Source organism: Bacillus sp. 16GRE42 (assembly GCF_019837435.1).
Lineage (GTDB): Bacteria > Bacillota > Bacilli > Bacillales > Bacillaceae_G > Bacillus_A > Bacillus_A wiedmannii.
Genome location: NZ_JADAXF010000002.1, coordinates 287,577 through 345,247 on the forward strand (window position 1 = coordinate 287,577; position 57,671 = coordinate 345,247).

Here is a 57,671-nt window from a genome sequence, read left to right on the forward strand (position 1 = left end):
AAATATCATCAATTTCTTCTTCAGTAGCTAACGTTGTGAAAATATGACTGTAACTCTTCGCATGTACTTCTTCCATAGCTCCCATGAAAGCTAATACACTTTTTGCTTGTAAATTTTCAAGATGAACAAGTACAAGAGGCATCCCTTCGCCACCTTGTTTCGTATCTAAAAGTGTTAAACCACCTAATACACGCTTATAAGCAACCTGCTCTTCTTTTGATAATTGTGCCCAAGTATTTTTGTCAGAAGATACCGCGATTTCTTCTTCTGTCCAAAACTGAGCGATGTTTTGCTTCCAAAACATTAAACTAAAATCATCTTCTTTTTTGTTCCAGTTTACCGCACGCATTCAATCGCCCCTTCTCTAAATAAACATGAAAAATTGATAACTAAGCATGAGCAGGGTTCAGAAAACCCTGCTCATGATGTCTCAATTTTTATATTAAACGGTACAAGCTACGCACTCTTCCACGCTTAACTTACGTGTTCTCGTATAATAAAGACTCTTTAAACCTTTTTTATGTGCATAGATGTAGTAACGTGCTAATTCACGTGTTGAAATATCACTATTAACGTAAAGAATTGTACTAATTCCTTGGTCAATATGTTCTTGGATTTCTGCGATTAAATCAATTAATTTAAACTGATTCATATCGTAAGAAGATTTATAGTACCAGAACGTATCTTTTGATAAATACGGCATTGGATAATATGTTGTCGCATTCGCATATGTTCTTGATTCGATTTGACTTACGATCGGCATTACGCTTGAAGTTGCATTTTGAACGTAACTGATAGATTGTGTTGGAGCGATAGCAAGACGGTATGAATTATATAATCCATTCTTCTTCACTTGCTCTTTTAAACTTGTCCAATCTTCTTTTGTTGGAATATGAATTCCTTCAAATAGTTGCTGAACTTTTTCAGTTACTGGGCTGTAATCTGTCGTTTCGTATTTTTCAAAGTATGTGCCATTCGCATAATCAGACTTATCGAAGTCTTTAAATGTTTCGCCTTTTTCTTTAGCGATTTCCATACTTTTCTCAATAGAGTAGTAATTTAACATCATAAAGAATGTACGAGCAAACTCTTTCGCTTCTGCACTTTCATATGCGATTTTGTTTTTTGATAAATATCCGTGTAAGTTCATTGCGCCAAGTCCAACTGAATGAAGCTCATCATTTGCTTTTTTCACAGTTGGTGCATTCGGAATAATCGTCATATCAGAAACAGCTGTTAAAGCTTCCATTCCCGCATGAACGGCTTCACGAATTTCTTTATTTTCCATTACATTTACGATATTTAACGATCCTAAGTTACAGTTAATATCACGACGGATAATATCCTCTGTACCGTAATCATTTATTTCAGAAGTTTCTTGAAGCTGGAAGATTTCTGTCTCGAATGTTCAACCGAGTCCGCTACTCCTCAGTCCGTTGCTCATGCAACTGCTGTATGTCACCATACAGGACAGACTATATCATCACCTACAGCATTACCTGATTAGGTGCTCCGCTTTTCGAACGCCAATCGCTTGCGCTCTACTCCCATAAGGGATAGTCGTTAGGCTTTTACTTATCTTAATCTTTCAGAAAGTCTCTTATTACTTTATGTTGTCCCATAACTCTGCTATACAAAATAATAAGATACATTCTGAACTTTTATATTTTCATTCTAAGATAAGATTTAGCACGGTAGGTTACCTCAAATTTGAGGCTTTCCCCGTTTAACGGAGTTTTCGACTAGCATTTCTACTAGAAGGTGCTACATATTTAACACAAGTTCGACATCTTCACAGTTCCAATATCCTTCAGTGGATGTTGGTTATTTGCATTTGATTTAAACATTAAGTATGGGTAACCAGACTCAAGCTGAATCATAGCAATTTTAATAAGCATATCACGTGCACTAATATCTAGCGGCTTCTTCTTCACTTTCGGATTGCTCATTAATTCATCGTACATTTCATCAATGTCTATATCATCTAAATGCTTTCCGTATTCTTTATACACCGTATAAGGCGCGAAAACATGGAAAGGTTCGTTTTTCTCAGCAAGCTCAAAGAACTTACTTGGAACGATAATTCCGATTGATAGAGACTGAATACGGCTCTTCTCATCGGCATTTATTTTTTTTGTATCAAGGAATTCAATAATATCCCAATGGAAAATGTTTAAGTATACTGCGCCGGCACCTTTTCGTTGCCCAAGTTGATTCGCATATGAAAACGAATCTTCAAGTAATTTCATAACAGGTACTACACCACTTGCAGCGTTATCGATACCTTTAATTTGCTCACCGCGTGCACGTAGCTTAGACAAGTTTAAAGCTACTCCACCGCCGATTTTTGATAATTGCATTGCAGTATTAATGTTAAAGCCGATTGAATTTAAGCTATCGTCCATCTCTAACAAGAAACAAGACACCATTTCTCCTCTTCTGCTTCGGCCCGCATTTAAAAAGGTTGGTGTCGCTGGTTGGTAGTTTTGTTTTACAATCATGCTTGCGAAGTGTTTTGCCTTCGCAACATCACCGCGTCCTAAGTATAATGAAACAATTGCTACACGATCTTCATAGCTTTCTAAGTATTGTTTTTGATCATTTGTTTTTAACGCATAATCTTTGTAGAACTTAGATGCTGCCATATAAGATTGGAACTCGAAGTTTTCACCATAAGCGATGTTATATACCTCTTCTACTTCCTCCAAGCTATACTCGTCCAGAACGTTGTAATAGTAATCATGTTCTTTCATATACTCCATTCGCTCTGCCACGCTATTAAAATGAACGGTATTCTCTCTAGCTTCTTCCATAAAGACTTCTAATGCCTCTTTATCTTTATGAAGCTGATAAAAACCGTCCTGCATTTGCGTGATTTCATTATTCAGTTCAATGTGTCGCAATCTCCCGCACCCTTTCCTTAAAATATTCTACATCGTTATTTGTTCCTGATAACTCAAATTTTGATACAATAGGCACTTCATATTTAGCAGAAATTTTGTCAGCACTTGCACCGAACATGTCTCCCCAGTTACGATTGCCGCTTGCAGATACGCCTTTTAATTTTTCATTATTGCGCTCTAAAAATTCTAAAACACGTTCTGGTACATTGCCAAAACCTGTTGTATACGTAATTAAAACAAAGTCTTCATCTATTACTAGATCTTCACCAATTTGAACGGCCGGCATATTTAATTTGTGAATGAAACGCTTCACGTTTCCTGTCATAGAATCATATGCAACTATCATTTCCGACCCTCCCTCTCCAATCTATACTCTCTGTATGTTGTTTCTTGATTTCTCTATATATTGTATTACGTTTCAAAATAAGACACAAGATATATGTATAAATTCTTTCTTTTTTTAAATTTTACTTTTCGACAAGACAGTCGATTTTTTTCAATACAATGACTATGAAACAACATTCTAAAACTCATGTCAATAAAGTGCTTTTCAAAAAAGTTGTCAACGAATTTAACCTTATTTTAAAAAAAGTTACCAATATATTTTGTCATAAAACGGCAAATGCTGGAGGAATATATTTCTCCAGCATCACGAAAAAAAGAACAGACATGAAACGATAATCTGTTCTAAAAAACGATTACATTTATCAATTTTACTTTATTAAATATTATACATATACTTTCGGTTCGCGTTACATACTAAAAGATAACTATTATAGAAAAAGATTATTATTATGGAAATTCAATTTATTTATGAAAAGATTATTCAGAGTGCTCAATACGCAAAATATCTTTTACAAATATATGATGTGGATTTTCATCTTTATCAATGATTGTACATACAGGAGCTTCTTCATCAAAGTACACAATCATTCCTTCTACGTACTGAAATGTATGTTGAACTTGTACAGTTACTTTAATTTCTACAGCCTCTTCATATGCTCTTTTTATTTTCTGAAGCATTTTTGCCGAACACTTTCGTTTCTCTGGGTACATGACCATCCCCATAAACCTATTGCCGGCTCTATCTTTCCACATATAATCCCAATGCGGTAATATGCCTTGTTTAAAATCGCCCATAATTCTCCTCCCCTATATTCTTCTAGTTACGAACGTGGCGTTTCTGAATATGTATAAATTACTTGTCCGCCGCGCTGCGCGTTTCCAATAATATGTTTAAAATCTTCACGCCCTACTACAACTTTCCTAAACGTATAAAATACATCTTTCGTTGCAACATACTCCTTTATTTCACCATTTTTCAGCTGATCCAAAATTGTATTTGCTAATTGTTCATCCATGTATTTCACCTCTATGCAATATTTTATTTTATCGTATATTCTATAGGTCAACAACTGTAAAATTATCCAGATGCTATACCTTCATTTTATTTTCATTATTCACAAACGATATCACTTTACTATATGTCCACTAAATATCATATACTAACATAGCTACTTCTCTATATCAAACATTTCGACATTCAATTATGCAAAGTTCCATACCACTATGCTACAATATATAAATAGAACTAGGAGGGATACTATGATTCGGAAAGCAAAAAAGACAGATGCGAAGGCAATTGCGCCTTTATTGTATAACGCTCTGCACGAAATTGCTGAAAAAATCACAGGTAGCACTGTTGAAACAGAAGTATTACTAGGACTTGAAACATGGTTCTCAAAAGAGAGAAATCGACTGAGCTACGAAAACTGTTTTGTATATGAGCAAGACGGGGATGCAGTTGGAGTTATTGTCGCTTATCATGGTAGTGAAGCAACAATGCTTGATGCACCAATTGTACATCACTTAAGAGAATTACATAAAGATGAATCGATTACGTTAGAAAAAGAAGCTGAGCTTGATGAATATTACATTGATACATTATCAGTTTCAAGTGCATATGGCGGAAAAGGAATTGGTTCTCAATTAATTGAAGCTGCTGAAATCCATGCAACTGAAAAGATGTATGAAAAAATCGCATTACTTGTTAATTTAGAAAACAAACGTGCCTATTCACTATACGAAAAACTAGGTTATAAAAAAGATCAAATCATTATGCTCGTAGGCGAACCTTATGCACATCTCGTAAAAACATTAAACATCAAAGTTTCTGTATCTTAAAAAGAAAGCACACGATTTATATAAATCGTGTGCTTTTATGTTAAATTCGTATTCAATACATTTCCATTCATCGCCTCGTGAAATGTATATGTTGTACATCCCCATGGCTCTCTGTGCAAAATAGGCGTACCAGACCATCCCATCGCTCTCAGCTCCGCACCAACCATTGCGTTAATGTAATTATGACCTACAAGAGCAATACTTCCATGTACGAGAGCATAACGGTGTAATACGTAAGCCGCTTGCCTTGCCCTCTCTCTTACTTCCTTATAAGACTCAACATCTTTATGGTAACCAAGTATCCATAATGTTCGCCCGATAAACATCCATACGTTAGGTTTACATTTCAACCATGTTGGAGCATAAAAACTCGTCGGAATTTCAGCTTCCCTAAAAAGAGAATTTTGCATAAAAGATAAAGAATTCATTAATTCAGCTGCTGACTGTATAGCACACCTTTGATCACTCGTTACAATCAACTTTGCTGCTTCAACCGCTTCCATTGTTTCCATTGGTATAGGTGCTTTTTCTGTTATAGTATGTAAGTCATATCCTTTCATCCATTCATGAAAGGATGTAACCGTCATTGGTTCTATAGTACGATCTAAGCGACCATGACGAATAAAAGAAATCTTCATTCTTTCCACTCTCCATTCATCACTTACGAACTCTATTATGTACTATTTTTAAATATCATACCACGCAAAAAAAGAAAGTTATACACCTTTACATATCCTCGCCACTCTCATGTGTGACCCCAGCATGTATACCATCCATCCCATCAAAATATGTAGTCGTTTCATGATGACGAATCTTTTTTAAATTTATATAAGAAAATACAAATAAAGTTAATGCTATAACACTCCCCACAAATTCAAACATCATTTTACCGCCTCTAATTTATCCCACTTTAGTAGGTTATTGTATATTTTTCATTATACCCTTATATAAAGATGCACGCATTTAAACCGTTCTTTTTTTCTAATAACTTGGAGTTCTTGCATATTTTCTTACAAAATGTGAATATTTTTCGAATTTTTACTTTGGAAACATTTACAAACTAGACAATATGGTTCAAAATAAGAGGAAATAAAAAAAAACCAAAATTATTCTTTTTTTGGAAAACTGTAACAAGGAGAGTTGCTTATGCAGATCGCAGAAACTGGAGATATCATTGAATTTAAAGGTGGAATGCAAGGCCGTGTTCAAAAAGTAAATCAAAACTCCGTTATTGTAGATATAACAATTATGGAAAATTTTAGAGAACTAGATATGGAACCTCTTACAGTTGTAAGTCATAAAAACTATACTGTCATTAATCAAAATGCATAATATAATAGAAAGAAAGGATCTGTATGTTATACAGATCCTTTCTTTCTATTATATATTAACGATTATCAATTGTTTCTGGATATAGATCATGGTTCATCATGCGGTAGTCTGCCATTTTTTCATACTTCGTGCCTGGGCGACCGTAGTTGCAGTAAGGATCAATTGAAATCCCTCCACGTGGTGTGAATTTCCCCCATACCTCAATGTAACGCGGATCCATTAATTTAATTAAATCATTCATAATAACGTTCATGCAATCTTCGTGGAAATCACCATGATTGCGGAAACTAAATAAATATAGCTTTAAAGATTTACTCTCTACCATTCTTTGTTCTGGAATGTAGCTAATATAAATTGTTGCAAAATCTGGTTGACCTGTTTTCGGACATAAGCTTGTAAATTCAGGGCAATTAAATTTCACAAAATAATCACGGTTTGGATGATTGTTATCAAATACCTCTAAAATTTCTGGGCTATATTCAAATAAATATTTTGTATTTTGATTTCCTAATAATGTTACATCTTTTAAATCTTCATCTAATCTTCCTGCCATTTTAAACATCCCTTCTCATTATACTCCGCGTTTATTTCCCCATACTAACGCATGAAGCTGCGGCAATACTTTTGCATTATTCATTTCTTTACAGTTAACCGCTTTTTCAATAAGCCACTCATATTTATCTAATAATTTTTTAATCAACATCGCATCATCCACAGTTTTTGTATCATCATTCCCTACTTGTAAGAAGAATGGAACATCTGGATAACGTTCGTGCATCTTAACTGCATACTCAAAGTCATAATCGTCAAATACTACTACCTTTAAACTAATATCTTTTCCTGCTAGTTTCTGAATAACAGCATCTAACTTCTGAAAATCAGTATTCATCGTCGAACTTGGTGGTTTTGGAGAAATCGTTATCTCATCAATTTGAAGTAACCAATCTTGCCATTTACTCCCTTGCGTTTCGATTGCCGTCCGCATTCCATTCTCTTTTAATATAGAAAGAAGAAACTCAATATTTTTCAACAATGCTGGATTTCCACCTGAAATCGTAACATGAGAAAAATTTTCGCCACCAATTTCCACAAGCTCGTTCCAAACGTCCTCTGCTGTCATCTGTCTAATTTGTTCCTTAGCCGATCCATCCCACGTAAAAGCAGAATCACACCATGCGCAGCTATAATCACAGCCAGCTGTACGGATAAACATCGTCTTTTGTCCCACAACCATTCCTTCACCTTGAATAGTCGGACCAAATATTTCTAAGACAGGGATCTTACTCATCGAGCATCCACTCCCGTCTTACTTCCGCATAACTAGTCGGCGTCTCGAAAAGACGAACAAATTCAACACGAGCTCCTTTATATTCGTTCGCACGATTATCTTTTAGTAATGCTTCTGCCATCTTTTCATAAATCCAAACGACCATGTTTTCAGCAGTCGTATTCATTGCTGGTAACGTTTCGTTTAAATAACGATGGTCTAAATAAATTTCTATTTCATTCTTCCAAATTTCTTTTATATCTCCAAAGTCAATCGCAAGACCTATTTCATTTACATATCCACTAATCCCAAATACAACTTTATATGTGTGACCATGTAAATTTTTACATTTCCCCTCATAACAGTGTAAATGGTGTGCTGCATCAAATGTAAATTCCTTGCTGACCATTACTCTTTTATTATGATATTTAAGCTGTTTACGCTGAATATCCTTGTCCATTTTTTGCAAATTTTCTACGATGCGAAATCCAAAGAAATTATCCATTAGTTATTTGCTCCTTCGCGTTCTTGTAGGTACGTATCTAATCCTGCTTTACGAAGCTGACATGCTGGACATTCACCGCAACCATCACCAATGATTCCGTTATAACATGTTAATGTTTTTTCTCGAACAAACTCGAATGCTCCAAGTTCATCTGATAATTTCCATGTTTCCGCTTTATCAATCCACATAAGTGGTGTATGAATTACGAACGGATAATCCATGGATAAATTTAAAGTAACGTTTAACGATTTCACAAACACGTCACGGCAATCTGGATAACCACTAAAATCAGTTTCACATACACCCGTTACAATATGACGTGCCCCAACTTGTTTTGCTAATACAGCAGCAAATGATAAGAATAGTAAATTTCGTCCATCTACAAACGTCGATGGCAATTCACCTTCTTCATGTGTAATCTCCATATCCGTTCTCGTTAACGCATTTGGAGCAAGTTGATTTAATAGACTCATATCTAGTACCGTATGTTTAATTCCTAGTTCTTTCGCAATTTCCGCTGCACAATCAATTTCTAGTTTATGACGTTGATTGTAATTAAACGTTACAGCTTCTACTTCTGCAAACTGCTCTATTGCCCAAAATAAACATGTCGTACTATCTTGTCCTCCACTAAAAACAACAACTGCCTTTTCTTTTTTCATTTCACTCATTCTCCTTCTCTACTACGAATAAGAAGAAAGAACGTTCTTGAACTGTCACAATAAAAAAACAAAACAATACCTAAAGATATTGTTGTTTCCATAGTTTTTTATAGAGGGAGTTCGCGAACCTCTCCCGCGCATCGCACGGAATTCCTTCTTTCATTGACAAAGCTTATTGTAACATATTGTATACTACCAGAAAAAATTTCTGATTTTTCCGCTATTTCTCATTTTATTTCTTTCATTTTATAGTATGATTAATTTAATGTGAGAAGAGAGGAGGCATCCCACTGAAACCCTTTATTATTTATCTCTTTTTAAATATATTATTCATTCTTGTTACAATGCTCGTATACCATTTATTTTGGAATCAAAAAGGGAAACGTTCTCCTAAATTAAACTCAGCTATATTTATTGCATTATGTTGCCTCGCAACCATACTATGTATTACTTTCGGAGCAAAAACAAATTATGGATTTCAATTTGATATGCGCCATATCGTATTAATTGTCGGTACATTAACAGGAGGTCCTATTGCTGGTGGATCTATATTAGTTGTATTAAATATATACCGCTTCTTATTAGGAGGAATCGGTGTTTTCCCATCGCTTATCGGTTCTATCCTTCTATTTATTGTCCTACTATTTACATATAAAGTTTTCAATCGAACTTCTAATCGTATAAAAGTAGCACTTGCCATTATCTACAGTCTCACATACGGATTTAGTTGGATACCTTTCTTCCTTTCAAAGGTTACAAATAAGACTGATTATATACCACATATTATTGTGTATGAGTTATGTACGATACTTGGTACGATACTTATTTTATATTTACTACACATATTACAAACTCAAGTTCGTCTTCAAAACGAACTTATGAATGCTGAAAAGTTTCATTTAATTGGAGAAATGGCAGCGTCCATTTCTCATGAGATTCGTAATCCATTAACTTCAACAAAAGGCTTTTTACAACTTTTGCAGTCAGATACATGCACTGAGCAAGAGCGAAAATTATATATCGACATAGCCATTAACGGAATCGAACAAGCAAATCACGTTCTTACAGATTATTTAACCTTTGCAAAACCAAGTATTGAAAAAGAACAAACATTACAGTTAGAAGAAGAACTACTACACGCATTAGCGTTAATTACACCTCTTGCTAATTTAGCAAATGTGCGTACTCATTATATAAAGCAAAGCACTTCTTTTTTTATCGCGGGAGAAAAACAAAAACTAAATCAATGCTTGTTAAATGTTTTAAAAAACTGCATTGAGGCCATGCCAAAAGGCGGTGATCTTTATTTCTCATTAGTTCCTGATCATAAGCATATTCAGTTATATATAAAAGATACAGGAGTTGGTATGGATCAAGAACAAGTAAAACGCCTTGGATCCCCTTTCTACTCAACAAAAGAAAAAGGTACTGGTCTTGGAATGATGGTCGTATTCAGTGTTGTGCAAGCTATGAACGGAAAAGTTGATATTATAAGCGAAAAAGGTACAGGTACAACCTTCTTATTAACTTTTCCACTCATACAAAAAACGTGATGAAATACTCATCACGTTTTTTCTGTTCCTTCAACTAATTCAGCAAAGGCTTTCACTTTACCATGTGGTTTTTGATTTTCTTTACGTGCTTTCCACGCGCGCTCTTCTTCTTTCTTTTTCTTGGACATACATTTCAACTCCTTCTGTTCTTTCTCCATGTAGTATTCCAAAATAAGAAAGAAAACTATGCACGCATCAAAAAAGAAGTGGTCTCCCACTTCCTTCTAATTATCGTTGCAAAATTGCGTGTTTCGCCTCTTTTAACTGCGTAAGATGTCTTTGTTCATGCAAATCAAGAAATTGAACCCACTGATACAAATTCAAATCATTAAAAATAGGATGCTTTAATCCATTTTCAAATAAATCTTTTTCATCTATCACACTATGAAGCGCGTGTAATAGCTCTTGTCGTGAATGTTCTAGTAATTGAATTCCTTGCTGTTTTTTCATTAACGTTTCTGTTGGTTGCATTTGCTGAGGAGCTTCTCGTTTATATGTGCGATCAAGCGTAAGTTGGAGGTCTTTAAATGGAGTCGTGTTTCTTTCATTTTTTTGTAAAGCATATACAAGGGCAGACGTAACTGATTGTTCAACTAAATGCAAGTGATGCAAAATTTGAATAATACTCCATTTATCACGGCGTGGCTTTACATTCACTTCTGTATCATTTAACATTTCAATTTCTGATAATAGCGTGCTTCGAGTAGACTGTAATGAGTTCACCAAATTTTCTAAACTCACATCCATATTTGATTGAAGCATACTTCTTTCCCCCCTTTTTGTTGGTGAAAAGAGGTGCTCCTTATTAGAAACACCTCTTTAGTATTCTGAATTTTCTTTTATTATCTCATCATTTTCTCATTATGTCGATGTTAAACATGTGAAAAAAAGCGCATGTTTTTTACAATTTTGTGTCGTCAATCGCATGTAGCCACGCTTCAATTTCTGTAATGACACTTTTCACACAGCCTTCAGCAAATGGTGATGTTAAATTTGCAACTTCTACTAATTCCAAGAATGATTTACTTCCACCTTGTTGGCACAAATTTACATAATCTTCCCACGCCTCTTGTCTATTATCTCTTGCACGTTTCCAAAATTGCAGTGCGCAAATTTGTGCTAATGTGTAGTCGATATAGTAGAACGGCGAGCTATAAATATGTCCTTGACGTTGCCAGAATCCACCGCGCTCTAAATAATCATTATCTTCATAATCACGATGCGGCAAATACTTTTTCTCTATATTACGCCATGCTGTCTTACGCTCTTCTGGTGATGCTTCTGGATTTTCATATACATAATGTTGATATTCGTCAACAGATACACCATACGGTAAAAACAGAAGTGCTGAACTTAAGTGAGAGAAATAATATTTATCTGCATCCTCTTCAAAGAATGACTTCATCCATGGCCATGTAAAGAATTCCATACTCATAGAATGAATTTCACATGCTTCATACGTTGGCCAATTGTATTCTGGAATTTCAAACTTACGGCTTTCATATACTTGGAAAGCATGACCAGCTTCATGTGTTAATACATCAATGTCGCCAGATGTTCCATTGAAGTTTGAGAAAATAAATGGCGCTTTATAATTCTCAATATATGTACAATATCCGCCACCAGCTTTTCCTTTTTTCGCAACTAAATCTAATAAATCATTATCTAGCATGAAATTGAAAAATTCATCCGTTTCAGCCGATAACTCTTTATACATCGTTTTCCCATGATTAACAATCCAATCCGCATCTCCTTTTGGAGTTGGATTACCAGTAGCAAACTCAAAGTTTTCGTCGTAATACGCTAACTTCTCTACACCGATACGTGCTTGTTGTCGTTTTCTTAATTCCGTTGTAACTGGAACGATATAATCAAGTACTTGCTGACGATAATTCGCCACCATTTCCGCATTATAATCTGTACGGTACATTCTTGCATATCCAAGTTCAACAAAGTTTTTGAAACCTAAAGATTTGGCGATTTTCGTTCTCACTTTAACAAGCTCATCATAAATACGATCTAACTCTTCCTCATTCTCAGCTAAAAATCCGTAATATGCTTCACTTGCTACTTTACGTTCACTTCTTTCTTTCCCTTGCATAAATGGAATAAGCTGCGATAACGTTCTTTCTTCTCCTGCAAAGTCAATTTTTGCAGATGCTAATAACTGCGTATATTGTGAAGATAATTTATTCTCTAATTGTAAATCTTTCACAACTTCATCAGAGTATGTTTTCAAATCACACTCCGCTAAAGCAAATAATTGCTTTCCATAATACGCTTCTAATTCTTCACGGAATGGAGAATGAATTAACGCATTATAATACTTTGTACCATAACCTTGTACAACTGGAGAGAATTCATCAAAGAAATCTTGCTCGTCCTTATAAAAAGCATCTGTCGTATCAACAGAATGACGAATGTAACAAAGATTCCCCATTGTACCGAAGTCGTTGCGAATTTCGTTAATTGAATTGATGACTTGTTTTTGTTCTTCTACAGTTTTAGCGTTATCAAACTTCTCTAAAGCAACATTAAACTTCTCTTTTAATTCTTCAATATTTGGCCGTTTATATTCATAGTCTTTAAATGACATGAACGAGCCTCCTCTCCATTATATGCATCCTTACTATAATTCAATGCTTACTTACAAATCTCCTCTTATTCTTCAGCAAAATACGGCATATTTTGTCATAATTACATGTAAACAAAAAAGCCTTGGATTTCTTTATCCAAAGCTCCTTTGGAACATACTATTATTTTTCATACTTTCCAATCTTTTTTAATAGATCAAGTAATTCATCCTTTTCCTCTTTCGTTAACATTTCAAAAGACTGATGTATAACTTGCTCATGCCCTGGAAAAATAGAAGCAATAAAGTTCTCTCCAGACTCAGTTAATTGTGCATAAATAACACGTCTGTCATTCGGGCACGGAATTCTCTTTACTAGTCCCTTTTTCTCTAGCTTATCTACAACATATGTAATGCTGCCACTAGCAATCAAAATACGCTCACCAATTTGCTGAAGTGGTTGACCGCCTTTATGATATAGCAGTTCTAATACAGCAAATTCAGTTGGATTTAACCCGTTACTTTGTATAGATTTATTTGTAGTATCCATAACAGAACGATGTACACGAGATAATGCAATAAATACTTTTAGAGATTGAGAAATATCTTCTCGTTCATTATTTGATGTCATACAACTTTCAACCCTTCACTTAAATTCTCAGTAATAAAAAGAAAAAACAGCTTAGTACTTCATGTAAATTCCGAATGAGTATTCACTCATTCATTTCCTCTCCCCAAATATATTACGAATGATTCTTGAATAAAAACATGACAATTTTAACATAGTTTATATATAATGATAATAAAAAAGAAGGAGTACCAAATTTGAAAGTCAAATTCCACAGCATAGTTTTATATATATTACTTGTTATCCTACCAACGATAGGGATTGGTGCTACATTTTATTCATATCATTCGTATAAAATGAAGCAGGAAAACAAACTATCTGCTCACACGGTTCTCTTTTTATATAGAGACTATTTAGATCATCACCTTGGTGAAGCAATTTCCGCATTAGAAATGCTCTCAAAGGTCATAGGAACCGAGACTGGAAATATAAATGGAGTTAAACAAATTGTACATGATACAGATGGAAACGATGCACGTTTTTCTGGTTTATACTACGCTACACCAGAAGGAATCATTACAATCGCATCCGAAGGCGACCGACCACCTGTTGATGTCTCAGATCGCAAATATATTCAAGACGTATTGCAAACGAAGAAAACAACTGTATCATCAGTCATTACAGATCGTGTTCTTGGACATCAAGCTATTATGATTGCTTCTCCCATTTTCAATAAACAGAAGGAAATCTCAGGCTTATTGTTAGCAAGTTTACGCTTTGACTACATTTCATCATCTTTAAATGCCATTAAGCCACAATACCATTTTGAAGTAACTGATAAACATGATGTAGTTTTTCTCACCGATGATAATAACGAAACAAGTGCTGCGCATTCTAATATGCTTACTACCCCACTCAAAAGATTAAATTGGAAGGTCTCTGTTTCTCCTTTGCCTATCCATCAAAAAACTTTATATCAGTGGGTTGCAATAGAGTGTATAGCTACTTTATTTTTAATGTCTATTTTATTTTTACTTGCTCAATATATGTTGTTAAAACGTCAAACAAAACTGGAAAGACAACAAAATGAACTACAAAAAATTGAATTGGTTGGAACTTTTGCAGCTAGTACAGCCCACGAAATCCGTAATCCTCTTACCGGAATTAAAGGGCTCGTCGCTCTATTAAAAGAGAAATATAAAGATGAACAAGATCAGTTTTATTTTTCCGTCATCGAACAAGAAATAGAACGGATTAATGAAATTGTAAGCGAATTTCTTATTCTTGGAAAGCCAACTGCTATCATTGAACAAACATATGATGTGAGAACTATTCTAAATGAGGTATCATTAATTATTCAATCTGAGGCGAATCTACATAACATTGTATTCCATTTACATTTGCCAGACCATCCTATTCATATCCGTTGCTCAAAAGACCATATGAAACAAGTGGTTTTAAACATTACAAAAAATGCAATTGAAGCCATGAATTCTGGTGACACACTGACCATTTCCGTAACAAACAATGAAACACACGCACAATTGAGAATTACAGATACTGGAAAAGGGATTCCAAAACATATTCAAAAACACCTCTTTCATCCGTTCTTTACTAATAAAGATACTGGAACCGGTCTTGGACTTGTCATATGTAAACGAATTGTAGAGATGTACAATGGGCATATTTTTATTGATAGTATAGAAAACGAAGGAACGACAGTTCATATCGAAATTCCGTTACACCTAGTATAATTATCCTTATCCCAAAAGGGTAATTATACTTATTTCATAAAACCAGCCACAAGCATTCGCCAAAAATTACTTGATTTCCCTTCATACCCAATTTGAAAAATAGGTACCTTAATAATTGATAGCCATTTTGGTGTTTGTTTTTCTTTATAACGCTGGTACTGTAAAATAAGCTTGTCCAATTCTTGACTCACTTGAATTGTCTCCATACTATTTAACCCACTTGTTAAACCTAATTGAATCATTTCTTCACGTTTCATATGAATATCACGTGAAAGCTTTTCTAATGTGTACTTCCTTTTTACGGTAAACATTCATATCCCCCTTATTATACTTCCATGCTTTCAACTTTACTTCTCCATCGGCCTTTTAACTACTTAATCATATTTGAATTTGAAGAATCAGAAAATTTAACATTTTCTCCCTGTAATTTACAAATCTTTACCCTCACTTTGAGAATTATTACAAATTATTCTATCTTTGTAAATACATTCGCAATAATAGACATTTTTTTCATCTTCTTTTTTTACAAATACCAATTAAATAGCGGATTCTCTATTTTCTATATACTTTTCTTCGACATTTTTTGTTTAATTTATATAAAAACGCAAAACATAATGATGATTGATAAAGTGAAATTTAATCATTGGGGGATTTTGTTCATTCCTCACTGCTCGCAAATAGCGGGAAAAAATAGAAAGGAAATATTTATATGCGCAAATATACGATTGCATTGCTTATTTTTACTATGTTCTTACCATCCTTCTTGTTTCCTGTTCAAGCAATGGCCCATACAAACAAAGTCGCTATTGTCATTGATGACTTCGGCAATAATATGAAGGGGACTGATAAAATGTTATCACTTCCTATTCCACTGACTGTTGCCGTTATGCCTTTTCTCCCTTCCACAAAGGAAGATGCGATAGCGGCTCATAAGAAAGGGCACGAAGTTATTATACATATGCCAATGGAACCGATTAAAGGTAAAAAAGAATGGCTTGGACCAAAAGCAATTACAACTGATTTAAGCGACGAAGAAATAAATAACCGACTCGAACAAGCGATTCAAGAAGTACCGCATGCAATTGGGATGAACAATCATATGGGCTCAAAAGTGACCGCGGACGAAAGAATTGTACGACTTATACTTGCAGCTTGTAAAAAACACGGTTTATTTTATTTGGATAGCAAAACAAATCCTAAGAGTGTTGTCCCAAAAATCGGGAAAGAATTAGGAGTGCCTATTATTGAAAATCAATTATTTTTTGATGATGTGTATACAGCGGCACATATTTCAAAACAAGCCCAATTACTCATTAAAAAGCTTCAAGAAAAACCGATTATGGTAGCTATCGGACACGTTGGACCTCCAGGTGAAATTACATCACGTGTTATAGAAACTTCTATTCCTAACATTCGCGCACATGCAGATTTTATTTTTTTATCTGATTTAGCATTATCTCCACCTCCTGTTTCAAAATAAGATTCATTACTCGCACTAAAAAAGGTACCAATCTGCATATAGCAAATTGGTACCTTTCCTTTTCACCTTAAATATAATCTACATGACTCACCCTGAATCCTTTTTTCTCTATTTTTTCGATTAATTGCTTTAATCTTTTTTCATTTAACTCATCTGCTATATTTACGATAACGCGGCGAATATACTGATCACCGTTATCTAGCGTAAATAATCCACCGATATTAAATGCTTTCAACAATGTCCCAAGTTCTTTAATCGTTCCCTTACAATCTTGTGTTGCAATTGTTAATATATAACCACCCGTCCGCATACCGAATGAATCTTCAATAACATCAAATATATTGGAATGCGTTAAGATACCGACAAATTCATTATAGTCATTTAACACAGCTAAAAATGGAAGTCGACGAATAACATAAAATGCTCTAAAAAAAGAATCCTTTTCAAAAATAAATGCAGAGGAATCTTCCAGCATATGTTCCGTGCTTAATTTCTCTAATCCGCTATTACACTTCTTTTCTAAAAGATCTACTTTATAAATAATCCCTATGAATTTCTTTTCATCTTCTGCTAATACAGGGATTGCTCGAAATCCCGTTTCATTCATAATGTGCAAAGCCTCTTCACCTGAATCGTTCATTTTGCAAAATGTTACTTGTTGTTTCGGCAGAAAATGGTATTTAACTCGCAAAATATGTTCCTCCTTACATGTCAACATGTAATCTATATATAATAAGGAGACCTATATTTTATGAGTAAAATTACATTTAAAACGCTTTCATTTTTTATTGACTTGTAACGACATCACAAACATTTTATATAACAGAGCTCTTTGCACCTTTTATCATTAACAACTTTACATGGTAATTCATTAAATATTCTATACCCTCTAGCCATTTTTTCGCTTCTTCTGGAGTTTTCCCCCACACAATCATGCCATAATTATGAACAAGAACTACTCCTCCACCTTCAATAAAATTCGGTACATTATTTTCTAATAAATCAGCGAATTTTTTCTCATCTTCTACAATAGGAATTGTCATTTCTGTTATACCTTCTTTTCCAAAAACACGTTCCACGCTACGTTTATCGAATGTTACTTCCCCTGTTTCTCCATATAACTCTGATATTAAATGGCTATCTACAGTCTGCACTTGTAAAATACATTCTGCACTACTTTTTTTATAAATATCCGCATGCATAAATGATTCTGCAGCTGGTTTTTCTTCATTTTCAAATACTGGCTCACACATACAATTAACAACAATAAAGTCTTCTTCTGAAAATAACCCTTTATCTCTTCCCTCAACGTTTACTAAAAAAGTTAACGGCTCTTTTGACGTACAGAGTGATAAACTAATTTTTGTACCATAAAACCAATCACGAAGTGCCAATTCAGATTTCACATCTTTTAATTCATTCCATTTTTTTAGAAAAAATAACATTTCGTCACCCCCGGCATAATATTTATATAATGTTCGAATCCTTTCTATGTAAAAGGAGTATTTTTTGATTATTCTAAAAATTTAATTGAATTATCACATGAGAACGCCTTTTTGTCAATATAGTTTCACAGCTCTTCTTTAAAATGGGCCATTCATATATCTATACTTCTGTCTATTCCCTACTTCATTTTGTACATAAAAAAATACGTTATTCTTTTTAAATCAAAGAATAACGTATTTTCTCATCTTTTATTTCTTTATTGCATTATATAAAAACTGTGCATATTGTTCACGTGTTACGAAATCATCACCTAAAAAGTTTCCTTTTCCATTACCTTTTGATATATTATTATCCGCTAACGCTTTCACATATCCTTCTGCCCAATGACCAGTCGGTACATCAGTAAAGTTCACTTTATTATTTCTATCTTCTTTTAACTGAAATACTTTATATAATACTACAGACATTTCGTATCGAGTTAATACTCCATCTGGACGAAACTCCCCAGTACCATCTCCTTGCATAATTCCAGCTTGCGCAACTGTGGCAATATCTTGCTCAAACATATGCCCTTTCGTATCTGTAAATCTCTCTTTCTGCTCTACTTTATTTTCTAATTTCATGTACCTTTGTACTAAAGACGCAACTTGCCCACGAGTAATACTATCCCCAAATCCAAATTGTCCATTTCCATATCCCTTGAAAATATTTTCTTTCGCTAAATAATGAATTGCTTCTTCTGACCAATGTCCTTTTGGTACATCTTTAAATTCTACTACTTCTACTTTTTCATCTTCTTTAGAAGTATTGTCTTCTTTAGAATTGTTGTCCCCTTTACTTTCTACTACATTTTGAATTACAGATCCTGTAAAAAAGATTCCTGTATCCGCAAATGGATCTTTCACTCCAAATTCATATACTTTCTCACCTGGTGTACTCCATTTCACTACACCATTACTATACGTACCACCATCACTCTTCAGACGGATTTTTGTAGATACCTCGCCGTCTTTTTCGTATATAGGTACTTTTACTTCTTTATTTACTTCTGTATCCTCTAAAAAGACTTTTTGGTTTTGAACATTAATATAAGCTTTCTTACTTAGTTCTATTACTGGTCTAACATCGCGGATTTCATTTGCAACAAAACTTAAATATACTAACTTATTCAACTTACTAACTGGCGATAAGTCTGAAATATAATTTGCTTCTAAATCAAGTTTTTGTAAGTTTACTAGATTTGATAATGGAGTAATATCCTTTAACTCATTATTAGGTAAATCTAATTCTGTAAGCTGAGTCATTTTAGCAAGTGGTGTCACATCTTCAATTTGATTTTTACCGATAAATAATTTATTTAATTGATTCATTTGATCAATACCCGATAAATCTTTAACTTTATTACGCGTTAATACTAAATCTTTTAAAGGTAATGAATATAACGGTTTAATATCTTCAATTTGATTACCTGCTAAAGTTAAGTATGTTACATTTTTCAATGCGCTTAATGGAGCAACATTCGTAATTTTATTATTTGCTAAATTCAAGTAATCTAGTTGTTCCATTTTCGCTAATGCTGTTACGTCTTCTATTTGGTTGCCTGATAGATATAAACTTTTTACATTTTTCATTTCAATGAGTGGTGCAACGTTTGTAATTTTATTATTACTCAAATCAAGAGATGCTAAATTATCCATCTTAACAAGTGGTGTTACATCTGAAAATTCATTACCACGCAAAGCTAAATGATTTAATTGCTTTAAATTCGCAAAGAACGATGGATCTGTTATCTTCGCATTCGCAACTGTTAAAGATTTTAAATTTGGCATATATTTTAATGCACTATAATCAAGAATCTCATTCGTGTTTAAAAACAAGTCCTTTACTTGTAATAACTCCTCTTTCGTAATTGGTGTATTTAAATCTTTTCTATTAAATACTTTTTTATTAACAAGTTCTCTTAATTTGTTATCTGTTATCATATTTTGACTATCAATTGGATGATCCGTTTCCGTATTGCCTGAATTAGCGTTATCATCTGGTTTCTCTGTTTCTTTGTCACCTACAGTTGGATCTTTAATTTCAAATTGAACTTGATATTTGTGATCATATCCGATGGCCGGAATAAGTATATGCATTTGCATATTATGCTTTTTCTCAAATTCGCCAATTTCAAATTGGACTACTTTCGTTCCATTTTTCCTCTTATCTTCTGATAAAACTTTCACATCTTGAAATACACCAGGTTGGTTTTTATCCTCTATTCTAAGATATTGAAAATAATCGCTATCTTGTATTGTTACAGTAACGATTTTTTTCCCATCTTCAATTGCTACTTTAGGATTTTTTATGTACTGAGAAACCATAGATGGCTCATCTTTTTGATCCTTATATATTTTAATCTCAGTATCGTATGTACGTTCACTAGCTGCTGCCACCGACTGGTTTGCTTCAGCTTTTAGTGCTGCTAATGCTGGAGTAGAGTATGTAGCAAATGGAATTGCTAATGTTGTGGCTACTACTAGCGCCTTAATATAACTTTTTTTCAAAATAATATCCCCTATCATATATAATTTTTATAATTGATAAATGTTATCAATTACTTACAAAATAAATGATAATGAATCTCATTATCATTGTCAATGATAATATTACATTGAGTTTATATTTCCAAAGATAAAAAATAAAAAACCCTTTAATCAAAGGGCCTTTTTACCTAGCGTATGAAGAATTTCACTTTTTTCTTTTTCATTAATAAAACCAATTTTTTGCAAAATATTTGCATACAATACAAGTTTATTATATATCCGTTCTGACATGCTTCTCCCTTCTTTCCTTCGACCAACTTTTTTTGTATTGGTAAATTATATGAAAGAGATGAGAAAATGTGTCCACTTTTTGCATACATACAAATCTTTTATCCTGCTATTTGTGGACAGTAAAACTCCCACCTCAAAAACAGGTGGGAGTTCAATTTATTTAGCAAATTGTCCATTGAATATTATGCTTTTTGACTTCCTCTTCAAAACTATAGGGCATTTTCTTATCACAAATTACATGTTGAATACGTGAAAATGCTGCTATTCGGTAATTTCCTTTTACCCCTACTTTTGTATGATCACATAAAATATATGTTTTCTCCGCTAATTTCAGCATCGCTTCTGACAGTTTCGCCTTTTCTAATTCAAAACTAGAAACCCCAAAACCAGGTAACAATCCATCAATCGAAACGAATGCTTTATGAAAATGAAATTGCTGGATTACTTGCTGCGAAATAGACCCTGACACACGTGAATGCTTTGGAGACACTTTTCCACCAATAAATAAAACTTCACCGTGAAACATCTTTTTATTAATAGAAGAAATTAATTGTGTAGCTACTGGAAATGAACTTGTTACAATCGTTAAATTTTTACGATGAACAAGATATGGCACCATTTGAAGCGGTGTACTTCCATCATCAATCGCAATCACATCTCCATCTTCCACAAACGTTGCTGCTTTATACCCAATTCTCTTCTTCTCTTCTATATGCAGCATCTCTCGTTCTAGCATTGGTGCCTCTATTCCAGCTCCCGGAAGTTGGACGGCTCCACCATACACTTTCTTCAACTTCTTTTCACGATCCAATTCTTCTAAATAACGACGAATCGTCTCTGTTGATACAGCAAACTCTCTCGCTAACTCTGAAACTTTTACTTTCCCTTTAAACTCTACCTTCTCAAGAATGGTTCGCTTTCTTTCTTCACCTACTACAGACATAGCTTCACCCCATTGATTTCTACCTCATAAACTGCCTTACTTATACAAAGTTATAACTTTCTTTTTCAGTGAAAACTTCTTCATGAATATGAATACCACGCTTTTTTAGTTCATCAAAAATGATTTGTGGATTTACAAAAGCTTCCTCAGGTGTCACAACACCAGCTTTATTTACATTCCCTTTTGCGATTAACTCTGTAGCAATCCCAAATGGAATACCGACGTTTCTCGTATAAGCTCTTAATTTTTCCCATCCTACAACAGAACCATCAGATAACGGGTGTGTATGATATAATACGTGCCTTTGTTTTTCATTATTTTTCACACCTATTACTTCTACATGAAGTGCATAACCGTAAATTTCTGTTTCTTGCCCTTCTTTCGATTGCAATAAATACTTCGAAATACAATCCATAATGCCAATTTCTTTCCCATTTATGTCAACCCGATCATTACGCAATATACCATAATCATATAAAGCACGTACGAGCTGCATATTTTGCTTTGGCCAAGTTCCTCTCGTCTCTATCAGCTTGACGCCTTTATTTTCTAGTGCTTTTGCTAACGTAATCGTTTCAGAATGCGGTATTATATACTGCGTTGCCTTACCATAAGGCGCCGGTAATTCAATTTCTCTTGGACGCGCAAACGGCGGTACTTGCTTAAACTCACCATCTTCATATACTGTACGCAATCGTAAATGTGGATCATATTCATATGTCGTTGTTTCTGTAATTGATGCAGAAAAAGCAATTGGACGGTACGAGCCATGACTTACACGTACTGACTCTACAGTATCTAGCTGATTTGCTGCATGCATTGCCATCATTTGCGTTACACCTGGCGTCATACCAAAACCAGGTAAACACGTTTTTTCATTTTGAGCAAATATAGAATGAAATTCATTTTCTTCACCAAATCCATTCAAATTCACACCGTGACAACCTGCTTCTGCAATACATCGAGTAGACAATCCATTTAACTTAATTGTCGTACCGTCCATTACAATGTCATAACCTTTCATTTTTGCAACCGTATCCTCGTGATTTGTTACATCTACTTTCACAAAATCAACACGAGGATCGTTGAGCCATTCTACTACTTTCAGGCCCTCTTCTTCATTAAAATCAGCTACTGTAATCGCCTCAAAAGATGAAAATTGTACTAAATCTAAAATTGCTTCACGACAAATTTTACCTGCTCCACCTAAACAAAATACTTTCATCCTATAGCAACTCCTTCAGCTATACTATTTACTAAACGATTTATGTCTTCCTCATGTACGTCACCGATATTTCCAATGCGGAACGTATCTACTTTCGAAATTTTACCAGGATAAATAACAAATCCATATTGCTTTAATTCATTATATAGCTGTTGAAATTCAAATCCTTTTTCTGGATAAATGAAGGATGTAATAATAGGCGATTGATATTTTTCATCTACTAGTGGCTTAAATCCGATTTCTCTCATTCTACTCACTAATAGTTTTTGATTGTTATAATATCGATTGTAACGAGCTTCTACTCCGCCCTCTTTTTCTAATTCAAGTAGTGCTTGATAAAAAGCGTGCACAACATGTGTAGGTGACGTAAAACGCCATTTCCCATTTTGATTTTCCATTGTTTCCCACTGATCGTATAAATCTAATGATAATGAACGTGCCTGTCCCTTACATTTCAACAATTCAGCACGCTTTGCAATAACAAAGCCGAACCCAGGAACACCTTGAATACATTTATTCGCACTACTAATTAAAAAATCAATTTGCAACTCAGCGATATCTATTTCAATACCACCAAAACTACTCATTGCATCAACTAGTGTTACTTTTCCATATTGCTTCCCTAATTTACATACATCTACAATTGGATTGATAATACCTGTTGTTGTTTCACAATGAACAACTGCAATATGTGTAACCTCTTTATCTTGTTGCAATATCCTTTCTACTTCTGCAATATTAGTAGGCTCCCACTCTTCTGTTTGACTGACCACCACATCTATATGTAACATCTCTGCCATTTGTACAATTCGCTTACCGTACGCACCATTTGTACATACGAGCAGCTTTCCGTTTTTAGGAATGACAGATCCAATCACTGCTTCAACTGAAAACGTACCGCTTCCTTGCATTAAAACAGTTGTATATTTCTCCTCTTCTTTCGTTGCTAACGATACAAGTTTAGCTCTTACCTCTTGTACCATTGTGTTATATTCAGCATCCCACGTACACCAATCGTATAACATAACTTCTTTTACTGTTTTGGTTGTTGTTAATGGTCCAGGCGTTAATAATAAATAGTGATTTTCAGTCATGATCCTATTCCCCTTTTATGAAATAATAAGTTCTTGTTTCTCGATATGTTCCATTACGTTTTCGAGTTCCTGCATCGTTTCTATCGTAAAGTGCGCCCCATTTTCAACGAAACGATTGCGAACTACTTCTATTTTTTCACGAAGTTCTACCGGATCCATATTCTCCACTTCCTCTTCAGTTAAGCCGAGTTCGCTACTGCCGAGAATTACACCTACTGTCCACATACCAGCATTTCTTCCCTCTTTCATATCTGATACTGTGTCTCCAACTTTTATCATATGATTCATTGGATATACACCAAGCTCCATCGCATTTTTATAGCACATCCACGGATACGGACGACCTGCTGGAACATCATCTGGTGTTACAAGAAAATCCGGTTTATACCCTTGTAGTGCTGCTTCTTTTGCTACAATGTCCATCATTTCTCTCGTATAACCAGTCGTTGAACCAATTTTAATTCCTCTTTCACGTAAAGAAGCAATCACTTCTTTTACTCCATTAATCGGCGACGCATAGCGCGGTAAAATAGCGAAGAGAATCTTTTCGAATTCTTCATACATCTCCTGAATGTCTGCTTCTGTTGGTAATTGTCCGAAAATACGATTCCACTCACTTGCAATACGAGTCATCTCAGTTAATGCTCTAACATGATCAATTTTCAATAATCCCATTGGCTTACGGGCTTCTTCTGCAGTAATTGCAACACCGCGTTTATGGAAAATCTCCATAAATACTTCCAGTGGTGCAAAACATCCGTAATCAACTGTTGTACCTGCCCAATCAAAAATAACTGCTTCTACTTTCATTCAATCCATCACCCTTCTTATTTATCTTTTTTGCCATTGTGACGTTCGGTTACGAAGTGCTTTCGTTCCCCATTCATATACAACTCTCACTACAATATTTGTAACAACAATAAGTACACTCATTGCAGCTGCTGGTGCTACATTTCCTGCATCATCCATATTTACAATTGATACGGCAGCTAGTTTAAAATCAGCTGCATACAGGAATACAACTGCTGAGACAGTTACCATTGAATTTACGAAGTAGTACATTACCATTTCTAAAATGGCTGGTAAACACATCGGTACCGTAACTCGAAAGAATGTTTTATAAAACGGTATCCCCATCGACTGTGAAACAAGTTCAAACTCTCGATCTAATTTCTTTAAAGCTGTCGTTGCCGTAACAAATGTTACAGAATAAAAATGAATGATATTGACTAGTACTAGCACAGCAATTGTTCCGTATAGAGAATGGAACGGGTTCGTTACGGAAAGTCCAAAGATTTGTATTGTTGGTTGACTAAAGAAGAAGACGTAGCCTACCCCAAGTACTAAACCTGGTATCGCTAAAGGAACGATAGAGAAAAAGTAACCTGCTTTTCGGAAAAATTGTAGCTGATCTATTTTCTCAATCGCATAAGCGAACATAAATGTTAAAACCGCTCCAATTACTGCAGTAATCGCTGAAACAATTACGCTATTTTTAAATGCTCCAAGTCCATCTCCTGTTAAACTGGAAAAATTGAAATGCTCAAATGTAAAGCTCATATTATATGGCCATACTTTCACACTTGCAGCAATACCAACTGCCACAAATAATAGAATGATCATAAGCGTTACTACGCTACAATATACGAATGAAATAACATCTCTTTTCTTATTATTTATTATTCTGTAAGGTACTGATTTGGAAGATAAAAGATTCGCCTGCTTTCTTTGCGTAATGCGATCAACTGCAAAGGCAAATATAGCTGGGATTAATAAAATCATTCCGACAGTTGCACCCATCGGCATATTTTGCTGCCCAATTACTTGCTTATATACGTCAGTAGCAAGTACATTATATTGCCCACCAACAATTTTTGGTGCCCCAAAATCAGTGAAACTAAGTGTAAACACAACGAACATCGCACTAATTAATCCGTACTTTACACTAGGTAAAGTAACAGTGAAAAATTGCTTTGCTTTACTCGCTCCTAACATATTAGAAGCTTCATATAAACGATAATCAGAGCCTTGAAAAGCAATTAATAATATAAGAAATGCTTGCGGAAATGTATACATGACTTCAGCCATTACAATTCCTACTGGTCCATATAAAGGGATTTGTATCCCTTCAAACAAACCAAACATTCCTTTCGTTACTAACCCTTGATTACCAAATAAATATGTCAGTGCGATACCATGCATCATCGTAGGTGCGAATAATGGTAACAACGCAATATATTGAAATACACGCTTTCCAAACACATTCGTACGAGCGATCGCATAGGCGTAAGCGAAAGCGAGTGTCACTGCAATAATTGTTGTCGCGCCCGAAATCCATATCGTATTTTGTAATGATTGAACTAGCGTTGGTGTTGTGAAATATTTACTGAAATTCGCAACACCAATGAAAGCTCCATCTTTATCATAAAAAGCTTGTGTAAACAATTGTAATAAAGGTAATACAAGCATGATCAAAAACGCGAGAAGCATACCAATAATTAATAGTCTTTGTATCCACTCTTCTTTACCGATACGTCTCTTAATCTTTTTTTTCGTACTTTCTACCTTGAAATCTTCTAACATCTCCATCTATACAATGACCTTCTTTCCATATGACAACATATGATTTTCTGAGAAAGAGATTTGAATCGGCTTTCCTTTTCTAATTGCGGTTGCTTCTACTTCTGATGCCAATATATCCACTACAATTTTCTCGTTATAAAGATGTGCTTTTTCTTCTACGACTCGCACTTCCGTCCGATATACAGATCCGCGAAATTCCATGTTTTCAACAACCGTTTTAATACCATCCTTTTGTACAACTGTTACATGCTCAGGACGAATTGCATGTTCTTCATTGTTTTTCGAAAAGAAATTAATAGAACCAATAAAATCTGCCACAAACGGATTGGCTGGTCTTTGATAAATCTCCTCTGGTGTGCCAATCTGCATAATTTCCGCATGATTCATTACAACAATTTTATCGGCCATCGTTAATGCCTCTTCTTGATCATGCGTAACCATAATAGTTGTTACTCCTACTTTTTCTTGCAAATCACGCATTTCTCTACGTAACTTTTCACGCACTTTTGCATCTAAAGCAGATAACGGCTCATCGAGTAACAAAATATCCGGAGACAGAGCGAGCGCACGTGCAAGTGCTACTCGCTGCTGTTGTCCACCAGACATTTGAGCAGGATATTTATCTTTTACATTCAGCAAATCTACAAGTTCTAACGCCTCTAACGCTTTCTCTTTTACTTCTGCTTTTCCATATTTTTTTGTCTTTAAGCCGTATTCAATGTTTTCAAGTGCTGTTAAATTCGGAAATAATGCATACGATTGAAACACCATTCCGAAATTCCTCTTTCCAGGAGGTAATGCTGTAATATCTTTTCCATCCACAGCTATACTACCTGTTGTTGCCTCTTCTAGCCCTGCTAAAATTCGAAGCAATGTTGTTTTCCCACAACCACTTGGGCCTAATAAACATACAAACTCATTTTTTTTCACAGTAAAAGAAATATCTTTTAACGCTGTAAATGCATCAAACTTTTTTTGAATGTGTTGAATTGATAAATATTCGCTCATTTTTTCTCTCTCCCACTCACTTACTTACTTTTTCGGTTCTGCTTTTTGGCCAAAATCTTTTTCCCATTTTTCTAAAATTTTGTCACGATTTTCTGCTGCCCACTTAAAGTCATTCTTTTTGTATAACTTTTCTGTCACATCTTTAGGGAATCCATCTGGAAGTTTATAATCATTTTTAATTGTCGCAAATCCATTTTTCTCGAAGTATAACTTCATTACATCATCAGTAATTGCCCAATCCAAAAATGCTTGCGCTAATTTTTCATTTTTTGCATTATCTTTTTTAATAAGTGCGTTCGCTTCTACTTCCCAACCTAATCCTTCTTTCGGCAATACAACTTCAACCGGTGCACCTTTTTGTTTCTCTTTCAAAGCACTATAAACCATTGATACGCCAACTGGATATTCACCTGCGCCTGCTAATTTCGCTGGTTTTGAACCTGAATGAGTATAAGTTGCCATATTATCATGAAGTTTCTTCATGTAATCCCAGCCTTTATCTTCACCCATAATTTGTAACCATGCAGAAACTGTTAAAAATCCTGTTCCAGAAGAAGCTGGATGTGGCATAACAAGCGTTCCTTTATATTCTGGTTTCGTTAAGTCTTCGTATGATTCTGGCATCGGTAAATTTTTCTTCTTTAATTCTTCTTTATTTATAGCAATCCCCGTCATAAATGCCGTATTACCTACCCATTTTTCTGGTTGCTTATCATCTTTAAATTGCGGAAGAACACGATCTGCGCCTTTTGGAGAGTATCCTTTTAACATATCTTTTTTATCTAAAGCTAATAGACTAGACGCTGCTGTTCCCCATACAACATCTGCTTGTGTATTTTTTCCTTCAGCTAGCAATTTCGCTGTAATAACTCCAGTTGAATCACGAACAATGTTCAGTTTCACATCTGGATACTTCTTTTTAAAAGAATCAAGATAAATTGGTACAAGTTCTTCTTCAATCGCTGTGTAAACAGTTAATGATCCATATAATTTATCATCCTTTACTTTTGCCCCAGCACTTTCTTCTTTCTTTGCACCACACCCCATTAATAACGAAAATACCATTCCAGTTGCTACAGCTTTAAAGATTGTTTTTTTCACTGTCTCTCTCTCCTTTTATAAATCTTATGTACAACTCAAATATAAACAACTAGTGTAAAAGCAGTATTAAACCAACATTAATCTTTTGTTTGTTGTTTGTTTTTGTGTAATACGTTGCTATTTCTATGTTTTTTCGCATTTTTCTGCCAATAATGAACACTAAATTTACAAATAATTAAAAAAACCTTTATAATCCCACAAAAAAATGAGGCGTTTGTAAAAAACGCCTCATTTTTGTTTACCTTTTTTTGAATTACGATTTGCATACTTCGCGCTATTTTCTCCTTCATACTCTAATGCAAATTCTGCATCTGGTAAGCTTTCTTTCGGAGTTTTATTATTGTTGATTGCCGCATTTTGTTTCACTTTTCTTTTTACCAATACATTCACCTGCTCTCAAGAATTCACTTTCTACTCTAGTTTGAAGCAACATTAAATAATTATTACTGGCAAGTGTTAACAAGTACATAAGAGCCGCTAGATGGAAATACTACCTATGAAGAAAGTATTATAAAAGGGGCGATTATTTTGAAGAAGAAAGATAAAATTCAGTCACCAATTTTAGATGAAACGCTCCCGCATCAAATGAATTTCCCATCTTTTAAAGGAACAGGAAAGAAGATGCAACAACCTTTCATAAATCAATATGACGTCGTAATCGGAGACAGTAAATATGATTCCGAGAATAGTCCACTTCACAATTGGACTGATGAAGTAGACCCTGCCATTATGGCTGGAGAAGAATGGATTCATCCTACAAATGATATTGGGTGGATTTCAGAAGAAAATCAAGAGTTGCTAAAAAAAGAAGTGGATAATAAGAATGACGCTTTTATGCATCCGCAATTTGGCATTAACGACTAAAAAACCATTCTACCTCACATAGGTAGAATGGTTTCATACTATCCAATAATAATTCTCTCTTTCGGGTATTTATAGCGAGGTGGCTGTTCTCTTCCCCCACTAGCCAGTATAAATGTTAAAATACCGACACGCCCAATAAACATAAGTACAATGAGTACAAGTTTACCAACAGTTGTTAAATCTGGCGTAATACCTGTCGATAGCCCTGTCGTCCCGAAAGCAGAACACACTTCAACAATTAAACTCATAAGCGGTACATTTTCCGTAATAGATAAAATAAAGAGTGCTGTGGCACATAATAAAATCCCCATCGTCATAACGACAGATGCTTTTAGCACGTCCTCTTCATGTAACTGACGTTTGAAGACTCTGACCGTTCTTCCACCTCTTGCAAAAGTGTATAACGATAATATACTAACAGCAAATGTTGTTGTACGTATTCCGCCCCCAACCGAACTTGGAGATGCCCCTATAAACATTAATATACTCATAAATAAAAGCGTCGGTTGTGACAATTCACGTATATCCATTGTAGCCAGTCCACCACTTCGCGTCGTCACAGATTGGAATAATGTATAAAAAACTGTTTCATGCCATGACTTTCCTGCTAAAAACTGATTTCGCTCTAGTAGAAAAATCATAATTGTTCCAACGATAACGAGTGCAAAAAATGTCGTTGTCGTCAATTTTGTAAACAACGAAAAGCGGAATAGTTGCTGTCTCCTTTTACTAAAGAATTGCTTTACTTCCATTAACACCGGGAAGCCAATCGCTCCTAAAATAATAAGTAACATATGAATCATTTGCACAATATAATCTTTTTTGTACGGAATTAGTGATTGTCCAGTTAAATCAAATCCTCCGTTCGTAGTTGCACTAACAGCGGCAAAGAAACCGTGGAAATAAGCTTCTTGCCAAGTTGGAAAATAAAGTAGAAATCTTGTACCTAATAGTATTGCTCCAATAAGTTCTATCGAAATAATTACAATTAAAATAGAACGCATCAATTCTACAAGGCCTGATAAATTCCCTTGATTATGGTCTGCCATAATGAGTCTTCTTCTCTGCAAACCGATTTTTTTCCCCGTTATAATCCAAACAAATGTACCAAGTGCCATAATTCCTAAGCCGCCTAATTGTAAAATAAGGGCTAACATAATAATTCCTGCCGTAGTAAATGTATCTGAAATTGTAACAACAGACAGTCCCGTAACACTTACCGCACTAACAGATGTAAAGAGGGCATCGATAAATGTCCATTTCACACCAGCCTTCGTAACAAACGGGAAACTAAGCAATATCACCGATACAACTACTGCTAATAAATAAAACAAAACAATAAGTTGTACAGGACGTAATTTTTGTAAAAACTTTTTTATATCTCTCATTCCATCACTTCGCTACCTTTTTTTCTATCGATTAAATAAAGAAAAATCTTCACTTTCTTTATTTGTAAATAACTGCTCAAATAATTTGGCAAATACCATTCCATACACAGTTCCATTACCTCCATACGGCAATGCGTAAAATAAATTATGTATCTCTTTGTCTTCTTTTAAAATAGGGAGACCATCATGACTACCGCCAAATGCTGCCGCCCAATAGTACTCTGCCTGTATATTCTTATACTGCGGGAACATCTCTTTTACAATGTTAATAAGGATATCACGCTTATGCAATAATTTCGTATCACCGATTGTTTGAATTTTCATCGCTTCATCTAATCCGCCTACAATAATACGGTTTTGATACGTTCGAAAATATAAGTAAGGCCGTGCTGTTTCCCAAATTAATGATTGTTCATGCCAGCCTTCAAATGAATCTACCTTATTTGTCACCACTGCATATGATGTTTCCACTGTTGTATTTTTTTCTTTCTTTCCGAAAAGTGCTTCATATCCTGTCGCCATAATAATATTCTTTGCTACAATTTGATTTCCTGTTTTCGTGTAACAAATTAAATCATTTTGGCGTTTTTTTATATGTATGGCCTCTGTATGCTCAAGTATAGTAGCTCCCATTTGATTTGCTTTATGCAAAAGGCTATGCGCTAATAAATACGGATTCACTTCGGCATCACCATGCGTATATAACGCTGCTTGTTTTATAAATGAATACTTCTTCTTCATATGTGAATCGGTAAAATATTCAACCGGGAATCCATAATGGCGTAACGTATTATATTCTTCTTGTAAAAACGATACATCCTCATTTCTACTTGCATAATACAAACTACTTCGTGGAATAAACTGGGGATCAATATCGAGAGTCGGTACAACTTGCTCCATTGTTCGTAACGCTTCGTAACATAGCTTATATGCTCGTACCCCTTTTTTTTCACCAAATGTATGGATAAGTGAGGTTAGCGGTTTATCATGAAGAAATTGTAGTAAACCTGTATTAGCAGCTGTGCTACCACATGCGATTGCTCGTTTTTCAATGAGCGTAACACGCATTCCAATTTTCGCTAACGAATAAGCTATATGAGCACCTGCTTCTCCGCTTCCGACTACAAGCACATCACATATCATATCATTTTCTAATGATGGATAACAAGGTATAGAAACTCCTGTATTCCAAAACAACTTACCAGTCATAAGTTTCATAATTATACTCCTAAAATATAAATTTCTCCTTTCTATCTTTTGTTATTTCCCATAAAAAAATCCAACTAACATACGCTAGTTGGATTTTTTATTTTTAATTAGAACGCTCCTCCAGCCAATTTCCAACCGTCGGATATGTTTGTTTTACCGCTGTTCCACCGTAAACGATCGACATATGTCCCGTTGGTAAACATACATATTGTTTATCTGTGCTAGAAATATGATCTAGCAAAGCTTCTACTTGGCATGGCAGGGCAATATGATCACGTTTCGCAGAAATATTTAAGACATTCGCCTTAATATTTGCAAGGTCTACCTTTTGTCCGCGAATAACGAGTTCACCTTTCACTAATTTATTATTTTGATAAAAATCACGAATCCATTGTCTATACGATTCACCTGGGAATGGAATACCGTCACCAACCCACTTTTGAACTAATTTCCAGCTTTCGACGAAGCGCTCATTTTCTGAACGATCGAGTAAAGCAACATATGGACCTACAAAGTTTGTAATTGGTTTTAACATCTTATTTCCGAAATCAATCATTTCTGGCGGAATATTTCCGAATGTATCAACCGCTTTATCTAAATTGAAGTATTTCTCATCTAATAAAGGACCGTATAATCCTGTTTCGGAGAAATCAAAAGGACTTGTCATAAAGATTAAGTTACGAATTGGCATGTGCGGATGAAGTGCTGCATAAATAGAAGTTAGCGTTCCACCCATGCAATAACCAAGTAAAGAAATCTCGTCCGATTTCGCAGTTCTCATTACTTTCTTCACTGCTTTTGCAATATAATCAAACACGAAATCATCAAATTTCAAATGACTATCTTCTAAACCAAATGTGCCCCAATCAAGCATATACACATCAAAACCACGATCTACTAAATATTCCACTAAACTATTTCCTGGAGTTAAATCCATAATATACGGTTTATTAATAAGCGCGTATATTAATAGGATTGGAACTCTCTGTGTTTTTTCTTGTTTTGGAATGTAACGATACAGCTTCGTTTTATTCTTCGTCCAAATAACTTCTTTCGGTGTTAAACCAACTTGTGGTTCTGGTTCGCGTAATAAAACTTCGCTCGCTCTTTTCACACGGCGATATGCTTTACGATATTCTTCTGGGTACAACTCCAATTGCTTTTCCCATTCCGTTACGAATGTAGTCATTTTTCTATCTCCTTTTCGGTCGATTTATTTCTAAAAAAAGAAGTGCATTCCTGCTATGGATATGCACTTTTTTCTTACTTCATTACATGTATAATCCGCCGTTAATGTTTAATTGCTGACCTGTGATATACGCACCGTCACGGCATAGATATACTACACCTTTTGCAATTTCATCAGCTTGACCAAAACGTTTTTTCGGGATTTTCGCAACGATTTTTTGACGCACTTCTTCTGGTACTTCTGCTACCATTTCAGTATCAATAAATCCTGGGCAAATTGCGTTTACAGTTACATTTGTTTTTGCAAGCTCTAATGCTAATGATTTTGTAAATCCTAACATACCTGCTTTTGCTGCAGAGTAGTTTGTTTGTCCAAATCCACCAGCTTGGCCAATAATAGAAGAAATACTAATGATTCTTCCTTCTTCTGCTTCCGATATGTATGGAAGTACCGCGCTTGTTGTATTAAATACACTGCTCAAGTTCACGTCAATTACGCGCTCCCAATCTTCACGATTTAATTTTTTGAATGTACGATCTCTTGTAATACCAGCATTATTAACAAGAATATCAACTTTACCAAAATGATTCACAGCTTCTTCTACAAGTCTGTTTGCATCTTCTACTTTAGAAACATCCGCTTGAACTGCATAAACGTCATGTCCTTCTTTTCCTAATTCATTTACTAAGTTTTCAGCTGCTTCTTTACTGCTGTTATAGTTAATAACTACTTTTGCTCCCTCTTGTGCTAATGCTACTGTAATTGCTTTTCCAATTCCTTTTGCCCCACCTGTTACGATTGCTACTTTGCCATTTAATTGAACCATTTCTTTTCCCCCTTAAATGAATTTGTGAACGATTGTTATGAATCATTTTGGTACTCATATGAATAGAGTCCATATATTAATTATGTTTCGTTGTTTATATATGAAAAAGAGATTCTCCCTTTCCCTTTTGCACGTTATAAACAAACGCTATTATCATTTTTTATTTTCCGGCTTATTCGCAGGTTTTACTTCTTCTTTTGCAGGTACTTGTAGTTTCTCTAGTACTGCATTTTGCTTTTCTAGTAACTCTAAAATTTGATCAACTTTCGTTTCTAGCGTGCGAATATCTTGTTTTACTTTCGTAACATCACGCTTTAATGTAGGAGCTTGTCCTAATGAATCCACTTTCTCTTCTAGAATTTCCTCAATGTTATCAACTTTATTTTCTAAATTGATAACAAGCGTAGCTACTCTAGCGATATCCTCTCTCGTCGGCACATTCACCTGTTCTAAATAATTTTTTGTCGTATCATTTAATGCTTTTTGATAAAACAAATTCAAATCTAGAACGCTGCCCATCCAAGCAGAATATTCTTCTGTTTTAATTGTTTCATTGAGCGCTTTTCCCCAAAATGTTTCGGTTTGTTCATAAGCATTTTTCCATGCTTGCAATGGATCGAATTTTTGATCAATCACTTCGCCTACACTCCCTTTTTCGTTTTTGAAACAATTCAACCTATTCACTATTTTCTAATATTCTGAATAAAACTTCAAGTCTATATTTTATTTTTCTTTATTTTCCAATAAATGTGTTGACATTAAAAACAGATAGGTGTAAATTGCACTTATAAGCAAAAAATTCCATCTAACTGATTCATGAGGTGATGCACAATCATGCTACATAATGAACCAGAACACCCAGAAAGTTTGGAAAAAAACCAAGCGAAACAACCAAACTCCATGCCAAAAAACTTCTTAGTTCCTTTCTTACTTCTCTGTCTAAAAGACTGGAGTCTTCATGGTTACAAACTCATTCAAATGCTAATGGACATCGGCTTTTCTTCTGTTGACCAAGGTAATGTGTATAGAACACTACGCAAATTAGAAAAAGAAAACCTTATTTCTTCTACTTGGGATACAAGCGAAGGCGGGCCAGCGAAACGAATTTATTCTTTAACAGAATATGGAGAGCAATATTTAACAACATGTGCGACTTCTTTTGAACATTATCAAAATATGTTGCGGACGTTTTTTACGTTATACACCAATGCATTCTTTCCATTTTCTACTTCTCCAGAAAAGGATGAAAAGGATTCTTCATCTTCACCTGGTGGTACAGCAGAGTAATCTGCGTTCACAATATGCAAAAAAACATTTGGAGGTCAAACAATGGAAACTAAGCCATACGAATTAGTCGATGCATTTTGGAAAAACTGGTCTCAATCTCTTTCCCTCTTCTCTTCAGCTGGGAAACAATTAGAGCAACTTACTTTAGAAACTTTAAAACAACAACAAGACGCTTTGCATAAATTAACATCAGGAGTAGATGAACTAGAAAAAGAACTACAACAATTCACTGCTCAGTTCAATAACCAATATACAGATTACGTGAAGCAATTAACTGGAAACTCCTTAAATGATCAAATTAACGAGTGGCAAGGAAAATGGAATGAACTTTCTACTCAAATGCACCAACTTACTGTTTCTCCTACGAAAACATCTTTGTCTATTCTTACTCAAACTAGCGGTCAATTTGAAGAAACAACAAAACAATTTATCGAACAACAACAATTACAACGTGACGAGGTTCAAAAACAGTTAGATGTTTTTTTGGGAGAGTTCAAGTCCAAACAACTAGAACTCGCAAAGCAGTTCGAGGAAAACTCAAAAAATTTATTTACTTCCATCAAGTAAGAAAGATGTGGGAGCTAACTGCAGCACAAACAAAACTCTTTCTTCCTCCTACTACATCAAGATGGCTGGCATTTTTCGATATGGAAAAGAAGGAGGCCAAAATGAATCCATTTCAAGAAGCACAAACTGTTCCGGAGCTTCGTTATGATGAGATTCAAGTCGGTGATCAAGCATCCCTTACAAAAACTATTACGGATGAGGACGTTATTAATTTCGCAAAATTAACTGGAGATGTGAATCCTATTCACATTTTAGATTCTTTTGCAAAAACGACAATGTTTAAAGAACGTATTGCTCATGGCATGCTCGTTTCCAGTTTCATTTCGACGATTCTTGGAACGAAACTCCCTGGCAAAAACACGATTTATTTATCTCAAAACGTTTCATTCCGTGCTCCTGTCAAAATTGGTGATACACTTCGCGTTGTGGCAGAAGTCATTAAAAAACGAGACGATAAAAAAATCATTACGTTGCAAACAAACATATATAATCAATCCGGTGATATTGTCGTGGAAGGTACAGCGACAATACTGAAAAAAGAGTAGCAAATTTGCTACTCTTTTTTCTATCCAATAACTTCTAATCACACCGATTACTTCCGCGTATGAGTACGTCGTTTCCACATAAAATAACGTTACCAGTTTAGATAGGTACTTAGCTGAACTGGACTACTTATAAGGATGTGTATCAACATGGTAAAAACAAACAAATTACTAGTTCCAGGTGCAGAACAAGCGCTTGAACAATTTAAATATGAAATCGCACAAGAATTCGGTGTTAGCTTAGGTTCTAATACAGCATCTCGTTCTAACGGTTCAGTTGGCGGTGAAGTAACGAAACGACTTGTTGCTTTAGCTCAACAACAATTACGTGGATAATACTATACCATATGGCTTAGAGGCAGATATTCTCTGCCTCTTTCTATTTTTAACATACATAATCGTGCTTTTTCACATACTAGTAAGAGCAAACTGAAAGGAACGATATGTAACATGAAACGGATTAATATTAGCATGAGTCCTCCCCGTGTTCTTACTTTGTCTTTTATTATGTTATCAATTATCGGTACATGCTTATTAAAGCTACCAATTGCTACAACAACGTCTATTTCATGGCTCGATGCTTTATTTACAACCGTTTCTGCTTGTACGGTTACAGGGCTTGGTGTTGTAGACACAGGAAAAGTATTTACCTTATTTGGCCAATGTGTCATTTTAACGCTTATACAAGTGGGCGGACTTGGCATTATGAGCTTTGCCGTTTTAATTGCGATTATGCTCGGCAGAAAAATTGGTCTTCAAAACCGAATTTTACTGCAACAAGCGTTAAATCAAACGAACATTGGTGGCGTCATTCGTCTTGCCAAAGCATTATTTTTATTCTCTTTTACAGTCGAATGTATCGCTACTTTAATTCTTTCTTTTGAATGGGTACCAAAATACGGGATTGCTAAAGGGATCTATTATAGCTTTTTTCATTCGATCTCTGCTTTTAACAATGCTGGTTTTTCTGTGTGGAGCGATAATTTAATGTCCCATTCTCATAGCATTCTTGTCAATCTCGTTATTTCCTCCCTCATTATTTTAGGTGGAATTGGTTTTACAGTAATCGTAGATATAAAAAGAAAGAAAAATTTTAAAAACCTTACATTACACTCAAAACTTATGCTCTCTTCTACTCTAATCGTCAATATTATTGCGACTGTTTTTATTTTTATATTCGAGTTCCACAATTCCCTTTCTATGAGAGAATTTACCCCATTTGAAGAAGGAATGGCCGCTTATTTCCAGGCGGTTTCAACTCGTACTGCCGGGTTTAATACAGTTGATATTTCTGCATTATCAAAGCCTTCCCTACTATTAATGATGCTCCTTATGTTTATTGGCGCTGGTAGTGCTTCAACCGGTGGTGGAATTAAGTTAACAACATTTTTAATCATGTTTTTTGGGGTGTTTAAATTTTTACAAGAACAAGATGATATTGTCGTTTTTAAAAAATCTATTAAAGATACTCTCATTGTCAAAGCATTGACCATCACTATTATTTCCATTTCATTTATCTTTTTTGCTATTTTAATTTTAAGTATTACTGAGCGAGTTCCTCTATTGATGAGTGCTTTCGAAGTATTTTCAGCATTTGGGACTGTCGGTCTCAGTATGAATTTCACACCACACTTAACTATGATCGGAAAAGCTATTATCCTCTTTATGATGTTTTTTGGGAAGATGGGACCTTTAACATTGGCTTTTTCATTTGCACGTAAAAAGAACCGAAAAATAAAATATCCGAATGAAGATATTTTAACAGGTTGACAACCGTATAAATTATCCATATAATGAGAGTACAATAGCATATCTCCAAAGGGGAGTAGCGTCCAAGAATATTTCTTGGAAACAAAGTCGTCATTACGTAGAACTTAGTTCTTCCGGCTTTGTTGGCATTTTCATTACATATGTCTAGCAAGACCTTTGCCTATTAACGGCAGAGGTCTTTTTTGTATTAATTTCCAAATTCTTCCAAAGTTAATAGGCAGGAGTATGGGGAAACTAAATAGTGGGGAAATTCTTCACTTATTTAGTACTTATAGAAATGAGAGGAGAATGTACATGGATGTATCATTATTATTGGAGTATGGTTGGGTATTACTCATCCTAATTGCACTAGAGGGGATTTTAGCGGCTGATAACGCTCTCGTTCTTGCAATTATGGTAAAACATTTACCAGAAGAAAAACGAAAGAAAGCACTATTTTACGGATTAGCAGGGGCATTTGTTTTCCGTTTCGGATCGCTATTTATGATTTCGTTCCTAGTCGACGTATGGCAAGTGCAAGCAATCGGTGCCATTTATCTTATGTTTATCGCTGGTAATCACTTATTTAAAACGTATGTTAAAAAGAATTCGGATGAAGACACAGAAGAAAAAGAAGCAAAGAAAAAACAAGAGAACTTTTGGTGGACTGTATTTAAAGTTGAGGTTGCTGATATCGCCTTTGCAGTTGATTCAATTTTAGCTGCTGTTGCATTAGCAATGACTTTACCAAAAACAGGCTTAGGTACAATTGGTAGTCTTGATACTGGGCAATTCGTTGTTATCTTTGTAGGTGGACTTATCGGATTAATCATTATGCGATTTGCAGCAACTGCTTTCGTACAAATATTAAAACGTAAACCAGGACTTGAAACCGCAGCATTTTTAATTGTAGGTTGGGTTGGTGTGAAATTAGCAATTTATACATTAGCACACCCTGCATTAAATGTAATTCCGCATTCATTCCCAGAATCTACGCCATGGAAACTTACATTCTGGATTGTATTAGTTGGAATCGCAGTTGGTGGCTGGTTCTTCTCGAAAGAAGTAGAAGTAAAAGTAGAAAAGAATTTAGACGAAAAAGCGCTGTAATTACAGCGCTTTTTTTTCCTTCCCCCTCTCAATGTCCAGAAAAAATTCCATTATACTATCTTTTGTAAACGTTTTCTTAATGTATGTATGTCCTTTTTGTGAAACATTGCACAAACTTATTGAAACTAAGAACAATTCCATGTACTTTATTCATATAAGGAGTATTTATAGATGATGTACTAAAGGAGCGTATTACTCATGCTAGAACAAGGATTAGATTATGTTGTCAAACTGGCAAAGAGCAAAAAACAAATGCTAGATACAAACCCGATGCAATATTTCATTCGTGCCGCACTTGCGGGTATTTATATCGGTTTTATTATTGTACTATGTTTTAAATTAGGTAACTTTTTTCACATTGCAGATTCACCAACAACTTATTTAGCTGCTTCTATGTTTTTCGGAATTGCTCTCGTTCTTATTATATATGGCGGTGCTGAATTGTTTACTGGAAACACAATGTACTTCACTGTAGCAACTTTAAGAAAAGAAACAACGATTTCTGATACACTTCGTAACTGGTTCGCTTGTTATGCAGGGAATTTAGCTGGAGCTTTATTCTTTGCCTTACTATTTTATGCAACTGGAATTTTCGAAGCAATTGATCACGGCCATTTCATGAATAAAGTAGTAGAAGGAAAAATGAATACACCTACAATGCAATTATTCTTTAAAGCAATTTTATGTAACTGGCTTGTATGTCTTGCGTGTTTCTTACCTTCTCAAGTTAAAGGTGATACAGCAAAAATTATGATGATGATGCTACTCGTTTTCACATTCTTCTTATCTGGTTACGAGCATAGCATTGCAAACTTATCACTGTTTGCTCTATCTTTAGTTTCACCGCATCCGGAGACAATTTCTTTTGCAGGTGCTATTCATAACTTAATTCCAGTTACAATTGGTAACATTATTGGCGGGTCCGTCTTTGTCGGTATGGTATACCATTACTTAACAAAGAAAGTACCTGACGTGAAACAAGAAGAAACTGAATTAGTAGCAGCTCAACAAGAAGAAATCATTCCGTTACAAGCACATATGAAACATTAAAAACTCCAAAGTTTTACTTTGGAGTTTTTAGCTCCCCACATATTTAACAACAAGGCGCGGATTAATTTCTCCTTCTTCCTTTCCCTTATTAATTCTCTGTTTCATCTTGTGCATACCGATGACATCATTCGTATGAAGGTGAATTTCATTTACATATAAACCCTCTTTACAAAAAGCCTCTAGAAAATCTAATCCATTTCTTTCCCCCCATCCCATATTAAAATTAAGGGAAAGAATATTCACATCATAATCCCGAACCATGTGCAAAGCACATTCTACTGTAGTGGCGGGCACATACCCGTACGGACAACTTCTTTGATCATCCATATATACATTCATTTTCTATCCCCTCTCTATTTTATATACGTGACCAACATGTAACATATTGCTCCAAGACTAATAAAAGGACCGAACGGAATTTGGCTCCTCATTTTCATACGTTTTAATACTATACCAACTCCAAAGAAACAAAGACTAAAGCAAGATGCTAAAAATAAGATCATAAAAATCCCTTTCAGTCCCACTATAAATCCAAGTAACGAAAGTAATTTTATATCCCCTCCACCAAGCCCCTCTGGATATATCTTTTGCATGCAATATAACAAAATGAATATAACGCCACTACCAACTATACTATCTGTCCAAGTCACTAACGGTACAAAAATACATTCTAAAATGAGTAAACAGGCAAACCAAGCTAAAATACGATTTGGGATTAACATATATATGTAATCTGTAACTGAAATAATAAGAAGTAGCGAAAATAGCGATAAAATGATGATAAGCTCTCGTTCCACCCCAATCATATATACAGTAAGAAAAAATATCATTCCGGTTACAAGTTCAAATACTACGTACAAAATTGAAATTTTCCTCTTACAATTCGTACAACGTCCCCGTTGTATACAAAATGAAATGATTGGGATCAATTCTTTTGGCTTTAGCACATACTTACAATAATGACAATGTGAACGAGGGGTAATGATAGACTCACCTAGCGGCACTCTCATCGCAATTAACATAAAAAAAGAACCAAACACCATCCCCACTAACAATGCATATAAATAAGTGAACATCCCTTCCTCTCCTTTCCAGAAGAACATAGCAAAAAAAGGAGAGAAATTCTACTTCATATTATTTCTATTCTATTAAAAAAGCAGGCCATTTTCTGGCCTGCTTTCCCCTCTTTTATACGATGAAATATACTGCTTTTAATGGTCCGTGTACTCCGACAACAAGATTCATTTCAATATCTGCCGAGTTACTAGGTCCTGTAATAAAGTTAATACAAGATGCTACTGCCTCGCCATTTTCTACACGTGTGTTCATATCCTGAACAGCTTGTGTAATACGAGGCACAAGTGTTTCACGTGGAATAATAGCAAAGTAAATAGTTGGTAAAAAGTGTAAAGAACGACCTTGACCTTTATGACTTTGTACAACAATCGTACCAGATTCAGCTAAAGTATAATCACTAAATGCGATTCCAATATTCGCTCTTTCTGCGATACGCATATTCTCTTCTTTTTTCTCAGGATCCCATACATTCACTTCAACATTTTGCTTTGGAAGCTCTTCTTTAAATAAAGAAGTCAATCCATAAGAATCAAAACGTTCATCTGCCGATAACATAATAGGTCCCCCGCCGTTTTCCACGATTACTTTTTGAATATCTTCACGTAAACGGTCGTTTGTCGTTTCCACTACAGTTGTATGAATGTTTGTACATTGATTTTTAAATACTTCTAACAATTCTTCTTGTGAATAATCTTTTAGCGTTTCTACATTCACATTACTTTTCCATGCTGGGCGCTTTACGCCTTCCGTTTTCCGCTCACGTCCAAGTTCTTTTGCAATATTATCTAGAAAGGACTCACGGTTTTGAATTAATCCTGTCATTATTTGTCCCCGCCTTTCTTATGATCTTTATACCAATCACGGAATCGTTCTTTACTTGGAGCCGGGAATTCACGAATATCTGTCCAGTTTTTAAGTGGCCCAACACCTTTTGATACACGGTTGCCAGATGTAAATGGACTCATTGCTGCTGGCGCCATTTTTGATCCCATTTTATATAAAGCTGCTGAAGATGCACCCATACTAAACATTTTCATTGCTAATTTTTCTGCAAGTGGTGCACGTCCTTCTTGCTCAACAATTACTTGACGATGTTTTAATAATAAATCATGCAATGGTATTTTTACTGGACAAGCTTCTGTACACGCTCCGCATAAACTAGAGGCATATGGAAGCTCTTTGTAATCATCATATCCGCCTAAAAGTGGTGTTAATACCGCACCGATTGGTCCTGAGTATATAGAACCATACGAATGTCCACCAACGTGACGATATACAGGACATACGTTAACACAAGCAGCACAACGGATACATTGCAATACTGAGCGGAATTCAGATCCAAGAATTTGAGAGCGACCATTATCAACAACAACTAAGTGGAATTCTTCTGGTCCATCTACTTCCTCTTCTTGAATTGGTCCCGCTACAGTTACATAACTTGTTAATTTTTGCCCTACTGCACTACGACATAGTAAACCAACTAAAACATCTAATTCTTCCATTGTCGGAACCATACGTTCCATACCCATTACTGCAATTTGAGTTTTCGGAATCGACATAACAAGATCGGCATTACCTTCGTTCGTTACTAAACAAAGAGAGCCAGTATTTGCAACTGCAAAGTTACAACCTGTCACACCAATTTCTGCATCCATAAATTTCTCACGAAGTTGTTTACGAACAAACTTTGTCATTTCATATGGATCATCAGAATTTTCATAGCCAAGCTTTTCTTTAAATACATCACGAATTTGCGTTCTGTTTTTATGAAGTGCGGGCGCAATAATATGTGAAGGTGGATCGTTATCAACTTGCAAGATATACTCTCCTAAGTCACTTTCTAACACTTCACAACCAATCTTTTCAAGGGCATGATTCATACTAATTTCTTCAGTTACCATTGATTTTGATTTTACAACTTTCTTCGCTTGTTTCTTTTTTGCAACGTCTTGAATATACTTTGCTGCTTCCTCTTTCGTTTTCGCAAAGTACACATGTCCGCCTCTTTTTGATACATTTTCACTTAACTGCATTAAGTAATAATCAAGATTTTCTAACGTATGTTGGCGAATTTGTTCACCTAGTTCACGCCACTCTTCCCAGTTTCCTAATTCGTCCGCTGCTTTTAAGCGATTCGTATATAAGCGCGTTTGCGCAGAAGATACTGCTCCGCGCATAAAAGAATCTTGAATTCCATCGCCAACGCGATCATTAAATTTTTTCTCACTGATTTTCATAGACATAGCTTATGTTCCCCCTTCATGAGCGACTATTTAGTACCTCAGCAATATGCATTACTTTTATTTCTTTTCCTAAACGCTCAATACGTCCGCCAATGTTTAACAAACACCCACAATCTGCACCGATTAAATAATCAGCACCTGTTTCCATTGCACTATCTACCTTTTCATCTACCATTTGCTCAGAAATTGGAGTCATCTTCACTGAAAACGTTCCCCCAAACCCACAACAATTTTGTTCGTTTGGCAGTTCTCTCACAGTTAATCCTTTTACATTTGATAATAAAATTCCTGGTGCCTCTTTTACTCCAAGCAGGCGTGTCATATGACAAGATTTATGAATAGTTGCTATCCCTGGTAAGCTTGCACCAACATCTGTCACTTTTAAAACATCTACAATAAATTGTGTAAATTCATATGTTTTATCGGCAACCTTTTGTGCACGTTTAGCCCACTTCGGATCATCTTTAAAAACATGCGGATACTCATGAAACATTGTCGCACAAGAACCAGATGGTGTAACGATATATTCTGCATCTTCGAAAGTTTCAATCATATGTTTCATCGCTTCTTTTGCTGCTTCTACATGGCCGCTATTATAAGCAGGCTGACCACAACAAACTTGTGCTTCTGGAAATTCAATTTCACAACCTAAACGCTCCAACACTTCAACTGTTGCTTTGCCGACGTTTGTTTCAAACATATCGACTAAACAAGTAACAAATAAAGTAACTTTCATAATTATTACTCCCCCTTTTTACAACTCCACCAACAAACATATGGTCATCAGATGACTAAGGAAAGAAGAAGTAGGCTCAACCATGGCCTACCCTCTCCCCCTTCTAAAGAAAACGCTTACTTAATCTTTCTCTATTTTATCAAAAAATTTGATTTTTAAAAGATTAAATTACGAATTTATATCGTTTTTACCTGTGACAATATGTTCTACATTTGTTAAATGATCTAGCATTGCTTGCTGCGCTAATTCTACATCTTGCTTTAACACTGCATCATATATAACTTGATGCTCTTCTATAAGTCGTTCTGATGTTGTTTGTTCACCATATAAAATAATGCGTCTTGATTCACCAATCGTTTCAGCAATCATCTCTGAAACGTGATTCATGAGTTCAAGCAAAATGTTGTTATGCGAAGACTCCGCAATTCCCATATGGAACTGAAAATCTGCTTTTTCGCCAGCCTTTTCATCTCCAATGCTCTTTGCCATTTCATCTAACCAATGCTTCATATTTTGCAAATTATCTTCCGTACGTTTTGCCGCAGCTGCTCGAACTGCCCCCACTTCAAGCACCTTTCGTACTTCTAATAAGTTCAAAATATCTTCTTTCTTCATTAATAATTTATTGTTTAATGATTTTGTTAATGAAGAAGAATCGAAATTCTTCACATATGTACCTTCTCCTTGTTTCATCTCAATTAAGCCCATTGCTCTTAGCGCACTTAGCGCTTCACGAACAGCAGATCTACCAACTTGAAACTGCTCAGCTAATTGATGTACAGGAAGTAGTTTGTCACCAGGTTTTAACGTACCATTTTTAATCATTGTTAAAATAGCTTCAGATACTTCTTCGTAAATCTTTTTCGGTTTAATAGATTTGTACTCCAGTTAAATCACCTCAGTATCTTCCAAACAACAATTGAAACGATTTATAAGAACTTTGCATCATAACTATTTTAGAACGAATTGGTAAGAAGTACAAATGTTTTGTTCATAAAATCGTCAAATTTTTAATATTTATTTGATATCAATTTATATGTATTCCTCTATTCATTTGTACTCATGAAGAAAAGCATGTCCTTCACGTTAGAACATGCTTTCTTCAACTTGTATTTTCAATTTAATACTAACCGTCGTTCCATGCCCTTTTTCACTTTCAATTCGCCACTGTCCATCATGTATATGAACAATTTGTCTGACAATGGCAAGGCCTAAACCTGTTCCACCATGTTGACGACTTCTCGCTTTATCAACGCGGTAAAAACGTTCACCAAGATTTTCTAAATGCTCTGTTTCAATACCGATTCCTGTATCTTTTATGTTTAATTCACAGTAATCATCTATCTGCCTGAGTGTTATCATAATATCCCCGTTTTGGTTTGTATACCGTATCGCATTATCTAACACGTTATGAAGCACTTGTTGCATGCGATCCTCATCAATCATTACAATGATTTCTGGATTTAAATTTGTTGAAATACGAATTTTCTTTTCTATAAACTTAATCTCATACGTATCTAACACATCTTCAATCAGTTGTGAAAAAACGATAGGTTGTTTCTTTAGCGGAAAATGTTCACCTTCTAATTGTGCTAAATCTAATAAATCATGAACGAGACGCTGCATACGACCCGCTTCTTTATGAATGAGCTGTGTTACTTTTTCCTGTTGTGGTCCCTTCGCTACGCCATCTAAAATAGCTTCACTATATCCTTTTATATAACTAAGCGGTGTTCTTAGTTCATGCGAAACGTTAGCTAAAAATTCCTTACGCTTTACGTCTTCTGTCTCTAAAGAATTTGCCATTTTATTAAATGCTTTTCCTAATCGTCCAATTTCATCTTCAGAAGAAATTGTAATCCGTTCTGAGAAATCTCCCGTAGCCAAATGATTGGCAACTCGTTCCATTTGCGAAAGCGGTCTCGTAATAGCAATAATAATCTTTCTACCAATCCATATTGTCAGTAAAGTCATAGCAAGTGCTAACGGTGCTAAAATAAGGCCCATATCATATATTAAGTCTTTTATACTTTTTAAAGGAATATAAGAATATACAATGCCAACTAACTTTTTATTTTCTAAAACAGGGATGACAACCCCCATAATATTTCGGTCAAAATGTTCCTCATACCCTATCTTTGTCACAGTTTTTCCATCTAATAATGCTTGCCTGTCCCCTTCACTTATAAGAGAATGATGATGCACATCAAAAGGTAAACACGCGCTTAAATCACGCGGATTAGATACGAAAAGAACATCTGAACTAGATATTTGATCAAATGCTCTTACTTTCTCTTCAAAAGTTGCTATTCCTTCACTCTTATCATATTGCGCAGCAAGACGCTTGCCTTCCATTACTAATGAATCTTTTAAATTATCAACGTATAGTTTTTCATACGAGTATAAAGATACAAAATAAAGAAAGGAAACTGTTACACATACTGCACATACTACTGTAAGCCAAAGCTTCTGTACCATCGTAAACATACGTTACACCTCAAATTTATAGCCTACACCCCAAACCGTTTGAATGTAGTTTCCACTTTCTCCAAGCTTCAAACGCATCGTTTTCACGTGCGTATCCACTGTTCTTGTACTTCCCGCATAATCATATCCCCATACCTTTTCCAGCAATTGTTCCCGGCTAAATACTTGTCCCGTATGTTGGCAAAGAAAATAGAGTAAATCAAACTCTTTTACTGTAAGAGAAATCGGCTCACCATCAGCCTCAATCTTCCTACTTTTTTCATTAATAAGGATCGGTCCAAACTGAATCTCCTCTTGTTGCTCTTGCTTTGTATACCGTCTTAACACAGCCTCCATACGAGCAATTAATTCTCCAGGACTAAATGGCTTTACAATATAATCATCTGCTCCCATACGTAAGCCGTTCACCCTATTCCACTCTTCACCTTTTGCTGTTAAAAATATAATTGGTACATCCGACGTTTTTCTAATTTCTTTACAAACTGAAAGTCCATCCATCTCTGGCATCATAATATCTAATACAACGAAATCATAATGATTCGTCTCTAATTTTTTTAGCGCCTCTTTTCCATTTTCAGCTTCTCCCCACTCGTATCCGAAATTATCTAAGTACATTCCAACAAGCTGCCTCATATCACTTTCATCATCTACAACTAGCACCCTATATTTACTCATTGTCCTTCCCTTCCCTCTCTATGAGTTGAAACGGCCCTTTTCCGACTTTAATTGTTTGTTTTATTTTCAAACTCTTCATATCCATGACGCACACTTCATCACTATCATAGCTTGCTATGTATCCTTCTGCTCCGCTCTTCAAAAATGCAAATGGATTCGATCCTACTTCTACAGAAGCAACCTCTTTATACGTGCTAACATCAAACTTTCTAAGCGTATTCGAACCGTGACTTAATGCAAATACATACTTATTATCCTTCGTTATATTCACAGGCATAAACGGAGCATGTAAAGAACGTACCATTTCTCCGCTCTGCAATGAATACACTAATACTTTTTCATTGACTTGATTTCCATCACCATGTCCGCCAATCCATATTTCTTTCCCACCTGGGCTAATTGTCGCTCCCGTTGATGCTGGGGGAATCATAAAGGATTGTATCACTTCTTTTTTCTTTGTATCAATGGTCGTTAGCTTCGTATCATAAAAGTTTAATACAGATAACTGGTTATCGTGCTCTACCATCGTTATTGGTCCTTTTCCTGTTGATACACTCCCTGTCTCTTTCCCTTTTATCGTAAAGAACCTTACCTTTTGAGCAGTTTGATCGGCAGCAAATAATTGTTTTTTATCCTCGGATACAATCACATTTACAATGCCTTTTCCAGTTTTATATTTGTCCACTTGCCTTCCTTCTGCTAGTGAATATACATACATGTACTCTAACTGCTTGCCATATACAAGTATGTCCTCACCGTTTGGAAGTAGTGCAACTCCTGCCATTGGTTCATTAAGTTCCCATGTCGTAATTAACTTTTTAGTTTTTTCATCAACAAAACTGATACTACCTTCTTTTATATTCGTTGTTATAATAACACTTTTCTCTTTAGCAATCGGTGTATATGAACTTCCTTGACACCCTACTAATAGAAATAAAAAACAGAGAAGAAAAACATACTTTCTCAAAAGATTCCCTCCATCTTCGGATGATTTCGTTATAATTGTAAAATAACAAATAAATGTGTGGAAAGTGTGAAATTTCCCTTTCTTACTGCATTTACGTATATAATGTACAACAAATAGAATTTGAGGTGTGCAAATTATGCTTTTTCCTGATTTAGCGAATAAAATTGTACGAGAAGTACGCAGACTAATTAAAGAAAATATTATTATCATTAATATACAAGGTGTTATTATCGCGAGTACAGATGTAGAAAGAATCGGCCAATTTCATGAAGGTGCACTCCGATGCGCGAAACAAAAGAAAACTGTCATTATTACAAAAGAAGATGAACGACGTTTGCAAGGCGTAAAGGCGGGTATGAACCTCCCCTTACTATTTCATGACGAAGTAATTGGTGTCATTGGAATTACAGGCGAACCTGAAAACATTTCACAATACGGGGAAATATTACGTAAAATGACCGAACTACTCATTCACGAAAACTACTTTTTAGAACAACTAGAACTTGAACACCGTTCTTATGAAACATTTGTCTTTGATTGGCTTCAAAATACAGACTGGTCTTCAAGCTTTCTCGATCGTGCAAAAACACTTGGTATTGATTTATATAAGAAGAAACAACTTATTTTGTTCTCTATCGATCAAAATGACACGATGCTTCAGCGTAAGATTTGGCAACACGTACGCAATCTATTAACAAAGGAGCATCTATTTGTTCGTTGGGGAAATGATCGATTCATTTTATTTACAGCCACAAACTCCAAAGAGCAAACGTATCAATTTTTAAAAAGATTAAAACAAGACTGTGAAAATTCGTTTTCTATTCCTTTATATATTGGGATTGGACAATCCGTTACACCAAGCAATATGAACTTATCGTACGAACAAGCATTACAAGCTCTTTCCGTATCACTTGAAACGAAAAAAATTGTATTTAATGAAGATTTACGTTTAGAAATGTGCTTACAAGATATTTCTGCTGAAACGCGGGAACAGTTTCTAAGGCGCACCATCGAAAACTTACTATCATCTCCTGAGCTTATGCACACTTTACGCTTATTTATTGATTATAACCAATCCTATAAACAAACAGCTGAACAATTACATATACACATTAACACATTGCATTACAGACTTAAAAAGATTGAGGAGCATACAGAACTTGACCCGAAACAATTCAAAGACTTAAACATTTTATACTTCTCGCTCCTCTTATTAGATAATCATACAAAAAATAATGATAAATTAGATTAATCCTTAGATGATTATACATAGAAAGAATCCCCCAATTTTTTTATCATTATAATGAAAGCACTGTTACAACGTTTTTTATGATGACTAAATACGTTAACAGTTTGAGGGGGATTTCCAATGTTAGAAAAGCAAATTATTCATTCATTCGTATCCATTATTGGCGAAGATAATGTAGATACATCCAATATGGGGCGTTTAACGTATAGTTATGATGCCACTCCAAACTTCCAAGCAATGCCTGATGCAGTCATTGCTCCTCGTAATACAAATGAAGTAGCTGAAGTGTTAAAGATATGTAACACTCACAACATTCCTGTATATGTTCGTGGTTCTGGAACAAACCTTTGCGCGGGGACATGTCCACTTGAAGGCGGTATCGTCCTTATCTTCCGCCATATGAATAACATTTTAGAAATTGATGAAGAGAATTTAACAATTACTGTACAAGCTGGTGTAATTACACTTGATATTATTAAAGCAGTAGAAGAAAAAGGTTTATTTTATCCACCTGATCCAAGCTCGATGAAAATTTCTACAATCGGCGGTAACATTAATGAAAACTCAGGTGGCTTACGCGGATTAAAATATGGCGTAACACGTGATTATGTGATGGGTCTTGAACTTGTCTTACCAAATGGCGATATTATTCGCACTGGCGGTAAATTAGCAAAAGATGTAGCTGGTTACGATTTAACTCGTTTATTTATCGGTTCTGAAGGAACACTTGGCGTCGTAACAGAAGCGATATTAAAACTTGTTCCTATGCCTGAAACGAAGAAAACGATGCTTGCACTATATGAAGATATTAATGAAGCTGCACATGCTGTTTCTTCTATTATTGCAAATAAAATCATTCCAGCAACACTTGAGTTTTTAGACCAGCCGACAATTGAAGTAGTAGAAGAGTTTGCACAAATCGGTTTACCAACTGATGTAAAAGCAATTTTATTAATCGAACAAGACGGTCCGCCTGAAGTTGTCAATCGAGATATTGAAAAAATGGCTAACGTTTGCCGCTCTATGAATGCAGTCGATGTTCGCATTGCAAAAAATGAAGCGGAAGCAGATGCGCTTCGGACAGCTCGCCGTAGTGCACTATCAGCACTTGCAAGATTAAAACCTACTACAATACTAGAAGATGCAACGGTACCACGCTCACAAATAGCTCCAATGGTTGAAGCGATTAATGCAATTGCAAAAAAATATAACATTCCTATTTGTACGTTTGGGCATGCTGGTGATGGCAACCTACACCCAACTTGTATGACAGATGCTCGTAATGAAGAAGAAATGCACAGGGCTGAACAAGCTTTTGCTGAAATATTTGCAAAAGCAATTGAACTTGGCGGCACGATTACTGGTGAGCATGGTGTTGGTGCGATGAAAGCTCCGTATTTAGAAATGAAATTAGGTAAAGAAGGTATTGCTGCTATGCAAGGAATTAAACAAGCCTTCGATCCAAATAACATTATGAATCCAGGCAAGATGTTCGCGAAAGACACTCGCAAAAGAGTGGTGGTTGAGCGATGACAACATTAAATAAAGAAAACATTCAAAAGGAATTTAAAGAACGATTAAGTGAAGATGAACTACTAAACTGTATGCGATGCGGTTTCTGCTTACCAACTTGCCCTACTTACATCCAATCTGGATATAAAGAATCACATTCACCACGAGGACGTATCGCATTAATGAAAGCGGTCGTTGACGGTTTAATTGAGCCAGATGAAGATGTTGAAAATACATTGAATGTTTGCCTTGGCTGCCGTGCTTGTGAACCTGTTTGTCCATCTGGTGTAAATTATGGACATTTATTAGAAGAAACTCGTGATATTATAAATCAAAATAAAAAGTTCTCGATGCCAGTGAGAGCCGTTCGTAAAGTCGTTTTTGAAGGGCTCTTCCCGCATCAAAATCGAATGAGAACATTAACAGGGTTAATCGGATTTTATCAGCGTTCTGGTTTACAAACGCTAACACATAAAACAGGGATTATGAAGTTATTCCCTGAAACACTTGCAACGATGGATCTTGTTTTACCAAAAGTCCCTAAAATGAAAGCAATGAAAGATCGTCCTGCATTTTTACCTGCTGAAAGTACGAAGAAGAAACAAGTTGCATTCTTCACAGGCTGTTTAATGGATACGATGTTTTTAGAAACAAATAACGCAACGATGAAACTTCTTCAGTTAGCTGGTTGTGATATCGTTATTCCGAAAACACAAAGTTGCTGCGGTGCATTACATGGGCATGCTGGTGAAAAGAGTGGAGCGAAAGAATTAGCGAAACGAAATATAAAAGCATTCGAAGATTTAAACATCGACTATATTATTACGAATGCAGGTGGTTGCGGAGCTTACCTCGTAGACTACGATCATCTTTTAAAAGATGATCCACAGTGGGCTGAACGCGCAAAGCAGTTTGTTTCTAAAATTAAAGATATTACTGCTATTCTAGTAGAACTAGATTTCCATAAACGGAATGACTTACGACTTCCATCGCAAATTATTACGTATCAAGACTCTTGTCATTTACGAAATGTTATGCGAACATCTTCAGAACCTCGTATGTTACTAGAAGCAATTCAAGGCGCAACATACTGTGAAATGAAAGATTCTGATCGCTGCTGTGGTTCTGCTGGTATTTACAATATTGTTCATTCAGAACTATCCATGGAATTTCTAGATTATAAAATGGACTGTGTACATGAAACAGAAGCAGCAACTATTGTTACTGCAAACCCAGGTTGCCTACTACAAATGAAATTAGGCATTGAACGAGAAGGACTTTCTCATAAAATGAGAGGAATTCATATTGTAGATTTATTATTAGAAGCAATTGAAACCAACTCGTAATAACTCGTAACATACGTAATAATAGGAAAACGGCTATCTCCTTCGTCTATGTAAAGAGATAGCCGCTTTTTTGTCCGCTACAAGATTAAGAATATGTTACTTTATTATAAAAAAGAACAACAGAAACATTACAGTTGTGTAAAAATCAATCCAGTATATTCCTCGAAAAAACGCTCAAATCATTGATACAATAGGATTCTTCATTTTCAATATAGGTACATTTATCCAAAAACCCCCTCTTAAAACGAAGTATAAAAATGCTGAAAATTCCTTTTATACTCTATGTTTCTCTTATTTTTTTCCTTTTCTTCAATTAGGATAAATTAGGTAATTTTAAAGTCTATGAATTTTTTTCCATCTTTTTTCTCGCAAATTGTATGCTACGATGAATTTGTCAGTCAGACAGGCTGTCAAAACAAATCGTGTGAAAACAAATTAAAACTTTATATAGGGGGACACACATCATGAAAAAGCGTGTTTTATTATCTGTAGCTGCTGCAACAGCTCTTACTTTAGGAGTATCATCTTTAGATGCACAAGCTGCAACTGTACAACCATCTAACATAAAGGTTCAAAATATTCAGCATTCAAAAGTGATGATGAAGCAAATGAACCAACAAGAATTACAAGCATTCTTACAATCTATGGGCGTTGAGTCATTAGCACAATGGCAACAAGGAAATTTCCAACCAAACTGCTTCATTCCTGGTCAACAACCAACTGAAAATGTTGTAACTGAGCAACCAACAGCTAAGCCAGAAACTCAAAAGCCTGCTGAGCAAAAACCAGTTGAGCAAAATCCTGCTGAAGAAGTTCAAAAACCAGAAGCTCAAAAACCAGCTGAAAACAACAATACTCAAAAACCTACTGAACAAAAACCTGCTGAGCAAAAGCCTGCTGAAGAAGCAAAATCTTTAAGCGAATTCGAACAACGTGTTGTTGAATTAACAAACGCTGAACGTGCAAAACAAGGCTTACCGGCACTAAAAATCGATACTGAATTAAGCAAAGTAGCACGTGTTAAATCTGAAGATATGCAGAAGAATAACTACTTTGATCATAACAGCCCTACATATGGGTCTCCATTTGACATGATGAAGAAATTTGGTATTTCTTATACATCTGCAGGTGAAAATATCGCTCAAGGCCAACGTACACCTGAAGAGGTAGTACAAGCTTGGATGAACAGTGCTGGACACCGTGCAAATATCTTAAATAACGGCTTCACTCACATCGGTGTTGGCTATGTAGAAAGCGGCAACTACTGGACACAACAATTTATTACGAAGTAAATAGATTAAAAGAGTCTTCTCATAATGAGAGGACTCTTTTTTACGTTTCATAACTTTCTATTATGTACGAGTACAATATGTAGAACATAAACAAAATAGAGCCACAACTTATTACACTAAGTAACACATAAAATCCCCATTTCAAGTTCAAAAACAAGGAAAACCATATACTACATGCCATCACTTGAAAAATCCGCCTACTCACTAAACGAATTTTTTGTAATTTGACTGGGTCCTTTTCCGTACTCTTAACTTTTTTAAATCCTTTACTAAGCATAAAAAGAAACAAACTAATTCCAATTGTTAGTCCTGTCTGAAAGGATATCATGCTTCCAAAATTAATAAAGAGAATGAGCAGATGGATAAACAACATAAATAAAGTAATCGTCTTTAGAAATCCACTTATAATGACATGCTCGCCTTCATTAAGCTTATATACATAATGTGAAATAATATACACGAATCCATGTAAAAAAATAATAAGACAAGGAATAAATGCTATAACAACTTGTTTACTCATAAACTCGTTTGGCTCACCATTTTCATTCCAATGTACTGCCATAAGGTTTGGTAAGTATGGATAGAGGCATAGAGTAACTAAAAGACAAACGAAAAATATTCCTAGTATATATTTATATTTGACCAAGTAATTCTCACCTCTCTTTTCTCTTAACGGCTTCGCTTCTTTTAGAGAAATTCCTGCAAGAATCTATTTTTCTCAAATTTAAACTTACACTTTATGCATTCATTCTTTGAAATTCTTTCATTGTATTATTTAATTTTATCGGAAATGGTACATCCACTTCGATCTCTTCTTTCGTAATTGGATGCAAGAAATGAATTTTCATCGCATGTAATGCTTGCCTGGACATATATTTCGTTTGTCCACCGTATAATACATCTCCAACTAATGGATTACCATGATAGCTCATATGAACACGAATTTGATGTGTTCTACCTGTTTCTAATTGTAACGTTACGAACGTAGCATTTTGTTTTTTAAAATACTTCTCTACTTTATAATATGTGATTGCTTGGTCCCCCTTTGGAGAAACACGTCGTCTCGTCGCATGATGGCGATCTCTTCCAATAGCTGCGTCAATTGTTCCTTGCTTACCTTTTACTTTCCCTTCCACAATCGCTGCATATGTTCTTTTAATTTTTCGTTCCATTAATAAACGATCCATAATTGCACCAGCAATTCTATGCTTAGCAAACACGACACCACCTGTCGTATCTTTATCTAACCGATGAATATGACGAATCTTCGTCTCTAAACCTTGCATTTGAAAATGAAAAGCAACAAGGTTTGCAAGTGTTCCCGTTCCACCTTTTTCCGCAGGATGCGTATCCATCTTCTCAGGCTTATTTACGATGAGTACGTGATCGTCTTCATATACTACATCTAATTCACCATATTGAGGCTCTACATCGTATTCTTCTTCCATAAACATATGTACTTGTAACTTATCGCCTTCTTTTAAAAGCTCATTCCATCTTTTCTGTTCTCCGTTAACGGTAATACCTTTTTCCATACGAAGCTGATGTAACAACTTTTTCGGTATTTCCCATTCTATTTTTAATAACGAATCAATACTTATGCCATTCCATTTCACTGGAACAGTAATTTCGCACCATTCGCCCTTCTTCTTCGTTTCCATACTGTATCACCTTATTTCTATTGATTCTCTCATTGTAACGGAAAACACAATTTGATGCACCGTCAAAAATAGAGGACAGTCTTATAGTAGACTGTCCCCCTCACGCTCTACGCCGTTTCATTTCCTGCAATACTTCTTCCGCTTTTTGCTCATACGATAAATCTTTAAAGAAATCCGCCAATCTTTTATAATCATTATACGTATCTAATAAGTCATCAATTTTTTCTATTTTCATCACTTGTTGTTTTTGCTTCATTTTTACCGGATAACGATAGCCTGATACTTCTTGTATTTTGTAATACTCATCCTCTACTTGAATGACCTTTACAAGTTCCTCCTCTTCCGCATCCATCGTATACCCATCAAAATCTCTAAGCAATTCATAAATGATATGAGTCCATTCATCTTTTGGATAATATCCTTTTTCTAACCGATAACCGACAATGCGATACATATGCCCATCGTTTTCTGCAAACTGTACTGTATCATTTAGCTTAAACTTAAAATAACGAAACATTGCCTTCACCTACTTATATGTAATGTTCTTATCACATACTATTTGCAAAATGTAGGTCTTGCTATTCATAAAAAAATACTCATCTATAAGATGAGTATTTTTTACGATGATTTTTCTCTTTTCTTTCGAAATGGTAACCACCAGTTCCAATCTCCAAACAGTTTCATTAAACTTGGTACAAGCATAAGACGAATAATTGTTGCATCAAGGAATATCGCTAATGCAACACCAAGCCCCATTTGCCGTACTGGTAAAATATCAGTAAAGGCGAACGCACCAGTTACAACAATCATAATTAACGCAGCTGATGTAATGATCCTACTTGTTGACACAAGTCCTTCTAACGTCGCTTGATCATTATCTCCTGTTTCTTCATATAACTCATGAATACGTGAAATAAGAAAAACTTCATAATCCATACTAAGCCCAAATACGAGACCGAAAATGAAGATTGGTAAGACAAATAGAACAGGACTCGCTTCTAAACCAAAATGCCCACCTTCAAATAACCAAACAACAATTCCAATTGTTGCGCTTAAACTAAGTATATTCATAATAATCGCCTTAATCGGAATGAGTATAGATCGGAATGCAAATAATAATATAACAAAGGTAGAGCCAAATATAACAGACATACCAATTGCAACTTTATCTTTAATTTCATCTTCTAACTCTTGTTGGAACGTCGTCATCCCACCTAAATAATACGTAACATCTGTTTCGTTATAATTTTGTTTAAAATCACGAACCCACTGTTTAGCAGTTTCAGTACGTGGTTTTGTTTTCAAAAAGATTTCTATCGTCGTCTTATTTCCTTTCGTATATGCTTCAAATATAGGAGCTAGTTTCGCAGCTTCTGGCGACTCTAACATTCCAGCAACTTGATCTGCTTTCATACCAGTTAACCCGTCGTATAAGCTTCTCACTTCATATACTTTCTTATCATCTTTTAACTTTTGAACGACTTCTTCTATCTTTTGTAAACTTTCTTTTTCTTTCATATCTTTTTTCGTCTCTACCACTAACGTAACATCAGCATGTTTTTTTGCAGTTTTATTAAATGCCTCTTCGTACTTCTCATATGCAATTCTTGTATCACTTTGTTTAGGTAGAGCTTCTACGTCAGGGA

Annotated in this window: 62 protein-coding genes, 1 pseudogene and 2 riboswitches (2 of these 65 cut by a window edge); of the genes and pseudogenes, 17 read left to right on the forward strand and 46 right to left on the reverse strand. The window is 35.2% G+C overall.

Annotation, left to right across the window (positions count from 1 at the left end):
• From nrdF to ILS93_RS13805, 6 genes and pseudogenes are all read right to left on the reverse strand, one after another.
• Positions 1 to 349 carry the 5' portion of a class 1b ribonucleoside-diphosphate reductase subunit beta gene (nrdF, locus tag ILS93_RS13780; RefSeq protein WP_048561423.1) on the reverse strand. It extends 620 nt beyond the left edge of the window, so only the first 349 of its 969 coding nucleotides appear in the window; its start codon is at positions 347 to 349; its stop codon lies off the left edge, out of view.
• Positions 350 to 442: 93 nt separating this feature from the next.
• Positions 443 to 1,393, reverse strand: coding sequence for a ribonucleotide reductase large subunit (locus ILS93_RS13785; RefSeq protein WP_306461252.1), 951 nt, complete (start codon positions 1,391 to 1,393; stop codon positions 443 to 445).
• 382 nt (positions 1,394 to 1,775) lie between these two features.
• A pseudogene (locus ILS93_RS13790) lies at positions 1,776 to 2,903 on the reverse strand (ribonucleotide reductase N-terminal alpha domain-containing protein); the annotation flags it as partial.
• Positions 2,890 to 3,249: a class Ib ribonucleoside-diphosphate reductase assembly flavoprotein NrdI gene (gene nrdI / locus ILS93_RS13795; RefSeq protein ID WP_000634376.1), complete on the reverse strand. Its 360-nt coding sequence runs from the start codon at positions 3,247 to 3,249 to the stop codon at positions 2,890 to 2,892. The gene nrdI and the pseudogene ILS93_RS13790, both read right to left, overlap by 14 nt.
• A 476-nt stretch (positions 3,250 to 3,725) precedes the next feature.
• Positions 3,726 to 4,043 carry a hypothetical protein gene (locus tag ILS93_RS13800; protein ID WP_064476715.1) on the reverse strand — a complete coding sequence of 106 codons (318 nt, stop codon included), beginning with the start codon at positions 4,041 to 4,043 and terminating at the stop codon, positions 3,726 to 3,728.
• Between the two features lie 26 nt (positions 4,044 to 4,069).
• Positions 4,070 to 4,264: a hypothetical protein gene (locus ILS93_RS13805; RefSeq protein WP_000344283.1), complete on the reverse strand. Its 195-nt coding sequence runs from the start codon at positions 4,262 to 4,264 to the stop codon at positions 4,070 to 4,072.
• 244 nt (positions 4,265 to 4,508) lie between these two features.
• Here ILS93_RS13805 and ILS93_RS13810 point away from each other — a divergent pair, with 244 nt between their 5' ends.
• Positions 4,509 to 5,087 (forward strand): GNAT family N-acetyltransferase, encoded by a 579-nt coding sequence (locus ILS93_RS13810; protein ID WP_064476716.1) that lies wholly within the window; start codon positions 4,509 to 4,511, stop codon positions 5,085 to 5,087.
• A 35-nt stretch (positions 5,088 to 5,122) separates the two neighbouring features.
• Here ILS93_RS13810 and ILS93_RS13815 read toward each other — a convergent pair whose 3' ends face one another.
• Together ILS93_RS13815 and ILS93_RS13820 are read right to left on the reverse strand one after the other, a co-directional pair.
• Positions 5,123 to 5,725: a hypothetical protein gene (locus ILS93_RS13815; RefSeq protein WP_064476717.1), complete on the reverse strand. Its 603-nt coding sequence runs from the start codon at positions 5,723 to 5,725 to the stop codon at positions 5,123 to 5,125.
• Positions 5,726 to 5,813: 88 nt separating this feature from the next.
• Positions 5,814 to 5,969, reverse strand: coding sequence for a hypothetical protein (locus ILS93_RS13820; protein ID WP_064476896.1), 156 nt, complete (start codon positions 5,967 to 5,969; stop codon positions 5,814 to 5,816).
• Between the two features lie 264 nt (positions 5,970 to 6,233).
• Here ILS93_RS13820 and ILS93_RS13825 point away from each other — a divergent pair, with 264 nt between their 5' ends.
• On the forward strand, positions 6,234 to 6,419 hold the full coding sequence (locus ILS93_RS13825; RefSeq protein ID WP_001165081.1) for a YkvS family protein: 186 nt from the start codon (positions 6,234 to 6,236) through the stop codon (positions 6,417 to 6,419).
• Positions 6,420 to 6,474: 55 nt separating this feature from the next.
• Here ILS93_RS13825 and queF read toward each other — a convergent pair whose 3' ends face one another.
• Genes queF through queC form a run of 4 tightly spaced genes read right to left on the reverse strand, consistent with a single transcriptional unit; the run spans position 6,475 to position 8,853 of the window.
• Complete coding sequence (queF, locus tag ILS93_RS13830; RefSeq protein ID WP_064476718.1) at positions 6,475 to 6,972, reverse strand: preQ(1) synthase; 498 nt, start codon at positions 6,970 to 6,972, stop codon at positions 6,475 to 6,477.
• Between the two features lie 18 nt (positions 6,973 to 6,990).
• A complete protein-coding gene (queE, locus tag ILS93_RS13835) occupies positions 6,991 to 7,707 on the reverse strand; it encodes a 7-carboxy-7-deazaguanine synthase QueE (RefSeq protein ID WP_000036302.1) in 717 nt (238 codons plus the stop codon).
• Entirely contained in the window at positions 7,700 to 8,191 is a 492-nt protein-coding gene (gene queD / locus ILS93_RS13840) for a 6-carboxytetrahydropterin synthase QueD (protein ID WP_000368411.1), read from the reverse strand. The genes queE and queD overlap by 8 nt, the downstream gene beginning before the upstream one ends.
• The gene (gene queC, locus ILS93_RS13845) at positions 8,191 to 8,853 is read right to left on the reverse strand and encodes a 7-cyano-7-deazaguanine synthase QueC (RefSeq protein ID WP_000711595.1); all 663 of its coding nucleotides are present in this window, start codon (positions 8,851 to 8,853) and stop codon (positions 8,191 to 8,193) included. Before queC ends, queD begins: the two co-directional genes overlap by 1 nt.
• Positions 8,854 to 8,946: 93 nt before the next feature.
• Positions 8,947 to 8,990: riboswitch (PreQ1 riboswitch) on the reverse strand.
• A 207-nt stretch (positions 8,991 to 9,197) separates the two neighbouring features.
• Between queC and kinB the strand changes: the two genes are divergently transcribed.
• Positions 9,198 to 10,406, forward strand: a complete 1,209-nt coding sequence (gene kinB / locus ILS93_RS13850) for a sporulation sensor histidine kinase KinB (protein WP_064476719.1) — start codon at positions 9,198 to 9,200, stop codon at positions 10,404 to 10,406.
• Positions 10,407 to 10,417: 11 nt separating this feature from the next.
• On the opposite strand, the gene ILS93_RS13855 is transcribed toward kinB, so the two are convergent.
• From ILS93_RS13855 to ILS93_RS13870, 4 genes are all read right to left on the reverse strand, one after another.
• A complete protein-coding gene (locus tag ILS93_RS13855) occupies positions 10,418 to 10,534 on the reverse strand; it encodes a DUF6254 family protein (RefSeq protein ID WP_000038254.1) in 117 nt (38 codons plus the stop codon).
• 100 nt (positions 10,535 to 10,634) lie between these two features.
• A complete protein-coding gene (locus tag ILS93_RS13860) occupies positions 10,635 to 11,168 on the reverse strand; it encodes a DinB family protein (protein WP_064476720.1) in 534 nt (177 codons plus the stop codon).
• Between the two features lie 139 nt (positions 11,169 to 11,307).
• Positions 11,308 to 13,002 (reverse strand): M3 family oligoendopeptidase, encoded by a 1,695-nt coding sequence (locus ILS93_RS13865; protein ID WP_222660689.1) that lies wholly within the window; start codon positions 13,000 to 13,002, stop codon positions 11,308 to 11,310.
• A 160-nt stretch (positions 13,003 to 13,162) separates the two neighbouring features.
• Entirely contained in the window at positions 13,163 to 13,609 is a 447-nt protein-coding gene (locus ILS93_RS13870; protein WP_000203340.1) for a MarR family winged helix-turn-helix transcriptional regulator, read from the reverse strand.
• Between the two features lie 194 nt (positions 13,610 to 13,803).
• Between ILS93_RS13870 and ILS93_RS13875 the strand changes: the two genes are divergently transcribed.
• On the forward strand, positions 13,804 to 15,300 hold the full coding sequence (locus ILS93_RS13875; RefSeq protein WP_064476722.1) for a DUF3149 domain-containing protein: 1,497 nt from the start codon (positions 13,804 to 13,806) through the stop codon (positions 15,298 to 15,300).
• A 29-nt stretch (positions 15,301 to 15,329) separates the two neighbouring features.
• Here the strand turns inward: ILS93_RS13875 and ILS93_RS13880 are convergent, their stop codons facing one another.
• Positions 15,330 to 15,611: an aspartyl-phosphate phosphatase Spo0E family protein gene (locus ILS93_RS13880; protein WP_000495533.1), complete on the reverse strand. Its 282-nt coding sequence runs from the start codon at positions 15,609 to 15,611 to the stop codon at positions 15,330 to 15,332.
• 398 nt (positions 15,612 to 16,009) lie between these two features.
• On the opposite strand from ILS93_RS13880, the gene ILS93_RS13885 reads away from it, so the two are divergent.
• Entirely contained in the window at positions 16,010 to 16,780 is a 771-nt protein-coding gene (locus ILS93_RS13885) for a divergent polysaccharide deacetylase family protein (RefSeq protein ID WP_064476723.1), read from the forward strand.
• Between the two features lie 67 nt (positions 16,781 to 16,847).
• Here ILS93_RS13885 and cbpA read toward each other — a convergent pair whose 3' ends face one another.
• The 11 genes from cbpA to ILS93_RS13940 all read right to left on the reverse strand — a co-directional run bounded on the left by cbpA (position 16,848) and on the right by ILS93_RS13940 (position 29,380).
• Positions 16,848 to 17,471 (reverse strand): cyclic di-AMP binding protein CbpA, encoded by a 624-nt coding sequence (gene cbpA, locus ILS93_RS13890; RefSeq protein ID WP_064476724.1) that lies wholly within the window; start codon positions 17,469 to 17,471, stop codon positions 16,848 to 16,850.
• 124 nt (positions 17,472 to 17,595) lie between these two features.
• A complete protein-coding gene (locus ILS93_RS13895) occupies positions 17,596 to 18,225 on the reverse strand; it encodes a class II aldolase/adducin family protein (RefSeq protein ID WP_064476725.1) in 630 nt (209 codons plus the stop codon).
• 249 nt (positions 18,226 to 18,474) lie between these two features.
• On the reverse strand, positions 18,475 to 20,775 hold the full coding sequence (locus tag ILS93_RS13900; RefSeq protein ID WP_098625569.1) for an NEAT domain-containing leucine-rich repeat protein: 2,301 nt from the start codon (positions 20,773 to 20,775) through the stop codon (positions 18,475 to 18,477).
• 430 nt (positions 20,776 to 21,205) lie between these two features.
• The gene (locus ILS93_RS13905) at positions 21,206 to 21,988 is read right to left on the reverse strand and encodes a DeoR/GlpR family DNA-binding transcription regulator (RefSeq protein WP_000117658.1); all 783 of its coding nucleotides are present in this window, start codon (positions 21,986 to 21,988) and stop codon (positions 21,206 to 21,208) included.
• A 40-nt stretch (positions 21,989 to 22,028) separates the two neighbouring features.
• Positions 22,029 to 23,213 carry a saccharopine dehydrogenase family protein gene (locus ILS93_RS13910; protein WP_064476727.1) on the reverse strand — a complete coding sequence of 395 codons (1,185 nt, stop codon included), beginning with the start codon at positions 23,211 to 23,213 and terminating at the stop codon, positions 22,029 to 22,031.
• A complete protein-coding gene (gene phnW, locus ILS93_RS13915; protein ID WP_064476728.1) occupies positions 23,210 to 24,307 on the reverse strand; it encodes a 2-aminoethylphosphonate--pyruvate transaminase in 1,098 nt (365 codons plus the stop codon). Before phnW ends, ILS93_RS13910 begins: the two co-directional genes overlap by 4 nt.
• Before the next feature lie 15 nt (positions 24,308 to 24,322).
• Positions 24,323 to 25,117, reverse strand: a complete 795-nt coding sequence (phnX, locus tag ILS93_RS13920) for a phosphonoacetaldehyde hydrolase (RefSeq protein ID WP_064476729.1) — start codon at positions 25,115 to 25,117, stop codon at positions 24,323 to 24,325.
• Between the two features lie 21 nt (positions 25,118 to 25,138).
• Positions 25,139 to 26,896 (reverse strand): putative 2-aminoethylphosphonate ABC transporter permease subunit, encoded by a 1,758-nt coding sequence (locus ILS93_RS13925; protein WP_142315487.1) that lies wholly within the window; start codon positions 26,894 to 26,896, stop codon positions 25,139 to 25,141.
• Positions 26,897 to 27,898: a putative 2-aminoethylphosphonate ABC transporter ATP-binding protein gene (locus ILS93_RS13930; protein ID WP_064476731.1), complete on the reverse strand. Its 1,002-nt coding sequence runs from the start codon at positions 27,896 to 27,898 to the stop codon at positions 26,897 to 26,899.
• Between the two features lie 24 nt (positions 27,899 to 27,922).
• Positions 27,923 to 28,999, reverse strand: coding sequence for a putative 2-aminoethylphosphonate ABC transporter substrate-binding protein (locus tag ILS93_RS13935; protein WP_064476732.1), 1,077 nt, complete (start codon positions 28,997 to 28,999; stop codon positions 27,923 to 27,925).
• Positions 29,000 to 29,227: 228 nt separating this feature from the next.
• Positions 29,228 to 29,380 carry a hypothetical protein gene (locus ILS93_RS13940; protein WP_000240799.1) on the reverse strand — a complete coding sequence of 51 codons (153 nt, stop codon included), beginning with the start codon at positions 29,378 to 29,380 and terminating at the stop codon, positions 29,228 to 29,230.
• A gap of 147 nt (positions 29,381 to 29,527) precedes the next feature.
• Here ILS93_RS13940 and ILS93_RS13945 point away from each other — a divergent pair, with 147 nt between their 5' ends.
• Complete coding sequence (locus ILS93_RS13945; RefSeq protein ID WP_002070938.1) at positions 29,528 to 29,863, forward strand: DUF3905 domain-containing protein; 336 nt, start codon at positions 29,528 to 29,530, stop codon at positions 29,861 to 29,863.
• A 38-nt stretch (positions 29,864 to 29,901) separates the two neighbouring features.
• Here ILS93_RS13945 and ILS93_RS13950 read toward each other — a convergent pair whose 3' ends face one another.
• From ILS93_RS13950 to phaR, 5 genes are all read right to left on the reverse strand, one after another.
• Positions 29,902 to 31,251, reverse strand: coding sequence for a TrkH family potassium uptake protein (locus tag ILS93_RS13950; RefSeq protein ID WP_001204688.1), 1,350 nt, complete (start codon positions 31,249 to 31,251; stop codon positions 29,902 to 29,904).
• Between the two features lie 24 nt (positions 31,252 to 31,275).
• On the reverse strand, positions 31,276 to 32,469 hold the full coding sequence (locus ILS93_RS13955) for an NAD(P)/FAD-dependent oxidoreductase (protein WP_064476734.1): 1,194 nt from the start codon (positions 32,467 to 32,469) through the stop codon (positions 31,276 to 31,278).
• A gap of 94 nt (positions 32,470 to 32,563) precedes the next feature.
• Complete coding sequence (phaC, locus tag ILS93_RS13960; protein ID WP_000206842.1) at positions 32,564 to 33,649, reverse strand: class III poly(R)-hydroxyalkanoic acid synthase subunit PhaC; 1,086 nt, start codon at positions 33,647 to 33,649, stop codon at positions 32,564 to 32,566.
• Between the two features lie 82 nt (positions 33,650 to 33,731).
• Entirely contained in the window at positions 33,732 to 34,475 is a 744-nt protein-coding gene (locus ILS93_RS13965) for an acetoacetyl-CoA reductase (RefSeq protein ID WP_000250411.1), read from the reverse strand.
• A 153-nt stretch (positions 34,476 to 34,628) separates the two neighbouring features.
• The gene (gene phaR, locus ILS93_RS13970) at positions 34,629 to 35,111 is read right to left on the reverse strand and encodes a polyhydroxyalkanoic acid synthase subunit PhaR (protein WP_000566955.1); all 483 of its coding nucleotides are present in this window, start codon (positions 35,109 to 35,111) and stop codon (positions 34,629 to 34,631) included.
• Positions 35,112 to 35,309: 198 nt separating this feature from the next.
• Here phaR and phaQ point away from each other — a divergent pair, with 198 nt between their 5' ends.
• The 7 genes from phaQ (at position 35,310) to ILS93_RS14005 (ending at position 40,780) form a co-directional block, all read left to right on the forward strand.
• Positions 35,310 to 35,762 (forward strand): poly-beta-hydroxybutyrate-responsive repressor, encoded by a 453-nt coding sequence (gene phaQ, locus ILS93_RS13975; protein ID WP_000903018.1) that lies wholly within the window; start codon positions 35,310 to 35,312, stop codon positions 35,760 to 35,762.
• Between the two features lie 42 nt (positions 35,763 to 35,804).
• Entirely contained in the window at positions 35,805 to 36,329 is a 525-nt protein-coding gene (gene phaP / locus ILS93_RS13980) for a polyhydroxyalkanoic acid inclusion protein PhaP (RefSeq protein WP_000448584.1), read from the forward strand.
• 101 nt (positions 36,330 to 36,430) lie between these two features.
• On the forward strand, positions 36,431 to 36,874 hold the full coding sequence (locus ILS93_RS13985; RefSeq protein ID WP_001067917.1) for a MaoC family dehydratase: 444 nt from the start codon (positions 36,431 to 36,433) through the stop codon (positions 36,872 to 36,874).
• 147 nt (positions 36,875 to 37,021) lie between these two features.
• Positions 37,022 to 37,207: an alpha/beta-type small acid-soluble spore protein gene (locus ILS93_RS13990; protein WP_000241212.1), complete on the forward strand. Its 186-nt coding sequence runs from the start codon at positions 37,022 to 37,024 to the stop codon at positions 37,205 to 37,207.
• Between the two features lie 114 nt (positions 37,208 to 37,321).
• Positions 37,322 to 38,641: a TrkH family potassium uptake protein gene (locus ILS93_RS13995; protein WP_088048358.1), complete on the forward strand. Its 1,320-nt coding sequence runs from the start codon at positions 37,322 to 37,324 to the stop codon at positions 38,639 to 38,641.
• A 38-nt stretch (positions 38,642 to 38,679) separates the two neighbouring features.
• A riboswitch (yybP-ykoY riboswitch) is annotated at positions 38,680 to 38,845 on the forward strand.
• A gap of 90 nt (positions 38,846 to 38,935) precedes the next feature.
• Positions 38,936 to 39,730, forward strand: coding sequence for a TerC family protein (locus ILS93_RS14000; RefSeq protein ID WP_000383306.1), 795 nt, complete (start codon positions 38,936 to 38,938; stop codon positions 39,728 to 39,730).
• Between the two features lie 198 nt (positions 39,731 to 39,928).
• Positions 39,929 to 40,780 carry a formate/nitrite transporter family protein gene (locus ILS93_RS14005; protein WP_222660692.1) on the forward strand — a complete coding sequence of 284 codons (852 nt, stop codon included), beginning with the start codon at positions 39,929 to 39,931 and terminating at the stop codon, positions 40,778 to 40,780.
• A gap of 27 nt (positions 40,781 to 40,807) precedes the next feature.
• Here ILS93_RS14005 and ILS93_RS14010 read toward each other — a convergent pair whose 3' ends face one another.
• The 9 genes from ILS93_RS14010 to ILS93_RS14050 all read right to left on the reverse strand — a co-directional run bounded on the left by ILS93_RS14010 (position 40,808) and on the right by ILS93_RS14050 (position 48,965).
• Complete coding sequence (locus ILS93_RS14010; RefSeq protein ID WP_064476736.1) at positions 40,808 to 41,119, reverse strand: cyclic-phosphate processing receiver domain-containing protein; 312 nt, start codon at positions 41,117 to 41,119, stop codon at positions 40,808 to 40,810.
• Positions 41,120 to 41,133: 14 nt separating this feature from the next.
• Positions 41,134 to 41,856 (reverse strand): prepilin peptidase, encoded by a 723-nt coding sequence (locus ILS93_RS14015; protein ID WP_000495729.1) that lies wholly within the window; start codon positions 41,854 to 41,856, stop codon positions 41,134 to 41,136.
• Positions 41,857 to 41,968: 112 nt separating this feature from the next.
• Positions 41,969 to 42,679: a LutC/YkgG family protein gene (locus ILS93_RS14020; protein WP_222660694.1), complete on the reverse strand. Its 711-nt coding sequence runs from the start codon at positions 42,677 to 42,679 to the stop codon at positions 41,969 to 41,971.
• Positions 42,679 to 44,100: a LutB/LldF family L-lactate oxidation iron-sulfur protein gene (locus ILS93_RS14025; protein ID WP_064476738.1), complete on the reverse strand. Its 1,422-nt coding sequence runs from the start codon at positions 44,098 to 44,100 to the stop codon at positions 42,679 to 42,681. The genes ILS93_RS14020 and ILS93_RS14025 overlap by 1 nt, the downstream gene beginning before the upstream one ends.
• Before the next feature lie 16 nt (positions 44,101 to 44,116).
• Positions 44,117 to 44,836 carry a (Fe-S)-binding protein gene (locus ILS93_RS14030; protein WP_000869144.1) on the reverse strand — a complete coding sequence of 240 codons (720 nt, stop codon included), beginning with the start codon at positions 44,834 to 44,836 and terminating at the stop codon, positions 44,117 to 44,119.
• Positions 44,837 to 45,004: 168 nt separating this feature from the next.
• Positions 45,005 to 45,694 carry a FadR/GntR family transcriptional regulator gene (locus ILS93_RS14035; RefSeq protein WP_254913065.1) on the reverse strand — a complete coding sequence of 230 codons (690 nt, stop codon included), beginning with the start codon at positions 45,692 to 45,694 and terminating at the stop codon, positions 45,005 to 45,007.
• A 228-nt stretch (positions 45,695 to 45,922) separates the two neighbouring features.
• Positions 45,923 to 47,323, reverse strand: a complete 1,401-nt coding sequence (locus ILS93_RS14040; protein ID WP_098102702.1) for a sensor histidine kinase — start codon at positions 47,321 to 47,323, stop codon at positions 45,923 to 45,925.
• A gap of 3 nt (positions 47,324 to 47,326) precedes the next feature.
• Positions 47,327 to 47,998, reverse strand: coding sequence for a response regulator transcription factor (locus ILS93_RS14045; protein WP_064476740.1), 672 nt, complete (start codon positions 47,996 to 47,998; stop codon positions 47,327 to 47,329).
• Entirely contained in the window at positions 47,991 to 48,965 is a 975-nt protein-coding gene (locus tag ILS93_RS14050) for a hypothetical protein (protein WP_064476741.1), read from the reverse strand. The genes ILS93_RS14045 and ILS93_RS14050 overlap by 8 nt, the downstream gene beginning before the upstream one ends.
• 136 nt (positions 48,966 to 49,101) lie before the next feature.
• Here ILS93_RS14050 and ILS93_RS14055 point away from each other — a divergent pair, with 136 nt between their 5' ends.
• The 4 genes from ILS93_RS14055 to ILS93_RS14070 all read left to right on the forward strand — a co-directional run bounded on the left by ILS93_RS14055 (position 49,102) and on the right by ILS93_RS14070 (position 54,364).
• Complete coding sequence (locus tag ILS93_RS14055; RefSeq protein WP_222660696.1) at positions 49,102 to 50,217, forward strand: CdaR family transcriptional regulator; 1,116 nt, start codon at positions 49,102 to 49,104, stop codon at positions 50,215 to 50,217.
• A gap of 117 nt (positions 50,218 to 50,334) precedes the next feature.
• Positions 50,335 to 51,747, forward strand: a complete 1,413-nt coding sequence (gene glcD, locus ILS93_RS14060) for a glycolate oxidase subunit GlcD (protein ID WP_222660698.1) — start codon at positions 50,335 to 50,337, stop codon at positions 51,745 to 51,747.
• Positions 51,744 to 53,072: a (Fe-S)-binding protein gene (locus ILS93_RS14065; protein ID WP_222660700.1), complete on the forward strand. Its 1,329-nt coding sequence runs from the start codon at positions 51,744 to 51,746 to the stop codon at positions 53,070 to 53,072. The genes glcD and ILS93_RS14065 overlap by 4 nt, the downstream gene beginning before the upstream one ends.
• A 464-nt stretch (positions 53,073 to 53,536) precedes the next feature.
• Positions 53,537 to 54,364, forward strand: coding sequence for a CAP domain-containing protein (locus tag ILS93_RS14070; RefSeq protein WP_222660702.1), 828 nt, complete (start codon positions 53,537 to 53,539; stop codon positions 54,362 to 54,364).
• A 40-nt stretch (positions 54,365 to 54,404) separates the two neighbouring features.
• On the opposite strand, the gene ILS93_RS14075 is transcribed toward ILS93_RS14070, so the two are convergent.
• From ILS93_RS14075 to ILS93_RS14090, 4 genes are all read right to left on the reverse strand, one after another.
• On the reverse strand, positions 54,405 to 55,010 hold the full coding sequence (locus ILS93_RS14075; protein ID WP_222660704.1) for a DUF1648 domain-containing protein: 606 nt from the start codon (positions 55,008 to 55,010) through the stop codon (positions 54,405 to 54,407).
• A gap of 91 nt (positions 55,011 to 55,101) precedes the next feature.
• Positions 55,102 to 56,025 (reverse strand): RluA family pseudouridine synthase, encoded by a 924-nt coding sequence (locus tag ILS93_RS14080; protein WP_222660706.1) that lies wholly within the window; start codon positions 56,023 to 56,025, stop codon positions 55,102 to 55,104.
• Between the two features lie 100 nt (positions 56,026 to 56,125).
• Positions 56,126 to 56,542, reverse strand: coding sequence for a histidinol dehydrogenase (locus ILS93_RS14085; RefSeq protein ID WP_222660708.1), 417 nt, complete (start codon positions 56,540 to 56,542; stop codon positions 56,126 to 56,128).
• 101 nt (positions 56,543 to 56,643) lie between these two features.
• Positions 56,644 to 57,671 carry the 3' end of an MMPL family transporter gene (locus tag ILS93_RS14090; protein ID WP_222660710.1) on the reverse strand. 1,165 nt of this gene lie beyond the right edge of the window, so the window shows 1,028 of its 2,193 coding nt (coding positions 1,166-2,193); the start codon falls outside the window, past its right edge; the stop codon is at positions 56,644 to 56,646.

Excerpts from the sequence above, each read along its gene's own strand:
- ILS93_RS13925 (WP_142315487.1), bottom strand. The coding sequence starts at position 26,896 with ATGGAGATGTTAGAAGATTTCAAGGTAGAAAGTACGAAAAAAAAGATT.
- ILS93_RS14030 (WP_000869144.1), bottom strand. The coding sequence starts at position 44,836 with ATGAAAGTTACTTTATTTGTTACTTGTTTAGTCGATATGTTTGAAACA.
- ILS93_RS14065 (WP_222660700.1), top strand. The coding sequence starts at position 51,744 with ATGACAACATTAAATAAAGAAAACATTCAAAAGGAATTTAAAGAACGA.
- ILS93_RS13955 (WP_064476734.1), bottom strand. The coding sequence starts at position 32,469 with ATGAAACTTATGACTGGTAAGTTGTTTTGGAATACAGGAGTTTCTATA.
- ILS93_RS13985 (WP_001067917.1), top strand. The coding sequence starts at position 36,431 with ATGAATCCATTTCAAGAAGCACAAACTGTTCCGGAGCTTCGTTATGAT.
- ILS93_RS13825 (WP_001165081.1), top strand. The coding sequence starts at position 6,234 with ATGCAGATCGCAGAAACTGGAGATATCATTGAATTTAAAGGTGGAATG.
- ILS93_RS13910 (WP_064476727.1), bottom strand. The coding sequence starts at position 23,213 with ATGAAAGTATTTTGTTTAGGTGGAGCAGGTAAAATTTGTCGTGAAGCA.
- phnW (WP_064476728.1), bottom strand. The coding sequence starts at position 24,307 with ATGACTGAAAATCACTATTTATTATTAACGCCTGGACCATTAACAACA.
- ILS93_RS14025 (WP_064476738.1), bottom strand. The coding sequence starts at position 44,100 with ATGTCTATGAAAATCAGTGAGAAAAAATTTAATGATCGCGTTGGCGAT.
- phaC (WP_000206842.1), bottom strand. The coding sequence starts at position 33,649 with ATGACTACATTCGTAACGGAATGGGAAAAGCAATTGGAGTTGTACCCA.
- ILS93_RS14020 (WP_222660694.1), bottom strand. The coding sequence starts at position 42,679 with ATGACAGGATTAATTCAAAACCGTGAGTCCTTTCTAGATAATATTGCA.
- ILS93_RS13885 (WP_064476723.1), top strand. The coding sequence starts at position 16,010 with ATGCGCAAATATACGATTGCATTGCTTATTTTTACTATGTTCTTACCA.
- ILS93_RS14000 (WP_000383306.1), top strand. The coding sequence starts at position 38,936 with ATGGATGTATCATTATTATTGGAGTATGGTTGGGTATTACTCATCCTA.
- ILS93_RS13855 (WP_000038254.1), bottom strand. The coding sequence starts at position 10,534 with ATGTCCAAGAAAAAGAAAGAAGAAGAGCGCGCGTGGAAAGCACGTAAA.
- ILS93_RS14070 (WP_222660702.1), top strand. The coding sequence starts at position 53,537 with ATGAAAAAGCGTGTTTTATTATCTGTAGCTGCTGCAACAGCTCTTACT.
- phnX (WP_064476729.1), bottom strand. The coding sequence starts at position 25,117 with ATGAAAGTAGAAGCAGTTATTTTTGATTGGGCAGGTACAACAGTTGAT.
- ILS93_RS13820 (WP_064476896.1), bottom strand. The coding sequence starts at position 5,969 with ATGTTTGAATTTGTGGGGAGTGTTATAGCATTAACTTTATTTGTATTT.
- ILS93_RS13815 (WP_064476717.1), bottom strand. The coding sequence starts at position 5,725 with ATGAAGATTTCTTTTATTCGTCATGGTCGCTTAGATCGTACTATAGAA.
- ILS93_RS13965 (WP_000250411.1), bottom strand. The coding sequence starts at position 34,475 with ATGGTTCAATTAAATGGCAAAGTAGCAATCGTAACAGGTGGGGCAAAA.
- ILS93_RS14080 (WP_222660706.1), bottom strand. The coding sequence starts at position 56,025 with ATGGAAACGAAGAAGAAGGGCGAATGGTGCGAAATTACTGTTCCAGTG.
- ILS93_RS13860 (WP_064476720.1), bottom strand. The coding sequence starts at position 11,168 with ATGCTTCAATCAAATATGGATGTGAGTTTAGAAAATTTGGTGAACTCA.
- ILS93_RS14010 (WP_064476736.1), bottom strand. The coding sequence starts at position 41,119 with ATGAATGTATATATGGATGATCAAAGAAGTTGTCCGTACGGGTATGTG.
- glcD (WP_222660698.1), top strand. The coding sequence starts at position 50,335 with ATGTTAGAAAAGCAAATTATTCATTCATTCGTATCCATTATTGGCGAA.
- phaQ (WP_000903018.1), top strand. The coding sequence starts at position 35,310 with ATGCTACATAATGAACCAGAACACCCAGAAAGTTTGGAAAAAAACCAA.
- ILS93_RS13810 (WP_064476716.1), top strand. The coding sequence starts at position 4,509 with ATGATTCGGAAAGCAAAAAAGACAGATGCGAAGGCAATTGCGCCTTTA.
- ILS93_RS13995 (WP_088048358.1), top strand. The coding sequence starts at position 37,322 with ATGAAACGGATTAATATTAGCATGAGTCCTCCCCGTGTTCTTACTTTG.
- ILS93_RS14055 (WP_222660696.1), top strand. The coding sequence starts at position 49,102 with ATGCTTTTTCCTGATTTAGCGAATAAAATTGTACGAGAAGTACGCAGA.
- nrdI (WP_000634376.1), bottom strand. The coding sequence starts at position 3,249 with ATGATAGTTGCATATGATTCTATGACAGGAAACGTGAAGCGTTTCATT.
- ILS93_RS13990 (WP_000241212.1), top strand. The coding sequence starts at position 37,022 with ATGGTAAAAACAAACAAATTACTAGTTCCAGGTGCAGAACAAGCGCTT.
- ILS93_RS13950 (WP_001204688.1), bottom strand. The coding sequence starts at position 31,251 with ATGAGAGATATAAAAAAGTTTTTACAAAAATTACGTCCTGTACAACTT.
- kinB (WP_064476719.1), top strand. The coding sequence starts at position 9,198 with ATGCTCGTATACCATTTATTTTGGAATCAAAAAGGGAAACGTTCTCCT.
- ILS93_RS13905 (WP_000117658.1), bottom strand. The coding sequence starts at position 21,988 with ATGTCTGTAGTAGGTGAAGAAAGAAAGCGAACCATTCTTGAGAAGGTA.
- ILS93_RS13895 (WP_064476725.1), bottom strand. The coding sequence starts at position 18,225 with ATGTTATTTTTTCTAAAAAAATGGAATGAATTAAAAGATGTGAAATCT.
- queE (WP_000036302.1), bottom strand. The coding sequence starts at position 7,707 with ATGAGTAAGATCCCTGTCTTAGAAATATTTGGTCCGACTATTCAAGGT.
- queD (WP_000368411.1), bottom strand. The coding sequence starts at position 8,191 with ATGGATAATTTCTTTGGATTTCGCATCGTAGAAAATTTGCAAAAAATG.
- queC (WP_000711595.1), bottom strand. The coding sequence starts at position 8,853 with ATGAAAAAAGAAAAGGCAGTTGTTGTTTTTAGTGGAGGACAAGATAGT.
- queF (WP_064476718.1), bottom strand. The coding sequence starts at position 6,972 with ATGGCAGGAAGATTAGATGAAGATTTAAAAGATGTAACATTATTAGGA.
- ILS93_RS14085 (WP_222660708.1), bottom strand. The coding sequence starts at position 56,542 with ATGTTTCGTTATTTTAAGTTTAAGCTAAATGATACAGTACAGTTTGCA.
- ILS93_RS14005 (WP_222660692.1), top strand. The coding sequence starts at position 39,929 with ATGCTAGAACAAGGATTAGATTATGTTGTCAAACTGGCAAAGAGCAAA.
- ILS93_RS13800 (WP_064476715.1), bottom strand. The coding sequence starts at position 4,043 with ATGGGCGATTTTAAACAAGGCATATTACCGCATTGGGATTATATGTGG.
- ILS93_RS14040 (WP_098102702.1), bottom strand. The coding sequence starts at position 47,323 with ATGTTTACGATGGTACAGAAGCTTTGGCTTACAGTAGTATGTGCAGTA.
- phaP (WP_000448584.1), top strand. The coding sequence starts at position 35,805 with ATGGAAACTAAGCCATACGAATTAGTCGATGCATTTTGGAAAAACTGG.
- ILS93_RS14015 (WP_000495729.1), bottom strand. The coding sequence starts at position 41,856 with ATGTTCACTTATTTATATGCATTGTTAGTGGGGATGGTGTTTGGTTCT.
- ILS93_RS13865 (WP_222660689.1), bottom strand. The coding sequence starts at position 13,002 with ATGTCATTTAAAGACTATGAATATAAACGGCCAAATATTGAAGAATTA.
- ILS93_RS13870 (WP_000203340.1), bottom strand. The coding sequence starts at position 13,609 with ATGACATCAAATAATGAACGAGAAGATATTTCTCAATCTCTAAAAGTA.
- ILS93_RS14045 (WP_064476740.1), bottom strand. The coding sequence starts at position 47,998 with ATGAGTAAATATAGGGTGCTAGTTGTAGATGATGAAAGTGATATGAGG.
- ILS93_RS13930 (WP_064476731.1), bottom strand. The coding sequence starts at position 27,898 with ATGAGCGAATATTTATCAATTCAACACATTCAAAAAAAGTTTGATGCA.
- ILS93_RS13880 (WP_000495533.1), bottom strand. The coding sequence starts at position 15,611 with ATGTTTACCGTAAAAAGGAAGTACACATTAGAAAAGCTTTCACGTGAT.
- ILS93_RS13805 (WP_000344283.1), bottom strand. The coding sequence starts at position 4,264 with ATGGATGAACAATTAGCAAATACAATTTTGGATCAGCTGAAAAATGGT.